Source organism: Bradyrhizobium sp. UFLA05-109 (assembly GCF_054185165.1).
The window spans coordinates 1-55,408 of sequence record NZ_JBBIAR010000048.1 but is presented as its reverse complement, the minus strand read 5'-3'; the positions used below and the strand labels follow the sequence as shown (position 1 = coordinate 55,408).

Annotated in this window: 61 protein-coding genes (1 of these 61 cut by a window edge); 47 read left to right on the top strand and 14 right to left on the bottom strand. The window is 63.6% G+C overall.

The genetic code is table 11. From position 1 onward, the window contains the following. The 8 genes from Q3C01_RS30080 to Q3C01_RS30045 all read right to left on the bottom strand — a co-directional run. Positions 1–771, bottom strand: partial view of an ABC transporter permease gene (locus Q3C01_RS30080; protein ID WP_458148912.1) — the 5' portion only. It extends 60 nt beyond the left edge of the window; the window shows 771 of its 831 coding nt (coding positions 1–771); its start codon is at positions 769–771; the stop codon falls past the left edge of the window. Then, entirely contained in the window at positions 768–2,030 is a 1,263-nt protein-coding gene (locus Q3C01_RS30075; protein WP_458148911.1) for an ABC transporter permease, read from the bottom strand. Before Q3C01_RS30075 ends, Q3C01_RS30080 begins: the two co-directional genes overlap by 4 nt. Before the next feature lie 22 nt (positions 2,031–2,052). Further along, the gene (locus Q3C01_RS30070) at positions 2,053–3,102 is read right to left on the bottom strand and encodes an ABC transporter substrate-binding protein (protein WP_458148910.1); all 1,050 of its coding nucleotides are present in this window, start codon (positions 3,100–3,102) and stop codon (positions 2,053–2,055) included. A gap of 72 nt (positions 3,103–3,174) precedes the next feature. After that, a complete protein-coding gene (locus Q3C01_RS30065; RefSeq protein WP_458148909.1) occupies positions 3,175–4,269 on the bottom strand; it encodes an ABC transporter ATP-binding protein in 1,095 nt (364 codons plus the stop codon). Positions 4,270–4,720: 451 nt separating this feature from the next. Beyond that, positions 4,721–5,347 carry a MarR family winged helix-turn-helix transcriptional regulator gene (locus tag Q3C01_RS30060; protein WP_458148908.1) on the bottom strand — a complete coding sequence of 209 codons (627 nt, stop codon included), beginning with the start codon at positions 5,345–5,347 and terminating at the stop codon, positions 4,721–4,723. Positions 5,348–6,059: 712 nt separating this feature from the next. Then, positions 6,060–7,385, bottom strand: a complete 1,326-nt coding sequence (fliI, locus tag Q3C01_RS30055) for a flagellar protein export ATPase FliI (RefSeq protein ID WP_458148907.1) — start codon at positions 7,383–7,385, stop codon at positions 6,060–6,062. A gap of 21 nt (positions 7,386–7,406) precedes the next feature. Next, a complete protein-coding gene (gene flgF, locus Q3C01_RS30050) occupies positions 7,407–8,135 on the bottom strand; it encodes a flagellar basal-body rod protein FlgF (RefSeq protein WP_458148906.1) in 729 nt (242 codons plus the stop codon). Positions 8,136–8,138: 3 nt separating this feature from the next. Further along, on the bottom strand, positions 8,139–8,930 hold the full coding sequence (locus Q3C01_RS30045; RefSeq protein WP_458148905.1) for a DUF1217 domain-containing protein: 792 nt from the start codon (positions 8,928–8,930) through the stop codon (positions 8,139–8,141). Between the two features lie 142 nt (positions 8,931–9,072). On the opposite strand from Q3C01_RS30045, the gene motA reads away from it, so the two are divergent. From motA to Q3C01_RS29860, 37 genes are all read left to right on the top strand, one after another. Beyond that, positions 9,073–9,969 (top strand): flagellar motor stator protein MotA, encoded by an 897-nt coding sequence (gene motA, locus Q3C01_RS30040; protein WP_458148904.1) that lies wholly within the window; start codon positions 9,073–9,075, stop codon positions 9,967–9,969. After that, the gene (locus tag Q3C01_RS30035; RefSeq protein ID WP_458148903.1) at positions 9,966–10,907 is read left to right on the top strand and encodes a flagellar motor switch protein FliM; all 942 of its coding nucleotides are present in this window, start codon (positions 9,966–9,968) and stop codon (positions 10,905–10,907) included. The genes motA and Q3C01_RS30035 overlap by 4 nt, the downstream gene beginning before the upstream one ends. Then, entirely contained in the window at positions 10,888–11,199 is a 312-nt protein-coding gene (locus Q3C01_RS30030; RefSeq protein WP_458148902.1) for a hypothetical protein, read from the top strand. The genes Q3C01_RS30035 and Q3C01_RS30030 overlap by 20 nt, the downstream gene beginning before the upstream one ends. Before the next feature lie 107 nt (positions 11,200–11,306). After that, on the top strand, positions 11,307–11,702 hold the full coding sequence (fliN, locus tag Q3C01_RS30025) for a flagellar motor switch protein FliN (protein WP_458148901.1): 396 nt from the start codon (positions 11,307–11,309) through the stop codon (positions 11,700–11,702). Between the two features lie 2 nt (positions 11,703–11,704). Beyond that, the gene (locus Q3C01_RS30020) at positions 11,705–12,748 is read left to right on the top strand and encodes a flagellar motor switch protein FliG (RefSeq protein WP_458148900.1); all 1,044 of its coding nucleotides are present in this window, start codon (positions 11,705–11,707) and stop codon (positions 12,746–12,748) included. Between the two features lie 12 nt (positions 12,749–12,760). Further along, positions 12,761–13,846, top strand: coding sequence for a flagellar biosynthesis protein FlhB (gene flhB, locus Q3C01_RS30015; protein ID WP_458148899.1), 1,086 nt, complete (start codon positions 12,761–12,763; stop codon positions 13,844–13,846). 74 nt (positions 13,847–13,920) lie between these two features. Next, positions 13,921–14,301, top strand: coding sequence for a flagellar basal body rod protein FlgB (gene flgB / locus Q3C01_RS30010; RefSeq protein ID WP_458148898.1), 381 nt, complete (start codon positions 13,921–13,923; stop codon positions 14,299–14,301). Positions 14,302–14,312: 11 nt separating this feature from the next. Next, positions 14,313–14,729, top strand: a complete 417-nt coding sequence (gene flgC, locus Q3C01_RS30005) for a flagellar basal body rod protein FlgC (protein WP_458148897.1) — start codon at positions 14,313–14,315, stop codon at positions 14,727–14,729. 2 nt (positions 14,730–14,731) lie between these two features. Then, complete coding sequence (gene fliE / locus Q3C01_RS30000) at positions 14,732–15,058, top strand: flagellar hook-basal body complex protein FliE (protein WP_458148896.1); 327 nt, start codon at positions 14,732–14,734, stop codon at positions 15,056–15,058. A gap of 17 nt (positions 15,059–15,075) precedes the next feature. Next, positions 15,076–15,867: a flagellar basal-body rod protein FlgG gene (gene flgG / locus Q3C01_RS29995; protein ID WP_254098068.1), complete on the top strand. Its 792-nt coding sequence runs from the start codon at positions 15,076–15,078 to the stop codon at positions 15,865–15,867. 13 nt (positions 15,868–15,880) lie between these two features. Further along, positions 15,881–16,357, top strand: coding sequence for a flagellar basal body P-ring formation chaperone FlgA (flgA, locus tag Q3C01_RS29990; protein ID WP_458148895.1), 477 nt, complete (start codon positions 15,881–15,883; stop codon positions 16,355–16,357). Next, a complete protein-coding gene (gene flgI / locus Q3C01_RS29985) occupies positions 16,354–17,484 on the top strand; it encodes a flagellar basal body P-ring protein FlgI (protein ID WP_458148894.1) in 1,131 nt (376 codons plus the stop codon). Before flgA ends, flgI begins: the two co-directional genes overlap by 4 nt. 67 nt (positions 17,485–17,551) lie before the next feature. Further along, positions 17,552–18,295 (top strand): MotE family protein, encoded by a 744-nt coding sequence (locus Q3C01_RS29980; protein WP_458148893.1) that lies wholly within the window; start codon positions 17,552–17,554, stop codon positions 18,293–18,295. Beyond that, the gene (gene flgH, locus Q3C01_RS29975) at positions 18,296–19,003 is read left to right on the top strand and encodes a flagellar basal body L-ring protein FlgH (RefSeq protein WP_458148892.1); all 708 of its coding nucleotides are present in this window, start codon (positions 18,296–18,298) and stop codon (positions 19,001–19,003) included. 42 nt (positions 19,004–19,045) lie between these two features. Continuing rightward, a complete protein-coding gene (locus Q3C01_RS29970) occupies positions 19,046–19,489 on the top strand; it encodes a flagellar basal body-associated FliL family protein (RefSeq protein ID WP_458148891.1) in 444 nt (147 codons plus the stop codon). Beyond that, the gene (gene fliP, locus Q3C01_RS29965) at positions 19,486–20,226 is read left to right on the top strand and encodes a flagellar type III secretion system pore protein FliP (protein WP_458148890.1); all 741 of its coding nucleotides are present in this window, start codon (positions 19,486–19,488) and stop codon (positions 20,224–20,226) included. Before Q3C01_RS29970 ends, fliP begins: the two co-directional genes overlap by 4 nt. 241 nt (positions 20,227–20,467) lie before the next feature. After that, complete coding sequence (locus Q3C01_RS29960; protein WP_458148889.1) at positions 20,468–21,373, top strand: flagellin N-terminal helical domain-containing protein; 906 nt, start codon at positions 20,468–20,470, stop codon at positions 21,371–21,373. A gap of 275 nt (positions 21,374–21,648) precedes the next feature. After that, on the top strand, positions 21,649–22,563 hold the full coding sequence (locus Q3C01_RS29955) for a flagellin N-terminal helical domain-containing protein (RefSeq protein WP_458148888.1): 915 nt from the start codon (positions 21,649–21,651) through the stop codon (positions 22,561–22,563). A 306-nt stretch (positions 22,564–22,869) separates the two neighbouring features. Further along, the gene (gene fliF, locus Q3C01_RS29950; protein WP_458148887.1) at positions 22,870–24,495 is read left to right on the top strand and encodes a flagellar basal-body MS-ring/collar protein FliF; all 1,626 of its coding nucleotides are present in this window, start codon (positions 22,870–22,872) and stop codon (positions 24,493–24,495) included. After that, entirely contained in the window at positions 24,492–25,160 is a 669-nt protein-coding gene (locus Q3C01_RS29945) for a hypothetical protein (RefSeq protein ID WP_458148886.1), read from the top strand. Before fliF ends, Q3C01_RS29945 begins: the two co-directional genes overlap by 4 nt. Positions 25,161–25,166: 6 nt before the next feature. Further along, entirely contained in the window at positions 25,167–26,492 is a 1,326-nt protein-coding gene (locus Q3C01_RS29940; protein ID WP_458148885.1) for a MotB family protein, read from the top strand. Then, entirely contained in the window at positions 26,489–27,667 is a 1,179-nt protein-coding gene (locus Q3C01_RS29935; protein WP_458148884.1) for a chemotaxis protein, read from the top strand. The genes Q3C01_RS29940 and Q3C01_RS29935 overlap by 4 nt, the downstream gene beginning before the upstream one ends. After that, on the top strand, positions 27,664–29,007 hold the full coding sequence (gene fliK / locus Q3C01_RS29930) for a flagellar hook-length control protein FliK (protein ID WP_458148883.1): 1,344 nt from the start codon (positions 27,664–27,666) through the stop codon (positions 29,005–29,007). The genes Q3C01_RS29935 and fliK overlap by 4 nt, the downstream gene beginning before the upstream one ends. Continuing rightward, complete coding sequence (locus Q3C01_RS29925) at positions 28,958–29,539, top strand: lytic transglycosylase domain-containing protein (RefSeq protein ID WP_458148882.1); 582 nt, start codon at positions 28,958–28,960, stop codon at positions 29,537–29,539. The genes fliK and Q3C01_RS29925 overlap by 50 nt, the downstream gene beginning before the upstream one ends. 104 nt (positions 29,540–29,643) lie before the next feature. After that, entirely contained in the window at positions 29,644–30,876 is a 1,233-nt protein-coding gene (locus tag Q3C01_RS29920) for a flagellar hook protein FlgE (protein ID WP_458148881.1), read from the top strand. A gap of 34 nt (positions 30,877–30,910) precedes the next feature. Next, complete coding sequence (gene flgK / locus Q3C01_RS29915) at positions 30,911–32,386, top strand: flagellar hook-associated protein FlgK (protein ID WP_458148880.1); 1,476 nt, start codon at positions 30,911–30,913, stop codon at positions 32,384–32,386. Between the two features lie 2 nt (positions 32,387–32,388). Next, on the top strand, positions 32,389–33,435 hold the full coding sequence (locus Q3C01_RS29910) for a flagellar hook-associated family protein (RefSeq protein WP_458148879.1): 1,047 nt from the start codon (positions 32,389–32,391) through the stop codon (positions 33,433–33,435). Positions 33,436–33,490: 55 nt separating this feature from the next. Next, a complete protein-coding gene (gene flaF, locus Q3C01_RS29905; protein WP_458148878.1) occupies positions 33,491–33,835 on the top strand; it encodes a flagellar biosynthesis regulator FlaF in 345 nt (114 codons plus the stop codon). Then, positions 33,835–34,245, top strand: coding sequence for a flagellar biosynthesis repressor FlbT (flbT, locus tag Q3C01_RS29900; protein ID WP_458148877.1), 411 nt, complete (start codon positions 33,835–33,837; stop codon positions 34,243–34,245). The genes flaF and flbT overlap by 1 nt, the downstream gene beginning before the upstream one ends. Before the next feature lie 14 nt (positions 34,246–34,259). Further along, on the top strand, positions 34,260–34,676 hold the full coding sequence (flgD, locus tag Q3C01_RS29895) for a flagellar hook assembly protein FlgD (RefSeq protein WP_458148876.1): 417 nt from the start codon (positions 34,260–34,262) through the stop codon (positions 34,674–34,676). A gap of 3 nt (positions 34,677–34,679) precedes the next feature. Continuing rightward, complete coding sequence (fliQ, locus tag Q3C01_RS29890; protein ID WP_458148875.1) at positions 34,680–34,946, top strand: flagellar biosynthesis protein FliQ; 267 nt, start codon at positions 34,680–34,682, stop codon at positions 34,944–34,946. Between the two features lie 78 nt (positions 34,947–35,024). Next, complete coding sequence (gene flhA, locus Q3C01_RS29885) at positions 35,025–37,106, top strand: flagellar biosynthesis protein FlhA (RefSeq protein ID WP_458148874.1); 2,082 nt, start codon at positions 35,025–35,027, stop codon at positions 37,104–37,106. Then, positions 37,103–37,855 carry a flagellar biosynthesis protein FliR gene (gene fliR / locus Q3C01_RS29880; RefSeq protein WP_458148873.1) on the top strand — a complete coding sequence of 251 codons (753 nt, stop codon included), beginning with the start codon at positions 37,103–37,105 and terminating at the stop codon, positions 37,853–37,855. Before flhA ends, fliR begins: the two co-directional genes overlap by 4 nt. 3 nt (positions 37,856–37,858) lie before the next feature. Next, positions 37,859–38,263: a hypothetical protein gene (locus Q3C01_RS29875; RefSeq protein WP_458148872.1), complete on the top strand. Its 405-nt coding sequence runs from the start codon at positions 37,859–37,861 to the stop codon at positions 38,261–38,263. A 13-nt stretch (positions 38,264–38,276) separates the two neighbouring features. Beyond that, positions 38,277–38,762: a rod-binding protein gene (locus Q3C01_RS29870; protein ID WP_458148871.1), complete on the top strand. Its 486-nt coding sequence runs from the start codon at positions 38,277–38,279 to the stop codon at positions 38,760–38,762. Between the two features lie 38 nt (positions 38,763–38,800). Further along, positions 38,801–39,295 (top strand): flagellar biosynthesis protein FlgN, encoded by a 495-nt coding sequence (locus Q3C01_RS29865; RefSeq protein WP_458148870.1) that lies wholly within the window; start codon positions 38,801–38,803, stop codon positions 39,293–39,295. Further along, positions 39,292–39,747, top strand: coding sequence for a hypothetical protein (locus Q3C01_RS29860; RefSeq protein ID WP_458148869.1), 456 nt, complete (start codon positions 39,292–39,294; stop codon positions 39,745–39,747). Before Q3C01_RS29865 ends, Q3C01_RS29860 begins: the two co-directional genes overlap by 4 nt. 106 nt (positions 39,748–39,853) lie before the next feature. Here Q3C01_RS29860 and Q3C01_RS29855 read toward each other — a convergent pair whose 3' ends face one another. Then, entirely contained in the window at positions 39,854–40,624 is a 771-nt protein-coding gene (locus Q3C01_RS29855; protein WP_458148868.1) for a response regulator transcription factor, read from the bottom strand. 829 nt (positions 40,625–41,453) lie between these two features. Here Q3C01_RS29855 and Q3C01_RS29850 point away from each other — a divergent pair. Next, the gene (locus Q3C01_RS29850) at positions 41,454–42,413 is read left to right on the top strand and encodes a hypothetical protein (protein WP_458148932.1); all 960 of its coding nucleotides are present in this window, start codon (positions 41,454–41,456) and stop codon (positions 42,411–42,413) included. A 6-nt stretch (positions 42,414–42,419) separates the two neighbouring features. Here the strand turns inward: Q3C01_RS29850 and Q3C01_RS29845 are convergent, their stop codons facing one another. The 3 genes from Q3C01_RS29845 to Q3C01_RS29835 form a co-directional block, all read right to left on the bottom strand. Next, positions 42,420–43,004 carry a MarR family winged helix-turn-helix transcriptional regulator gene (locus Q3C01_RS29845; protein WP_458148867.1) on the bottom strand — a complete coding sequence of 195 codons (585 nt, stop codon included), beginning with the start codon at positions 43,002–43,004 and terminating at the stop codon, positions 42,420–42,422. 348 nt (positions 43,005–43,352) lie between these two features. Further along, the gene (arsC, locus tag Q3C01_RS29840; RefSeq protein WP_458148866.1) at positions 43,353–43,754 is read right to left on the bottom strand and encodes an arsenate reductase (glutaredoxin); all 402 of its coding nucleotides are present in this window, start codon (positions 43,752–43,754) and stop codon (positions 43,353–43,355) included. Between the two features lie 207 nt (positions 43,755–43,961). Continuing rightward, complete coding sequence (locus tag Q3C01_RS29835; RefSeq protein ID WP_458148865.1) at positions 43,962–45,077, bottom strand: DUF2336 domain-containing protein; 1,116 nt, start codon at positions 45,075–45,077, stop codon at positions 43,962–43,964. A gap of 525 nt (positions 45,078–45,602) precedes the next feature. Here Q3C01_RS29835 and Q3C01_RS29830 point away from each other — a divergent pair. Next, positions 45,603–46,667: a ketopantoate reductase family protein gene (locus tag Q3C01_RS29830; RefSeq protein WP_458148864.1), complete on the top strand. Its 1,065-nt coding sequence runs from the start codon at positions 45,603–45,605 to the stop codon at positions 46,665–46,667. A 275-nt stretch (positions 46,668–46,942) separates the two neighbouring features. After that, entirely contained in the window at positions 46,943–47,725 is a 783-nt protein-coding gene (locus Q3C01_RS29825) for a MetQ/NlpA family ABC transporter substrate-binding protein (protein WP_458148863.1), read from the top strand. A gap of 1 nt (position 47,726) precedes the next feature. Here the strand turns inward: Q3C01_RS29825 and Q3C01_RS29820 are convergent, their stop codons facing one another. Then, positions 47,727–48,137, bottom strand: coding sequence for a nuclear transport factor 2 family protein (locus Q3C01_RS29820; RefSeq protein WP_458148862.1), 411 nt, complete (start codon positions 48,135–48,137; stop codon positions 47,727–47,729). A 139-nt stretch (positions 48,138–48,276) separates the two neighbouring features. Between Q3C01_RS29820 and Q3C01_RS29815 the strand changes: the two genes are divergently transcribed. Continuing rightward, positions 48,277–48,480, top strand: a complete 204-nt coding sequence (locus Q3C01_RS29815; protein ID WP_458148861.1) for a hypothetical protein — start codon at positions 48,277–48,279, stop codon at positions 48,478–48,480. Positions 48,481–48,497: 17 nt separating this feature from the next. Here Q3C01_RS29815 and Q3C01_RS29810 read toward each other — a convergent pair whose 3' ends face one another. Beyond that, the gene (locus Q3C01_RS29810) at positions 48,498–49,964 is read right to left on the bottom strand and encodes a mannitol dehydrogenase family protein (protein WP_458148860.1); all 1,467 of its coding nucleotides are present in this window, start codon (positions 49,962–49,964) and stop codon (positions 48,498–48,500) included. A gap of 144 nt (positions 49,965–50,108) precedes the next feature. On the opposite strand from Q3C01_RS29810, the gene Q3C01_RS29805 reads away from it, so the two are divergent. From Q3C01_RS29805 to Q3C01_RS29780, 6 genes are all read left to right on the top strand, one after another. Then, a complete protein-coding gene (locus Q3C01_RS29805) occupies positions 50,109–50,921 on the top strand; it encodes a FadR/GntR family transcriptional regulator (RefSeq protein WP_458148859.1) in 813 nt (270 codons plus the stop codon). Between the two features lie 85 nt (positions 50,922–51,006). Continuing rightward, positions 51,007–51,966 (top strand): sialic acid TRAP transporter substrate-binding protein SiaP, encoded by a 960-nt coding sequence (locus Q3C01_RS29800; RefSeq protein WP_458148931.1) that lies wholly within the window; start codon positions 51,007–51,009, stop codon positions 51,964–51,966. 117 nt (positions 51,967–52,083) lie between these two features. Continuing rightward, positions 52,084–52,662, top strand: coding sequence for a TRAP transporter small permease (locus Q3C01_RS29795; protein ID WP_458148858.1), 579 nt, complete (start codon positions 52,084–52,086; stop codon positions 52,660–52,662). A gap of 4 nt (positions 52,663–52,666) precedes the next feature. Beyond that, positions 52,667–54,073: a TRAP transporter large permease gene (locus Q3C01_RS29790; RefSeq protein ID WP_458148857.1), complete on the top strand. Its 1,407-nt coding sequence runs from the start codon at positions 52,667–52,669 to the stop codon at positions 54,071–54,073. Further along, positions 54,070–55,119: an L-idonate 5-dehydrogenase gene (locus Q3C01_RS29785; protein WP_458148856.1), complete on the top strand. Its 1,050-nt coding sequence runs from the start codon at positions 54,070–54,072 to the stop codon at positions 55,117–55,119. The genes Q3C01_RS29790 and Q3C01_RS29785 overlap by 4 nt, the downstream gene beginning before the upstream one ends. A gap of 18 nt (positions 55,120–55,137) precedes the next feature. Further along, positions 55,138–55,408: mannonate dehydratase (locus Q3C01_RS29780; RefSeq protein ID WP_458148855.1), on the top strand; the 271-nt coding region annotated here is incomplete at its 3' end.

The window sequence follows — 55,408 nt, the reverse complement described above, 5'->3', positions numbered from 1 at the left end:
CAGGATGACCGAGACGGTGGTCAGGATCACCGCCGCCGCCGTGATGGTCGGGCTGATGTTCTCGCGGATGCCGCTGAACATTTCGCGGGGCAGGGTGCGCTGCTCGGGACCGGCCATGAACAGCACGATCACCACCTCGTCGAAGCTGGTGGCGAAGGCGAACAATGCGCCGGATGCCAGACCCGGCAGGATCAGCGGCAGGATCACGCGGCGGAAGGCGTAGAGCGGCGGGGCGCCGAGGGACGCCGCGGCGCGCGCCAGGTTCATGTCGAAGCTTTGCAGCGTCGCGCCCACCGTGATCACCACGAACGGCGTCGCCAGCGCGGTGTGGGCGAGGATCAGGCCGAGATAGCTGCCGGTCAGCCCGATCGGCGCAAAGAAGAAGTAGAGGCCGACCGCGGTGATGACGCCGGGCACCACGACCGGCGACAGCACGATTGCCAGCACCAGCGGCTTCAACTTGCTCTTCCACTGTGCCAGCCCGAGCGCGGCCAGCGTGCCGAGCACGACCGACAGCGCCGTCGAGGCGACGCCGATGATCATGCTGTTCTTCAGCGACGTCATCCAGCGCGCGGAATGGATGAACTCGTCGTACCAGCGCAGCGAGAAGCCGGGCAGCGGATAGGTGAGATAGGCGCCAGAGCTGAAGGACAGCGGCATGATCGCGAGGATCGGCGCCATCAGGAAGATGAAGACCAGCGTGGCAATGACGATGGTCGCGCCCCACGCGATGCGCTGGCTGGACGTGCGGAGGGAAGCATCGCCGCTCAATTCTTCATTCCTCCCGTGACCTGCTGTCCTTGCACTAGCTTTCCATAGAGGACGCCGAGCAGCAGTGTTGCAGCCAGCAGCAGCGCGCCCAGGGCCGAGGCGAGACCCCAATTGGCGGTTTCGGTCGTGTAGAGGGCGATGAAGTAGCTCATCATCTGGTCGGCGCCGCCGCCGACGAGTGCGGGCGTGATGTAGTAGCCGAGCGCCAGGATGAAGACGAGCAGGCTTCCGGCTGCGATGCCGGGCAGGGTCTGAGGCAGGTAGATCCGCAGGAAGGCGGTGAGCGGCGGCGCGCCGAGCGAGGCGGCGGCCCGCATATAGGCCGGCGAGATCGCCTTCATGCTGCTGTAGAGTGGCAGGATCATGAAAGGCAGCAGCACGTGGGTCATCGCCACATAGACGCCGAAGCGATTGTAGATCAGCCGCATCGGTGCATCGATGATACCGAGAAAGCGCAACGAGTCGTTCACCACGCCATTGCTCTGCAACAGCACGATCCAGGCACAGGTGCGCACCAGGAGCGAGGTCCAGAACGGCAGCAGCACGAAGATCATCAGGAGATTCGAGCGTCCGGCCGGCAGTGTCGCCAAGAGGTAGGCGACCGGGAAGCCCAGGATCAGGCACAGCACCGTGACGCTGAAGCTGATCGTGAAGGTGCGGACGAAGACGTCGCGATAGATGGCCTGGTCGGGCGGGGCGGCGACGATCGCGCCGTCCACGTTTCGCGTCAGGTCGAGCGCCGCCAGCAGGTAGAAGGCGGTCACCGGGCCGCTGGCGCCCCTGATCGCCGCCCAGGTGGCGCGTTCGCGCCAGGCCGGATTGATCTTGCCCAGCGTCTCCTTGGCCGTGCCGGGCTCAGGCGGGGCCTTCAGATTGCGCGCCGTGCTGGTGAGGATGGTGCGGAAGCCGTTGACCGCGTAGTTGAGCCGCTTGGCCGCGATAGCGAGAGTCCCGGCGGTGCGCGCCGCCAGGATGTCGTCGGCCAGCGCTGCATAGGCCTTTTCGTCCGGCAGGTCCTTGCCGTCCCAGTCGGCCAGCGCCGCAACGGTGTGCGGCAGCACCTTGCGTACTTCCCAGTCATCGACGGCATGCCAGAGCATGCCGGCGATCGGCCCCAAGAAGGTGAAGAGCAGGAATGCCAGAAGCGGCAGGACCAGCGCCAATGCCTTGACCTGGCGCGTCCGCTCCGCCCGCTTGAGGCGGCGCTTGAGCGGCACGTCGGTCGGCGCATCGGCGCTGGTCAGGAACGCTTCGGTCATGGCTTCCAGCCTGGCGGGCGCGTTATTTCGCCGCCCACTTGTTGAAGCGCTCGGTCAGGCGGTCGATGTTCTCGAGCCAGAACGCGACGTTGATCTCGACCGCATTCTTCATGTTGTCCGGCGCCGTCGGCAGGTCCTTCAGAACGGCCGGCTGGATCAGCCCGGCGGCGTCCTTGTTCGAGGTGCCGTAGGCGATGTTCTCCGAGAGCTTGGACTGGTTCTCGGCCTTGCCGGCGAAGTCCAGGAACTTGTAGGCGGCGTCCTTGTTCGGGCTGCCCTTCAGGATGACCCAGCTGTCGAGCGTATAGAGCGCACCATCCCACACCATGCCGAAGTTCTTCTTCTCGTTCTTGTTCGCGGTGTCGATGCGGCCGTTATAGACCGACGTCATCGCCACTTCGCCCGAGGCGAGCAATTGCGGCGGCTGGGCGCCAGCCTTCCACCACACGATGTCGCCCTTGATGGTGTCGAGCTTCTTGAAGGCGCGATCGACGCCCTCGTCGGTGGCCAGCACCTTGTAGACGTCCTTTGGCGCGACGCCGTCAGCGATGAGGGCGATCTCCAGCGTGGTCTTCGGACCCTGGCGCAGGCCGCGCTTGCCCGGATATTTCTTGGTGTCGAAGAAGTCCGCCCAGCCCTTCGGCGCGTCCTTCAGCTTGTCCTTGTCGTAGCCGAGAACGAAATCGTACAGGATCGCGCCGACGCCGCACGAATTGACCGACGGCGGCAGATAGGCGGCCTCGCCGCCGATCTTGCTGTAGTCGATCTTCTCGAACAGGCCCTCGTCGCAGCCGACAGCGAGCTCCTCGCTCTCGACCTGGACGACGTCCCAGGTGGCGGCGCCGCCCTGCACCTTGGCCCGCAGCACGCCGATGCCGCCGTCCCAGGACTCATCGTTCATGGGAACGCCGGCCGCCTTCTTAAACGGCTCGAAATAGACCTTCTTCTGGGCGTCCTGATACGCACCGCCCCACGATACGACGGTGAGGTCACGCGCCTGCGCGACTGTTGCCAGAGCAACGCCTGCGGTCAGCGTCGCGGCGAATCCCAGTGCCATCTTGAGCTTCAGCATCGTCTTCGTTCCCTTCTTGTTGTGAGTTGCTTGTTGTGAGTTGCGTTCTCGAAAGTGTGCAGTACCGCTCGATTACACGGGATCAAGGGCCAGGCAGTCTTCGGGGCGGAACGTGATGGACACGCTTTCGCCCTGTCTCAAGCTGTGATGTTCGCCCGGCTGAAGCTTGACCATGAACTCCTCGCCGGCGACCTCGAGCACGGCCAGCGTGTGGTCACCGAGATAGATGGTGCTCTGCACCGTGGCCGGCAGGCGGTTCGGTCCCTCGCTGATCGCCCCGTCCATCACGATGGAGATCCGCTCCGGCCGCACCGACAGCGAGGTGGCGGCGCCGCTGCTCGCCACGTTGACTGCCCGGGCCATGACGGCGCCGCCGGAGGCCAGCGCGACGCGGCAATATCCCTGCTCGATCGTCTCGACGGTGCCGGCCAGCACGTTGTTTTCGCCGACGAAGTGGGCGACGAAGCTGTTCACGGGGTGCTCGTACAGCGCGTCGGGCCTGTCGATTTGCTGCACGATGCCATCGTTGAACACGGCGATACGGTCCGACATGGTGAGCGCCTCGCTCTGGTCGTGCGTGACGTAGACGATGGTGATGCCCATCGTCTCGTGCAGTTGCTTGATCTCCAGCTGCATCTGCTCCCGCAGGCGCTTGTCCAGGGCGCCGAGCGGCTCGTCCATCAGCACGATTTGCGGGTTGAAGACCAGCGCGCGGGCCAGCGCGACGCGCTGCTGCTGGCCGCCGGACAATTGTCCCGGACGCCGCTGCGCCAGGGCTTCCATCTTGATCATGCGCAGCGCCGCGCGCACGCGCTCCTGCGCCTCGGCCTTGTTGACCTTGCGGACGGACAGCGGGAAGGCGACATTCTCCTCGATCGTCAGGTGCGGAAACAGCGCATAGTTCTGGAACACCATTCCGATGTCGCGCTTGTGCGGCGGCATGTTCTTGATCGGCCGATCGGCGAGGTAGATTTCGCCGTGGGTCGGGACCTCGAAGCCCGCCAGCATCATCAGCGTGGTCGTCTTGCCCGAGCCGGACGGACCGAGCAGGGTGATGAACTCGCCCTTCCTGATGTCGAGGTCTAGGTTCTTCACCACGAGGTGCTCGCCGTCGTAGGTCTTCTGGATGCCGGAAAAGCGCACCAAGGCCGGCGCGGCTGCGGTCATGGCGCCTTCCATGCTGTCCTCCCGTCTGCTGATGAGCATTGAGCCGGGACCATTATCAACCGGGATGGCCAGAAGAAGATACGGCGTCAACCTTCCAGGCGTGCTCGGATGCTGCGTCCGGGAGGTCGACCCGCGAAGACAATGGGCAATGGCGAGTATCGCGCGCCGTCATCGAAACTTCATTGCCGCAGGCCATACGCAATACTTTCTCCCCCAGGCGTGGTCGACAGCGCCGCGGACGAAGTGCTGACGCTGCGCGGCGTTGGATCAGGCCCCTGATCCCGCTACCTGCGCGCTTGCGCCGGCGGTCCGGCACAGCCGCCGTCGGCACCTCGTCCGAGGTCGGACGGGAAGCTTAGCATCCTGCGAGGAGAATACCAGCGGCGCAAAGCCGCCCAGGCTGCACCTGCAATGACATCGTCGGTCCGCCCGGCGCAAATACCGCAACGGCTTACACGCTCGCGACGCGTATCCTGTCAGGGGGCTCTTCGGCCCTCAGCCGGTCGTTGGCGCGCTCGAAGCTTGCGCAGAGGAGCTCGATCTCGTCGGGCGAAATGGGAGCTCGATAGAGCCGGCAGGTGTACTCGGGGCCTGCGCGCCCCTTGGGCGCGCTGCGCTCGGCGAGAAACATGCAGTCCCGGCAGATGCTGGCGTTGAGGCGCTGATGTGCCGCGTCGAGATGATTGAGGATCTCCCTCAGGGAATCGCGCAGCCGGATGCGTTCCTCCGAACCGAGCGCGGTCACCGCGTTCAGGACGGGATTGATCGGGTCGTGCTGCGCGAGGCACTTTTCGCCCTGAGCGGTGATGCAGAGCACCACCGAGCGCTTGTCCTCGTGCGAAGGCTTGCGGATGATGTACGACTTGGTCTCGAGCGTCTTCACGATCTGTGAAGCCGTGGCCCTGGTCGCGCCGATGAAGCCCGCCAGTGCAGACGGTGTCCGCGAGAACCTGTTGGCGCGCCCGAGAAAACGCAGCGCCATCCATTCCCGATCGCGCAACCCGTGTCGGTCGCCCTCGAAATACCAAGCTCTCGCCGCCTGGATCAGCAGCTCGACTGCTTCGCGTGCCAGCGGCATGACCTACCCCGACCGTCGCGATGCGGGTCGCCGCGGATCGCGCCGTCGATGGCGTGTCTGATGTGGCAGTGTTGAACGGAAGTCGCTGTTGCCATCAGCGTCGGACGATTGGCCGAATTTGCTCAACCGAAGCCCCTGCATTCCAAACTCAGTCAGCCCACGTTTCTTATCCAGCGCAAAAACGATGACTGACCTTGTCATGAAAAGCAAGTAGAGACGCTCTTGGATATACCTGCGTATAGTCAAGTGAAGCGTCCCTGCGCGAGTTCTCCACAGTGTGCAACTTGACCGCCGCGTGCCTGGGAATTCATGAGCGTGAGTCGTCTCATGCGCCTGACGACGGGCATGATGTGTGCGACAGTTGTGTGAAAAACGAACAATGTTGTTCGTCGGCGAGGCAGCGTGATGAGAGCTTATGCATGAGATGACGACATGCACCCTCGTTTGACTGCTTGTCGCGTCGTTCGCCGGAATTCGAGAGGCGATATGCAACATTCGCGCGCCGGAGTGGTGTGCATGCCGGCCTCACCAAGCGGTGTCCCTGCCTGAGGCGTGGGCGAAGCAGGCGAAGCGGCGCCGATCGTGTGCAACGAGCTATGCCAGCATTGCACGGCGATTCTGGTCGTCGCTGTGTTGGCGCTCCGCTCCAACGATCCCGCGTGGGCATCGAGTCATGCGTTTAACGCGAGGGCCCATTCGCCGCACGACAGCGCTAGCCGGCCTTCAACACGTCTCTCAGCTCGCGAAATGCATCCGCGCTGGACGGGGCCGAAGCATCCTGACGCATCGCGCCATAGATCTTCGGCACCATGTCGAGGGCATGATCGAGCCCCGAATCACGTCCCGATTGATATCCGCCCATCAGGCGAAGGTCGCGCGTGTCTTCATATTTGGCGATCATGGATCGCAGCTTGCTGACGAGCTCGCGCTCCTCGGGATCCCAGACGCAATGCGCAAGGCGCGAGACGGACGCGAGAATGTCCACGGCCGGGTAGCGCGCCTGGTCGGCAATGTGCCGGCTGAGCACGATGTGTCCATCCAGCGTACCGCGAATGGTGTCGGCAACCGGCTCGTTGTGATCATCGCCGTCGACCAGCACGGAAAAGATTCCGGTAATCGTGCCGGTGCCTTCCTCTCCGGGCCCGGCCCGCTCGAGCAGGCGCGGCAGATCGGTGAAGACGCTCGGCGCGTAGCCGCGCGCGACCGCAGGCTCTCCGGCGGCGAGCGCGACTTCACGGCAGGCATGGGCAAACCGGGTGATCGAGTCGACCACCAGCAGGACCGATTCGCCGCGGTCGCGGAAATATTCGGCGATCGCCATCGCGGTTTTCGGCGCCAGCCGTCGCATCATCGGGCTCTCGTCGCCCGTCGACACGATCGTGATGGCGCGGTCGCGGCCGTGGCCGAGCACATCCTCGACGAATTCGCGCACCTCGCGGCCGCGCTCGCCCACCAGGGCCAGGACCACGGTGTCAAAACCGGTGCTGCGCGCCAGCATCGCGAGCAGCGTCGACTTGCCGACACCTGAGCCGGCAAAGATGCCAACCCGCTGGCCGGCGCAGATCGGCGCGAACAGATCGATCACGCGTACGCCGGTGCGCAGCGGCTTTTGGACGCGCGCCCGCTTCATGGCCGAAGACGCTTCCGCCTCGACCGAGACCGCGCGCGATCCTGGAATCAGCGCGCCCATGCCGTCGAGTGGCGCGCCTAGCGCGTTGATGACGCGCCCCTTCCAGCTTGTATCTGGTGCAAGCGACAGCGGAGGCATTCGGAATGCGACCGAGCCGAGCCCGGCTGCGAATTGGCGGTCGAACGGTTTTGCAATGATGCCGTCGCGGTCGATGCGAACCACTTCCCCGATCTGGGGCCGGCCATCCGAGGTCACCCCGATGAGCTCGCCGAGCTTGACGAAGCGGGACAGGCCGGACACGCGAAAATGCGTCGGGGCGATCTCCGAAATCGCGCCGCTGGTGCTTGCAATCGGGGTGCTCTGCTGCAGCTCCTGCAGCGCCCACTCAATTTGCCGGAGAGCGTTCAAGGCAAGTCCTCAGAGGGAAGGCTATTTGGTGGGGTCGCCCAGGGTGCGGATCGCGTTCTCAAGCGAGCTTTCAGTGCCCTCGATGAGCGAATTGGTGCCATCGAAGGCGCGCGATGCCGACATCAACCGCGTCAGCTCGAGCATCGGATTGGCGCCGGATCCCTCGACATAATTCTGACGGAAGCCGTCCTTGGTGAAGTCGGTGATGGCGGCCGCGGGACGATCAGGCACGACGCCCGAGGTGCCGTAGCGATCGAGGTTGGCGTCAGTGGGAATGTTGAACAGGCCGAGTGTGCCGATCTCGTTGCCGTCCTGGGTGATCGCGCCGCCGGGTGCGATGGTGAGCGGTCCGCCGTTCGGGTCGACGGTGATCTGCGCTCCGCCCGAATCAATGACGGGAAAGCCGGTCAGCGTCTGAAGATTGCCATTGGGGGCAATCTGGAGGCGGCCGTCGCGCGTATAGACCGTTCCGTTGGGGCCGGCGAAGGCCAGCCAGCCCTGGCCCACCACCGCGACATCTAGCGGGTTGCCTGTCTCGGAGAGATTGCCCTGTTCGCGCGAGATGATGTTGTCGCCGGGCGAGGAGAATGCCACCGGGTTGGCGCCGGCCTTGGACAGCACCGTCTCGAATTTCACGACGTCGGTGCGAAAGCCAGATGTGTTGACGTTGGCGACGTTGTTGGCGATCGTCTGGAGGCGCTTTTCCAGCGCGACCTGCGCCGATAATCCCACATAGAGAGCCGATTGCATGGCTTACCTATTGAACTTGATATTCTGAAGTGTCGTGAGCATGTCGGTATCCAAGGAGACCGACGATGTCGACGCGCCGGTGATCAGGACCAGCGCGGGGTTGGTCGAGGTGTCGCTCTGGGCCTGGGTCGCATCCCACATCGCCGCGAAGCGCTGCACGAACTTGGTGACCTTGGTCGGGTCCTGGAAATCGGTGAGATTGATCTTGTCCGTGATCATCTTGGCCTGCATGTCGATGTCGGACGAACTGATCATCGACGACCAGCCCTCAGCGGTCTGCACCACCTGGGTCAGAGCCTTGTCGGCGAGGATCTGGTAGGGGCTCGTGATCGAGGAGGCCTTGCGCGTGAAGTAGAGCGCGAGCCGCAGGCCTTCGTTCTGGTCGCCGGCATTCTGCTCCATCGTCTGCGTGGCATACTGGTTGGCTGTGCCGGTCGTGGCCTGGGTGGTCTGGGTCGCCTGACTGCCGAGCGCGGCGAAATTGAAGGCTGCGGCGAATTCCCGGTAGCGGGTGTCGGCGAGCTTGTTGGCGAAGGTAGTCGTAGTCGAGATACCCTCGGTCAGCACCTTCCGCATGAACGCCTTGGCGTAGATCATGTCGTCCAGGCCATAGGCCTTCATCGCGTAGGAGTACAGCTTATAATTACTCAGGAAATCGTCGATGCTCTTCACGTTGCCGATATTGGCAAGGTAGTAGGCGGTATCGCGGCTGACGTCGGGCTGCTGCTCGACCTGAGCCAGCGACTTGCTCATGTCCGTGGTCAGTCTCGTGTAGTCCGCGATCGTGGATAGCATGACACGCGCCCCTTTGGCCGCCATTGCGACATCGTCCCAAGCTGCCGCGAATAGCTTGCGCGGGGCTGACGACGGGGAAGCCAGCTTCGCGCAAGCGTCGCCGCATAGACATGGCCGACGGGATTGGCGATGGAGCGGCGCGTTGGGCAGTTTCGTGGGGATCATCATCACGGTGGCCGCCTTGCTCGGCGGCTTTGCCGCCATGGGCGGGCATCTGGCCGTGCTCATGCAACCGTGGGAATTCGTCATCATCTTCGGTACGGCGGCCGGCACCTTCATCGTCGCCAATCCCTGGAAGGTCGTGGCGGACACCGGGCTCGCGGCGGTTCAGGCGGTCACGGGGGCGGTGCCGGGGGAGCGCTACTATCTCGATCTCCTCGGCGCCCTTCACGCCCTGATGCGCGAATTGCGGGGCAAGGGCCGCAACGAAGTCGAGGCGCATATCGATGATCCCTCGTCCTCTGAGATCTTCAAGGCGTTTCCGAGCGTGCTCGCCGATACCGCGCTCTTGCAGTTCATCTGCGACTACGTGCGCCTGATCATCATGGGCAATGCTCGCACGCACGAGATCGAAGCGCTGATGGACGAGGAGATCCATACCATCGTGAAGAGCAAGCTCACGCCCTACAACGCCCTCGTCGTGGTGTCGGAGGCGTTGCCGGCGCTTGGCATCGTCGCTGCCGTGCTCGGCGTCATCAAGGCCATGGGCGCGCTCGACCAGTCGCCCAAGCTGCTCGGCGGCTTCATCGGTGCGGCGCTGGTCGGCACGTTTGCCGGCATCTTCCTCTCCTATGGCATCATCTCGCCGTTCGCCCTGAAGATAAAGATGACCCGCGAGAAGCGCTGTCGGCCCTACATCATCGTCAAACAGACCCTGCTCGCCTTCATGAACGGCGCGATGCCGCAAATCGCCGTCGAGCACGGCCGCAAGATGATCGCCAGCACCGAGCGTCCGTCGATCGACGTGGTCGAGAACGAGACGATCGCAGGGCCAAAGGCCGTCGCGACCGACGCCGAACCGAAAGCTGCCAGAGCATGATGATGGAAGGGATCGACGTCGAGCAGCAGAAGCGACTGCCGAACTATCTGCTCGACGCGGCGGGCATATCCATCGACCGCATGCCGATGCTCAATGTGATCTTCGATCGCATGGCGGCATCGTGCACGGACAGTCTCCAGTCGATGGCCGGTACACCGTGCTACTTTTCGGTCAACGACATCAGCAACGGCCGTGTCGGCGACATCGTCAAGGATTACGAGGGCAACGCGGTCGCCGCGGTTCTCTATGCCGAGCAGTGGGACACGAGCGTCCTCATCGTGCTCGACCGCGATTTCGTGTTTACGATGGTGGAGGCGCTGTTCGGCTCCGACGGTGCTGAGCCGCCGATCGACGTCGAGCGGTCCTTCTCGAACATCGAGCTCCGCGTGGTGCAGGTGCTGTTCGAGCGCTTCGCCAAGTCGCTGCAGTCGGCCTTCGCTGCGACCTCGGACGTCACCTTCAGGCTCGAGCGGGTCGAGACCGCGATGGCCTCGCTTGCGATCGGACGCAGCGGCAACATGTCGATCTGCGCCAACATCATGCTCCAGGCGCTCTATCGCGGCGGGCAGATGTTCCTGCTCATCCCGCATTCGGCGCTCAATCCGCTCAGGCAGAAGCTCGCTCATGTCGTCGTCTCGGACGGCCGTGCCGCCGATCCGAACTGGCGCGGGCAAATGGAGAGCGAGGTCCAGCGCACCGAGGTTACCTTGAGCGCCGTGCTGGACGAGTGCGTGCTCTCCCTCGGAGAGGTCGCAAAGTTTCAGGTCGGGCAGGTCATCGAGCTCAACGCCACGCCGCGTACGCTTGCCAGGCTCGAGAACAACAACCAGGTGCTGTTCTGGTGTCAGATCGGCCAGCTCGATGGCTATTATGCCATGCAGGTAGCGGATCCCGTCGATCAGAAGCGGGAGTTTGTCGATGATATCCTATCTCGTTGATGCGGTTCTGCTCATTGCGCTCGCCTTCACCAGCATGCGGGTGACCCGGATGCATCGTGAGCTGGCGCGACTGCGCAGCTACCAGGGCGAATTCTCGACGATCGTGCAGGAGACGGCGGGCGCCTTCGATACCGTCATCAAGGCAGCTCACGACTCGACCGCAAATCTCGGTCGGCTGGCCAACGTGCTCAGCAGCAAGATCGATCAGGCTCACGAGGCAATCACGGCGCTGGACGCGCGGCGGTCGCAGGCTGTCCCGGGGAAAGGCGGCAGCGATGTGGGTGAACAGTGAGAATGCGGTTTGCGGACGTCGGGGTCGTCGCCTGATGTCGGCGCGCAGGCAGGGAGATCGTCCCGGAGCAGAACCCCGGGAGGAACGTTTTCAAGAGGCAAGACCAAATGGCGCAAACTTTCGATCATGAGTCATCTGCCAGCCGGGCGGGGTCGTCCGGCGAGGCGCAAATCGACACCTCTCCGCTGGAGCGACTGGCGGAGATCGCGGCGCGGACGGCCGAAGAATCCGGCAAGTTCGCCAATGTCGACGCGATCCTTCGTATCCCCGTCACGGTGCAGGTGGTGTTGGGCGCTGCGACCATGCCGGTCGCGAACCTCATGAAGCTCGGCCGCGGCGCGGTCGTCCCGCTCGATCACAGGGTCGGCGAACCTGTCGACGTCGTGGTCAACGGCCGGATCGTCGCGCGCGGCGAGGTCGTGGTCGTCGAAGAAGACAATTCTCGTTTCGGCGTGTCGCTTACGGAGATCGTCGGGCCGCTGGGCGGTCACGGTGAAGGCTGATCGTGGCTGAACCGAAGGGCATCGCAACCTCCGTCAAGCAGCGCGGCGTTGCCTCGCTGGGAGGAACGCAGAAGGTCGCAGCACTCCTGCTCGCGATGGGCCGTCAGGCGGCCGCCAGCGTCCTGCAGCAGTTCGAGCCGCAGGAGATCCGCGTCGTCACGAAGGCGGCGGCCGAGCTGCGCCCGATCACGGCGCAGGAGCTGGAAGGCATCGTCGAGGAATTCGCCCAGCAATTTTCGATGGGCGCCAATATTCTCGGCACGCTCGGGGGTCTGGAGGCTGTGCTCGGCGACGTTCTGCCGGCCGAGCAGGTCTCCCAGATCATGTCGGACCTGCTCGGCAATTCCTCGGGGTCGGTCTGGGATCGCGTGTCGTCGGTCTCGGAGAACTCGCTCGCGAGCTACCTGTCCAAGGAGCACCCGCAAACCGCGGCGGTGATCCTCTCCAAGGTCAGGCCCGCCTGCGCCGCCAAGGTCATGAGCCAGCTTCCCTCGAGCCTGCGCAACGAGCTGATGCGGCGGGTGCTGAGCCTCAAGCCGATCGTCGACGACGCCATCCGCATCGTCGAGAAGACGCTGCATGAGGACCTGACGCTGAACTTCGCCCGGAACCTCGGCGCCGACACGTATGCGCGGGTTGCCGACATCATCAACAAGATGGAGCGCGGCCACATCGAGGACATGCTGAAGAGCCTGTCAGAGAAGCGTCCGAAGTCGGCGGAGGTGCTGAAGGAGCTGCTGTTCACGTTCGACGACGTGGTCAACCTGACGCCGAAGGCACGGACCATGATCTTCGACCAGGTGCCGACTGACCGCATCGTCGTCGCGCTGAAGGGCACGGACAAGAATTTCCGCGAGTTGATCCTGTCCTCCGTGGCCTCGCGCGTCCGGCGCGTCGTCGAGCACGAGCTGGCGATCGGCGAGCCGTCGAACCAGCGCGACGTGCTGGAGGCGCGGCGTGTCATCACCGACCTCGCACTCGATCTGGCGGAGCGCGGCGAGATCGAGCTCAACCCCGACCAGGAGGATGAGCTGGTCTTTCGCTGACCGCTGACCCGCATGGCAGAGACATCCGATCAGGAGAGCAAAACAGAAGAGCCGACCGAGAAAAAGATCCGCGATGCCCTCGAGCAGGGCAGAATTCCGGTATCTCGGGAGGCTTCCATCTTCGCCTCGATGGCGGCGCTGATGGTGATCCAGGCGTTCCTGATCGGGCAGGGCGTGCAGCAGCTCGTTCCGACCCTGAAAGCTCTGCTCGACGATCCCGACGGCTTTCGCCTGCGCACGGCCGCGGACGCGAAAGACCTCCTGTCGGTCGTCGGGCTGGAGGCGTTGCGCTTCCTGCTGCCGCCGGTTCTCGTTCTCGCGGTGTTCGGGCTGGCGGCGTCGCTGCTCCAGAACGTGCCGCGGCTGGTGTTCGCCCGCATCCAGCCGGATTTTTCCCGGGTATCGCCCGCGCAGGGTTGGAGCCGGATCTTCGGGACGCAAGGGCTCGTGGAATTCGCGAAAGCCGTCTTTAAGCTCGTCTCGGTAGGCCTTGTTGTCGGCTTCGTGCTGCGATCATCCGAGGCGAGGGCGTTCGAGGCGATGTACACCGATCCGGTGGCGTTGCCGGAGATGATCTTGACCATCGCCATGCGCATCGTCTCGGCGATCTGCATCGCGACCATCGTGCTGGTGGCGATCGACCTCGGCTGGGCGCGCTTTCACTGGCGGCGCGAGTTGCGCATGACGAGGCAGGAGCTCAAGGACGAGCACAAGCAGGCCGAAGGCGATCCGCTGATCAAGGCGCGGCTGCGGTCGCTGGCACGCGACCGCTCGCGCCAGCGGATGATTGCGGCTGCATCCCGCGCTTCGCTCGTGATCGCGAATCCGACGCACTTTGCGGTGGCGCTCCGCTATCAGCGCGACGAGAGCCCGGCGCCGATGGTTCTCGCCAAGGGCATGGATGCGATCGCGCTCAAGATCCGCGCGGTGGCCGAAGAGAACAGGATTCCGGTGATCGAGAACAAGGCCCTGGCGCGCGCGCTCTACGAGGCGGTGCAGGTCGACCAGCTGATCCCTCCGGAATTCTTCCGGCCGGTCGCCGAGATCATCTATTTCCTGCAATCGCAGAAGACGCCGCGAAGCGAAAAGGTTCAATGAGGCGTCTTGCGACGAAAGCTTGAGAAAAGCTTAATTTCCTATGTTCGTCTGCATAGACGAGATCGGGAGCTGCCGTGGGACCGCTTTATCTGTTTGAACTTGCTTCCTCGCAGGCCCGGTGGCTGGAGCTGCGCCAGTCGACGATCGCAGCGAACGTAGCCAACGTCAACACGCCCGGTTTCAAGGCGCGTGACGTCGAGCCGTTCAACAAGGTCCTCGATGCCACGCCGGTCAGGCTCGCTACGACATCGCCATCGCACATGCAGTTGAGTGCGGCCGAGACCGATACGCGAACCAACGCCAAGAAAGACAGCTGGGACGTCGTGCACTCCGGCAACTCCGTCAGCCTGGAGCAGGAGATGCTCAAGGGCGGCGAGGTCAACCGCGACTATTCCATGAATGCTGCGATCGTGCGGTCGTTCAACCGGATGCTGCTGTCCGGCGTGAAGGCCTGAGGTGACCTGACATGGTGGATTCCCTGCAGGCTTCGCTCGCGGTCGCGAGCTCCGGACTAGAGGCGCAGTCGACGCGGATGCGCATCGTCTCGGAAAACCTGGCGAACGCGAATTCGACGGGGCGCACCGCCGGTGCCGACCCGTATCAGCGCAAGACCGTGACTTTCGATGCCGAGATGGATCGCGCCGCAGGCGGCCAGCTCGTCAAAGTCAAGGAAGTCGGCGTCGATACCAGCCCATACCGCGTCGAATACGAGCCGGGCCATCCGGCTGCCGACAAGGCCGGCTACGTCAAGCTGCCCAACGTCAACATGATGATCGAGATGGCCGACATGCGCGAGGTCAATCGATCCTATGAGGCCAATCTTCAGGTCGTGAAACAGGTGCGGTCGATGGTCGGCATGACCATCGATCTCCTAAGGAGCTGACGATGTTAGAGGCAATTGCGTCCACCGCGATCTCCGCGGGCCAGACGGTGGCCCGCTCGATTGAAGCACAAGTGACTGCGCCTGCGGCAGGCGCCGTTCAGTCGGGTGGGGAGGTCGGCTTCGACTCCGTGCTCAAGCAGGTCACGACGGATGCGATCGGGACGCTCAAGGCCGGTGAGGCCGCGTCGATCTCAGCGATCCAGGGCAAGGAGTCCACGCGGCGCGTCGTCGAAGCGCTGATGTCGGCGGAGCAGACGCTGCAAACGGCGGTCGCGGTTCGCGACAAGGTCGTGCAGGCCTACCAAGAAGTCGTTCGCATGTCGATCTGATCTGAAGGAATCAAGTTGTGAAATCGCTCGCCATCGCGGCCACCGGAATGAACGCGCAGCAGACCAACATCGAGGTCATCGCGAACAACATCGCCAACATCAACACGACGTCGTTCAAGCGAGCGCGTGCGGAATTCACCGATCTCTTCTACCAGATGGATCGTATGCAGGGCGTTCCGAACGCGACGGGCTCCTCGCCGATCCCCGAGGGCGCCAATCTCGGTCTTGGCGTCAGGTCGGCGGCCATCCGCAAACTGCACATCCAGGGCGCGCTCACGCAGACGGGCAATCCCTACGATTTGGCGATCAACGGCCGCGGCTGGTTTCAGGTGTTGGGCCCGAACAACGAGGTGCAATATACCCGCGCAGGCTCGTTCAACACCAATGCCAACGGCCAGCTCGTCACAATGGACGGCTATTTGCTGGATCCTGCGATCACGGTGCCGCAGGGAACGGTCCAGGTCACGGTCAACCAGACCGGACAGGTGTTTGCCAAGCTGGATACGGAAGTGAATCCGCGCCAGATCGGCCAGCTCAACCTCGCGAACTTCGCCAACGAAGCCGGCCTCGAACCGCTGGGCAGCAATCTCTATCGTGAGACCACGGCTTCCGGAACGCCGGTTGTCGGGCTGCCGGGCGATTCCGGCTACGGCAAGATCAACCAGCAATATCTCGAGGCTTCGAACGTCGATCCCGTCAAGGAAATTACCGAGCTGATCTCGGCGCAGCGCGCCTATGAGATGAATGCCAAGGTCATCACGGCCTCGGATGAGATGGCCCAGACCGTGTCGAAGGGTCTTGGCCGCTAGTGCCGGTGTATCCATGTCGAACAGGCTCGGCCTGATCATGCGCGGGCTGGCCGCCGCGCTGCTGGTGCTCGCTTCTGCATCCCTGGCTGCGGCCGAGGATCGGCGGCTTCCGGTGCCGGCCGTGTCGATCCGCGCGGGCGAACTGATCCGCGAGGACATGATCACGGAGCGTGCCTTCGCGGCCAACCTCCTCGGCGTCGCCATGTTCATCGAAGGACGTCAGGTGCTGGTCGGACGCATGGCGCGGCGGACGCTGCTGCCGGGCCAGCCGATCCCGACCAATGCGGTCGAGGATCCCTGGACCGTCGCGCGCGGGGCCATCGTCAAGGTCGTGGTCGAAGACAGTGGCCTCTCGATCGTCACCTATGGCTCGGCCCTGCAATCGGGTGCGGCCGGCGCGCTCATCCCGGTGCGCAACACCGACACCGGCGTGATCATCAAGGGCATCGTCCAGCCGGACGGCACCGTTAAGGTCATGGATGGATCATGATCAGGCTGCTGCTTGCGTTCATCCTCATCGTCTCCGCGGCAAGCGCGCAGGCTGCCGTCCGTATCAAGGACATCGCTGATATCAAGGGACTGCGCGAAAACCAGATCGTCGGCTATGGCCTCGTCATCGGTCTCAACGGCACCGGCGACACGCTGCGCAACGCGCCGTTCACGGAACAGTCGCTCCAGTCGATGCTCGAGAACATGGGCATCAATCTCAGGAACGACACCACGAGCACGAACAACACGGCACGGCCGACCACGCTGCGCACGCGCAACGTCGCGGCGGTCATGGTGACCGCGGACCTGCCGCCGTCGATCTCGCCAGGCGAGCGCATGGACGTGACGGTGTCCTCGCTCGGAGACGCCACCTCGCTGCTCGGCGGCACGCTCGTGATGACGTCGCTGCGCGCGGCCGATGGCGCCGTCTACGCCGTGGCGCAAGGCGCCGTCACCGTTGCCGGCTATAGCGTCGGAGGTCAGGCGCAGAATGTCAGTCAGGGTACGCCGACCGCCGGTCGCATTCCGAACGGCGCGCTGGTCGAGCGGGAGGTGCAGGGAAGCCTTCACGAGATGGAGTTCCTCGTCCTCGAGCTGAAGAACCCCGATTTCGTCACCGCGACGCGAATCCTCGATGCCATCAACCGTTACGCCGGCGGCCGCTACCGGTCGCAGATTGCCTTCGAGCGCGACTATCGGACCATCGTGCTGTCGAAGCCGAGCTATGCCGGCCCGGTCCGCTTTCTCGCCGAGATCGGTGAGTTGACCGTCGAGCCGGATACGCCCGCACGGGTGGTGATCAACGAGCGCACCGGCACGGTGGTGATTGGGCGCGATGTGCGGATATCGACCGTTGCGGTGACGCACGGCAATCTGACGGTCCGTGTGACGGAGCTTCCCGTGGTGTCGCAGCCCGCGCCGTTCTCGCAAGGCAAGACCGTGGTCGTTCCGCAGACCATGGTCGAGGCCAACGAAGCTGGAGCCCAGGTTGCGATCCTCAGCGGCGTGGATTTGCAGCGCCTGGTGCACGGTCTCAACCAGATCGGCCTCAAGCCATCCGGAATCATCGCGATCCTCCAGGCGATCAAGACGGCCGGCGCGCTTCAGGCGGATGTGATCGTCCAATGACGCGCAAGCGCCAAGCAAGCCTGATCGCGCATGTCTGTCGTCTCGACCGAGATTCGCGCGCGGCCCGATGCTGAAGCTGGATTACAAAACGCATCTCTTCTGCTTGATCGCGGTGTCCGTGCTGGCGAGCGCATCGCCGGCTGCGGCGCTGGACGAGCCGAAGCAGTCAAAGCCGCTGAATCTGCTCTCTTTCGCGCGATCGCGGGCGGCAGGCCCGCAGAAGCCGCGTGCGCCCCTCGCGCCGCTCCCCAGTGACACGAATTCCGTGAGGGCGACGGCCTGGGCTGCGGAGGATGCCGCACCTCTGACTACCGGCGCGGTACCAGCTCCCGAGACGCCGCCCCTCGCGCGGCCGGCCAGGACGGGCAACGCGCCGAAGCCCGCGCCGCCTGTTGCGGCTGCGGCGCCCGAGAACGACGTTGCGCAGTTCTGCAGCAGCGTCGCCGATTCTGCCGTCGACGCCCGGCTGGCTTGGCAGTTGAAGGAGCTGGAGAAGGCGGAGACTCTGCTGCGCGAGCGGATCGCGGAGGTCGAGGCCAAGCGGGTCGAATATGAGAAATGGATGGCGCTTCGCGACGAGTTCCTGAAGAAGGCCGAGGCGAGCGTGGTCGAGATCTACTCGCGCATGAAGCCGGAATCTGCTGCAAACCAGATTGCCAGCATGGCGGACGAGACCGCTGCGGCCGTGCTCGCCAAGCTTAGTCCCAGGAGCTCGAGCGCGATCTTCGATGAGATGGATACGGCACGCGCGGCGCATCTGGCCGATCTCCTCGGCGGAATGCGTCGCGTGGAGGACGGGAAGACCAAGTAAATGAAGAAGCCGATGCTTATCCTGTCGCTGCTGCTGTCGCCCGTGCTTCTGGCCGGATGCTCCCATGACCCCGCCGAGGTCTTGACCGGCCCGCAGGTGTCGCCCATCGGCAGCGGGCTGAGGTCGCAGGCCGATCCAATCCCAGTGACGCCGCGTGTCCGCACGCCCGTGAGCTATCGCTCGACCTGGGACGACGGCACCGATCTCTACCGCGACCCACGCGCGCGGCGCGTCGGTGACGTCGTGACGGTGATCATCTCGATGCAGGACAAAGCGAAGCTCGACAACAAGACCGACCGCTCGCGCGATTCGCAGATCAAGTTCGGCCTCGACTGGTTGATGAATGTCGCAGGATGGAGCGACACCGGTCAGACCAACGCCAATCTCTCAACCAACACCCAGATCAAGGGTAATGGTCAGATCGACCGTGCCGAGGACATCAAGCTTTCGATCGCCGCCATCGTCACCGACGTGTTGCCTAACGGCAATGTGATGATCAGTGGCTCGCAGGAATTCAAGGTCAACACGGAGATGCGCGTGCTCAACGTCGGGGGCATCGTGCGTCCGCGAGACATTTCGCGGGGAAACACCATCTCTTATGAGAAGATCGCCGAGGCACGCGTGTCCTATGGCGGTCGCGGAAATCTGTCTGACGTGCAGCAGCCAGGATGGGGACATCGGATCTATGACACCGTGGCGCCGTTCTGATTTGCAAGGCGAGCGCGCCGGATCGCGGAGCCGCGGGGCGCCATGCGCCTGATCGCGGCCATAGTGATCCTGACGCTGCTCGCGGTCGGCGCCGGCGCTGCCACGGGCTATCACCTGCTGGTGACGGCCGAGCGCGTCGTTGATGCCAGGAAGAACGTCACCCCGCCGCCCGTTGCGTCTACCTATACAGGGACGGCGCGGTTGCGGAAGCTGTCGCCGGTCGTCACCAATCTTGCGGCGCCCGCCAACAATTGGGCCCGCGTCGAAGCCTCCATGGTCACGGACAGCATGAACGACGAGGAGGCGGGCATTCTGGCCGCTCACATCAGCGAGGATATCGTCGCCTATCTCAGGTCAGCCACCGCTGCCCAGTTCGAGGGCGCGCGGGGACTTCAGCATCTGCGGGATGACTTGTCCGAGCGGGCCAATGTCCGCTCCTCGGGCAAGGTCCGCGAATTAATTATCGAGACATTGGTGATCCAGTGAGAACGAAAGTCCTGCTGCTTGCGTTGCTGCTGATCCTCCTGCCCGAGGCGGCGTCTGCCCAGATACCGGACCTCAACTCCCTGCTGCCTCCGGGGAACGGCTCGACCAGCGGCCGCATCATCCAGCTGATGGCGCTGATCACGGTGCTGTCGGTAGCGCCGGGTCTGCTGATCATGGTGACGAGCTTCACGCGATTTGCGGTGGCGCTGTCGTTCCTGCGCTCCGGCCTCGGCCTTCAGACCACGCCGGCCAACCTCGTGCTGATCAGCCTCGCGCTGTTCATGACCTTCTACGTGATGGCGCCGACCTTCGACCGCGCCTGGGAGACCGGCGTCCAGCCGCTGATGAAGAACGAGATCTCGGAGGAGGAGGCCTATCTGAAGATCACCGATCCGTTCCGCGAGTTCATGCTGGCCCATGTCCGGGACAAGGATCTTCAGACCTTCGAGTCGCTCGCGGCGGAAAGCTTTCGCAAGAAGTTCGACGACAAGCGCATCGACCTGCGCGTCATTATTCCGGCTTTCATGATCTCCGAGCTTCGCCGCTCCTTCGAGATCGGATTCCTCATCATGCTGCCGTTCCTCGTCATCGACATGATCGTGGCGACGCTGACGATGTCGATGGGCATGATGATGATGCCGCCCACGGTGATCGCGCTGCCGTTCAAGATGTTGTTTTTCGTGCTGATTGACGGCTGGAACCTGCTCGCCTCGGGCCTGGTGCGGTCGTTCTCGTGAGCGCGATGGTCGGCCAACGGGCTGGTTATGGTTAGCGAAGAGTAATATTAACCATATGATATTGCTGCGAAATTCAAGCTGCTCTTAATCTGGAAGCAAGATTCGGCGTGCTAGCAATGCGTCACGGCGGGTTGGACCCCACCCACATCAGTCCAAAGGCATGATGCCGCCCCTCCGTACCGGTGAAAGCCCGGTATGTCCCCTCGTGAAAATGTAACGCGTACATAAAGGGACATTCGCAATGTCGAGCCTGCTTACGAACTCGTCCGCCATGACCGCGCTCCAGACCCTGCGGTCTGTGAGCTCGCAGCTCTCCACCACGCAGAGCCGGATCTCCACCGGCCAACGCGTGGCCACCGCCTCCGACAACGCCGCCTATTGGTCGATCGCGACCTCGATGCGCGCCGACAACGCCGCGCTCTCCGCCGTCTCCGACTCGCTCGGTCTGTCGGCCGCGACCGTCGACACGCAGTACACCGCTCTGACCTCGGTTATCGGCGACAGCAACTCCGGCCTGACCAAGCTCCAGTCGCTGCTGGTCGAAGCCAAGACCGCCGGTATCGACCGCACCAAGATCCAGTCGGATATCACCCAGATCCAGCAGCAGATGAACTCGACCGCCAATGCGGCGACCTTCAACGGAATCAACTGGCTGAGCACGACTGCGACCACACCGGCGACGTTCAACCTCGTGTCGTCGTACTCGCGTGTCGGCGGCACGCCCACCACCGGTTCCATCGCCGTGACGACCGCCAACTACGCTCTCTATACCAGCACCCAGTCCGGCATCCTGGATACGGTGAGCGGCGGTGCGTCGGTCAACACGATCAGTATCTCCGCGCTGACCGATTCGACGGCTGACCAGACCACGCTCGATGGCTACATCGCGCAGGTCACCGCGGCGATCGGCTCGGTGGCGTCGGCCGCCGCCAATCTCGGTGCCGTCAAGAACCGCATCTCGACCAACACGGACTTCGTGAAGTCGCTGATGGACTCGGTGGATCGTGGTGTCGGTCAGCTCGTCGACGCCGACCTGAACGCGGAATCAACCCGCCTGTCGGCCCTTCAGACCCAGCAGCAGCTCGGCGTTCAGGCGCTCTCGATCGCCAACCAGAACAGCCAGAGCATCCTCTCGCTGTTCCGCTAAGCCTCAAGCCCGTGGAGGGAGGGCCGCGCTTCTCGCGACGCGCGGCCTTTTTCGTTGGCATGACGTCCCGCGCACGCGGTATTTTTGGCTGCCCTGTTGCGGTCGGGGCACACAGCCACAAGCCTCACACAAGCTTCGCCCGCTAGCCTCGTCGTTACGACAGGTTGGGCCTTAACCCGTTTCTCCGCAGCCCAAAGGCATGACGCCGCCCCGTCGTACCGGTGCAAGCCCGGTATGTCCCCAAGCTCAATTCAATCTTCAAAGGGACATCAAAAATGGGTTCTAGTCTCCTCACCAACTCCTCCGCAATGACCGCGCTCCAGACCCTCCGGTCTGTCAGCGCCAGCCTGCAGACGACCGAAAACCGGATCTCGACCGGCCAGCGCGTCTCGACGGCCTCCGACAACTCGGCCTATTGGTCGATTGCGACCTCGATGCGCTCCGACAATGCCGCGCTCTCCGCGGTCTCCGACTCGCTCGGTCTGTCGGCTGCGACCGTCGACACCGAATATACCGCTCTGACCTCGGTTATCGGCGACAGCAACTCCGGCCTGACCAAGCTCCAGTCGCTGCTGGTCGAAGCCAAGACCGCCGGCATCGACCGCACCAAGATCCAGTCGGACATCACCCAGATCCAGCAGGATATGAAGCTCAAGGCCAACTCGGCGACCTTCAACGGAATCAACTGGCTGAGCACGACCGCGACCACACCGACGACCTTCAATCTCGTGTCGTCGTACTCGCGTGTCGGCGGCACGCCCACCATCGGTTCCATCGCCGTGACGACCGCCAACTACGCGCTCTATACCAGCACCCAGACCGGCATCCTGGACACGGTGAGCGGCGGTGCGTCGGTCGACACGATCAACATCTCCGCGCTGACCGATTCGACGGCCGACCAGACCACGCTCGATGGCTACATCGCGCAGGTCACTGGTGCAATCAACTCGGTGAGCTCGGCCGCTGCCAATCTCGGTGCCGTCAAGAATCGCATCTCGACCAACACGGACTTCGTCAAGACCCTGATGGACTCGGTTGACCGTGGTGTCGGCCAGCTCGTCGACGCCGACATGAACGCGGAGTCCACTCGCCTCCAGGCGCTTCAGACCCAGCAGCAGCTCGGCGTTCAGGCGCTCTCGATCGCCAACCAGAACAGCCAGAGCATCCTGTCGCTGTTCCGCGGCGGCTAAGCGGCGCTTTCGAAAACGACCGTGCTCCCTCTGGGAGCACGGTCCACGCCGTGATCAGCGGATGTGGCGGCACGAGACGTGCCCGCAATCGACCTCCTGACACCAGACTTCATCCAGCACGCCGCAGCCGATCGCGCTGCCCTGCGCCCGCGCGCCCGCTTGTTGCGCCTGAACTGATTGCGTCGACCAAGATTCTTGTAAAATTGCAACGCCTCGCCTGCGAACCGACACATTCGTATCCTCGCGCAACCTTCAGACAAGGTTGGCAGCGGAGTGTCCTTTGCGTTCGCATTGGTACGAGGTCATATGCTCAGTCGCGCGCAGGTGCAGCAGCTGCTCAACAATCTGCTGGAGCTTGGCCCGCGGCGCCTGATGGCATTGGGGCTGATCGGCTTTGCCGTTCTCGTCACCGTCGTGGGCGGCGCCTACTATCTGAGCCGGCCCGAATTCGAAACCCTCTACACCGGCCTGACTCGCGAGGATGTGACGCGGATCGGCGCCGCGCTGCGCGAGCAGAACATTGCCTTCGACGTCAATGCGGCGGGTGACGCCATTTCGGTCCGCCCGAGCCAGACCATGCAGGCGCGCATGCTGCTGGCCGAGAAGGGGCTGCCGACCAGCGCCAACTCCGGATACGAGCTGTTCGACAAGATCGGTTCGCTGGGTCTGACCTCCTTCATGCAGGAGGTCACCAAGCTCCGCGCACTCGAAGGCGAAATCGCGCGCACCGTTCAGCTGATGAAAGGTGTGAAGGCAGCGCGGGTTCACATCGTCCTTCCCGTGCGCGGCTCGTTCCGCGCCGCGCAGCAGCCTCCGTCCGCCTCCGTCGTGCTGCGCACCGACGGCGCGATCGAGGCGCGCACTGCACAATCGATTCGCCATCTCGTCGCCGCCGCCATTCCCGGCATGACGCGCGACAAGGTGACGGTGCTGGATGCCGACGGTTCGATGCTGCTCGCCGAGGAGGATGAGGCGAGCGCGGCGCCGACCCGAGCGGCGAGCCTCCAGAAGATGGTCGGCCAGATGGTGCAAGAGAACATCCGGAAGGCGCTGACGCCTTATCTTGGCCTCGACAATTTCGAGGTTAGCGTGGCGCCGCAGCTTTCGACGGACAAGCGGCAGATCAACGAGACCGTCTATGATCCGGAGGCGCGCGCCGAACGCTCGGTGCGGAACGTCCGTGAGAAGGAGACGTCGCAGAACGCGGATCGCTCGACGCCGACCACTGTGCAACAGAACTTGCCGGACCAGCAGGTCAATGCCGGCGGCACCAAGAATTCCAACGAGGAGAAAAATCGCCGCGAGGACGTCACCAATTTCGAGGTGTCGTCCAAGACGACGACGACGGTCAGCGACGGCTATTCCGTGAAAAAGCTCTTCATTGCGGTCTTGATCAACCGCGCGCGGCTGGTCGCCGATCTCGGCGACAAGACCAATCAGGCCATCGTCGACAGCAAGATCGCCGAGATCAGCCAGCTCGCGGCCACCGCCGGTGGACTGGACAAACAGCGCGGCGACCAGATCCAGGTGACGGCCGTCGACTTCGTCGAGGGCTCGCGCGAGCTGGTGCCGGTGCCGCCGATCGGCTTCGTCGAGATGTTGAACCGGCAGATGGGAAGCTTCATCAACGCGGTCACGATCCTGGCCGTCGCCGCGATGCTGGTCTGGTTCGGCCTTCGTCCGGCGGTCAACGGCATCCTCACTCATCGCGCACAGCAGGAGCAGGTCGAGACCGCGGAGGCGGCCGCCCAGTTCGAGGCCGCATCGCTGGCGTTGCCGGAGAACGAGGAGGCTGAGCTCAACCTGGTCGAAGACCTCGAAGGCAAGATGCAGCGCACGCCGCAGAAGCGGCTTGAGCAGATCGTGCGGCTCGATCAGGCGCAGGCGGCTGCGATCCTCAAAGATTGGATGCGTCGGGAGGAAGCGGCATGAACGCGGCAATCGGAAAGCTGCTCACGCAGTTCGACGCCAACGGAAGGGCGAGGCCGGCCGAGAAAGCGAAGCTGCCGGAGCCGGTGGCAAAGCCGAAGGAGGTCAGGCGAGAGCCGCCGCCTCAGCTTCACTCTCAGCCTCAACCGGCCGTGCCGAAGGTTGAGACCCCGCCGGTCAATCTCCTGGACGATGCCTATCGGCGCGGTTACGCCGCGGGCGTCGCGGAAGGCGATGCCAAGCTGGCGGAAGAGCGCGTGCGCGGCGCGATCAGGCTCGGCGAGGAGCGAGCCAAATGGTCTGATCAGCAGGCGGTTGCGATCGTGAACGGCTTCACCGCCGCTTGCCGCGAGATCGAAACCAACGTCGCAAGCTCGGTTGCCCGCATCCTGCAACCCTTCCTCGCCGATGCGGTCCGTGACAAGGCCGTTGCGGCCCTGGTCGAGCAGATATCGGCGTTGACCTGTCAGTCGCCGGTGCCGGTGTTCAATATCACGGGGCCGAGCGATCTGCTCGAGCTGGTCAAGGCGCAGCTCGACACGGCGCGGCGGACCGGCATCGATTATCAGGTTGCCGACAGCTTCGAAATCCGCGTCGTCGCCGACCAGACCGTGATCGAGACGCAGATCTCGCCGTGGATCGAGCGTCTGAAGGACGCGCGACGGTAATCCGCCATGAGCGACGTCCAACCCGAGCTCGTGATCATCCGCCGCCGCAGCGCGTTCGACGATGCGCCGGCGAAAGGTGGTGTCTGGAAGATCGCCTATGCGGACTTCATGACCGCGATGATGGCGTTCTTCCTTGTGATGTGGCTGCTCAACGCGCTCAATCAGGACCAGCGCCAGATCGTGGCGAGCTACTTCAATCCGATCGAGCTCGCAGAGAACGCGCCGGCGCCGAAGGGGCTGAAGGATCCCGCCAAGAAGGACCCGGCGGCGTCCGAGGGGCAGGAGGGCAAGCGCAAGCCGGCGGGCCCGAGCGAGGAGCGTCGCGGCGATTCGCCCACGGCCGAGAAGCCGCCGTTCTACGAGGAGAAGGTGCTGTTTCGCGACCCTTACGCGACGCTCGCGGAGATCGCGGCCGGTTCGAGCCAGACGGCGGGACAGCGGCGCGTCGGGGCGCTCGCCTCCGCGGAGGAAGAGGGCCTGAAGGGCGGCGAGGCCTATCGTGACCCATTCGATCCCGGCTTCTGGAAGTTCGCCCCGCAACCGGCAAAGGACGGGCGAGCGAGCGAGACTGAACCCAGCCCCAGCCCGGCAGCGCGCGCAAGTTCGGCCAGCGCGGATCAAGGCGAGCAGCAACCGACGCGTCGCGGCAAGGCTGATGATGCCGGCGGCAGCGTCGCTGCCGACGCGCAGGCCACGTCCGCAGCCACGTCGCCTCTGTTGCCGCCCAGTCCGGCGTCATCGTCAGCCGCTCTCGACGGCAAGGTTCAATCCACCCCTCAACCGAATTCGCAGGCCAACGCTGCGAGTCAGTCGCGTCCGCTGGAAGCCCAGAAGGGTAATGATCCGCGCGATGCTGCGCAGACACAGCAACCGACCGCCAAGCAGCTGCAAGCCGCGATCACCGACGCGCTCTCGGACATCAAGGCAGGCGCCGGGCCGGTCGCGGAGGTGCGCCAGGTCGAGGAAGGACTGCTCGTCAGCCTCACCGACGATGCGAGTTTTGGCATGTTCGCGGTCGGCTCCGCAGAGCCGCGTCCCGAACTGATCCGCGTCATCGACAAGATCGGACCGCTGCTGACCAAGCGTCCTGGCACGATCATCGTCCGCGGCCACACCGACAGCCGGCCATACCGGTCGGACACCTACGACAATTGGCGGCTTTCGACTGCGCGTGCGCAGATGGCCTATTACATGCTGGTCCGTGCCGGCGTGGACGCGCAGCGGATCGAGCATGTCGAGGGTTACGCGGATCGCCGTCCGAAGTTGTCTAACGATCCGGCCGCGGCGCAAAACCGCCGGATCGAGATTCTGATCCGGGAGAAGCGCCCTTGATCGGTCCGAGAGCTTTCGCGTTGCTTTTGCTGCCGTTCGCTGCGGCGAGGGCGCTCGCCGCAGCGCCGGAGTCGCCGCCCTCGCCGGAAGAACCGTATGCGCTGGTCCGCTCGTTGCAGGCCGTGCAGGACGGCATCGCCAGCGGCGATGCCGCCGCGCAAAGCGGTCATCTCGCGCTGATCCGGCAGGTCGGCGAAAAATTCCTTGCCGCCGATCCAGGCGTGTGGAGCAACCCGCAGAACGGCCAGGCCATAGTGGTCTACATGCTCAGTGGCGGTGCGCCACAGATCGTGCGCAAGCTTCCGCGCGAGCGGATCAATGTCGATGAGCGGCTGTTCAATGGCGCGCTCGCCTATGTCGAGGGCCGCCAGGACGAAGCGCGCGAGCTTTTGAAGGATGTCAAGCCGCGCACGATCCCCTCGAGCATGAGCGGACAGGTCGCACTGGTGCAGGGCGCACTGCTCGCAAGCTCCGATGCGTCGGTCGCGATCGAGCGGCTGGACGATGCGCGGCTGCTTCTGCCGGGCACGCTGGTGGAAGAGGCGGCGCTGCGGCGTGAGATTCCGCTGGTCGGGCAGGCGGAGGATTTCGACAAGTTCGAGTTCCTGACGCAGGCCTATATCCGGCACTATCGCAAGTCCGTCTATGCCGGGGATTTCTGGCAGCGGTTTTCGTCGGCCTTGACGCGTTCGAGCCTCGCGCTCGACGAGCACCGCTTTTCGCGGATCGCGGCACTGCTGGACCAGATCGACCGCGGGAACCGTCTCAAGCTCTATCTCGTGATCGCCAAAAGCGCGCTGGTCCGCGGGCGGCTTGCCGTGGTGCGGCTTACAGGCGAGCAGGCGCTGTCGCTGAGCGCCGATGGGAGCGCGGATCGCGAGCGGGCGCATCTGTTTCGGGGAAGCGCCCGCGTGCTGACCGACGACTATGAAGGCGGCCTCACTGAACTGAAGGCGGTCGACAGGTCGAGGCTGCCGCAGCCCGAGGCGTCTCTTCTCAATGCAAACATCCAGCTCGCGCTCGACCTCCGCAAGCCGATCTCCGGCGCGCCGTCCGCCGACAAGCCGCCGCCCACGCCGGCGCGGCTGGACCTGGCGTCATCGGCCGCGACCCTTGCGCGGGCGCAAAAGCAGCTCGAGGAACTGGAGCTTCTGACCAAGGACCGCCGCCCATGACCAAGCTTAGCGGAACCTCCGGACAGCTCTTCGAAGGTCTCGCCGAAACTCTCGCGCTATCCCGTTCGGCGAAGGGCACGGCAACTACCGGCACGAAAACTGCCGACGGTTCCTCGTTTCACGACCTGCTCCACACCGTCTCGAACATGGCCAAGCGGGCGTTGGATGATCAGAGTACCGATACGACCGCGAAGGCCGCTCCGGTGCGCCCGCGCCTGGCAAAGCTGACCGAGCGCGACACGCCGAAGGATGAGCCGGTGCACGAGCGCACCGAGGAAACCAAGCCGTCGAACAAGCAGGAGCCGCTCGATCAATCCGCGAAGGCGGACGTCGCGAACGGATTGTGCCTGCCGGCGATCGTGGGGCAGGAGCTCTCCGCCGCGCCAGTCGTGACGGTGCAGACGCCGCAGCCGTCGAGCGACAAGAAGGAGGCATCGGTCCGGGACGAGCGGTCTTCCGCAGCGAAGCGTGAGGTTCAGAGCACGGGCGGGGCAAGCGTGGCGACGGCAGATGTCGCTCGCTCCGTCGCCGCGCCATCGATTGTCGCTCGTTCCGCTGCCGATGCATCCGGAGCACGCCCCCAACTGGTTGCGGCCACACAGGCAGCGGCGACCGAGCAGGCGATGCTCCAGGGAAGCGAAGTTCAACCGAAAGCGGTGCCCGCCACACCCGGCTTCGAAGCCGTCGCGGCGAATGTCGAGCGCGCTGCAAAGTCCGCGGGGCGCGACGCCTTGCCGGAAACGACCAAGGTCACGGTTGTTCAGCAGGAAACGCATCTGCCTCCGGTGGCGCAGTTCAGCCCAACCCAGCAGGTCGCAAACGCAGTGGTATCGGAGTTGAAGAGCTCGCCCGCGCCGGCCGCATCCGCCGCGGCCGATCTCGTGGGCGCCCAGAGCAATACGTCGGATCAGCCACTTAAGATTCTGACAATTAATCTCGAGCCGCCGGCGCTCGGCAACGTCACCGTACGCCTTCGTCTCGTCGGCACCGAAGTGTCCGTCCACCTAGCGGCGGAGCGCAAGGATACGAGCCAGATGCTGGACCAGCAGCGCGACTCGATCCGCGATCTCATGCAGTCGGCGGGCTACGTTGCCGAGGTCGCGCCGGTCCAGCACGGCGCGCTCGATGGATTTCAGGCAGGCTCAGGCCAGCCACAGCCCTCGCTCTCCGGCCAGCCACAATCGCAGAACGCGCAAGGAGCGTTCGACGGCTCGAACGCATCGTCCGGCCAGTCCGATGGCGGAGCGAGGCAGGCGAGGGACGAGCAACAGCCCAACCAGGAGACGCGTCATGAGCAGGACGTGGCCCAGCGCACTCGTCGCGGCCCTGTCTATCTTTAGTCCGATCGCCGCAGCAGCGGGCGCGGACAGCACGCGCTCTTGTGAGCGCGAGATGGCACGCGCGGCGCAAGTGCACGGCATTCCGCTCGGTATCCTCTATGCGGTCGGTCTCACCGAAACCGGCCGCCGTGGTGCGCTCTATCCTTACGCGCTCGGCGCCGAAGGCCAGACCGTGTTCGCCAAAGACCTCGAGGATGCGATCGCGAATTTCGAAGCGATGCGCCAGAGGGGCATCAAGCTGATCGATCTCGGCTGCATGCAGATCAACCATTACTATCATGGCGACAAGTTCGCGTCGGTGCGGGCGATGTTCGATCCCGCCAAGAACGTCGACTATGCCGCGCGCTTCTTGAAAGAGCTGAAGCAGCGCGAGGGAAGCTGGACCATGGCGGTTGCGCGCTACAATGCGGGCCCCAACAACCAGCCCGCGCAGAAGCGCTACGTCTGCCACATCGTCGCTCATCTCGTCTCGAGCGGCTTCGGCGCGTGGACCGACAAAGCGCGTTCGTTCTGTCAGCCCAAGACGACGTGAAGCACCAACGCAACGAAAATGAAGTTGTGCACGGTTCCTCATCATCAGCCCCGCGCAAGCAAGAACCCCCATTGTAACCGCAACCTGCCAAAGGAGCCCAATTCATGAGCCTGTATGGTATTATGCGCACCGGTGTTTCCGGGATGTCTGCACAGTCCAACAAGCTGTCGACAGTTTCGGACAACATCGCGAACGTCAACACGACGGGCTACAAGCGGGCTTCGACGGAATTCTCCTCCCTGATCCTGAAGAGCGGCTCGGGCAGTTACGACTCCGGCGCGGTCGAGACCGACGTCCGCTATGCCATCACCGATGCCGGCAATACCCAGTTCACGACCTCGAAGACGGATCTCGCCGTTCAAGGCAACGGCTTTTTCGTGGTGTCGAACGCCAACAACACGCAGCAGTACCTGACGCGAGCCGGATCGTTCGTGCCGGATAGCCAGGGCAATCTGGTCAACGCTGCCGGCTACTATCTGCTCGGCAAGCAAGGCCTCCAGGACACCATCTCGCAAAACACCTTGGCCGGATTGCAGATCGTGAATATCGCCCAGGTATCGCAAGTGCCGGTGGCTTCGACGGCGGGGACGCTGACAACAGGCAATCTGGATCCGAGTGCGACCGTTATTGCCGGTCCTCCCGGTCCGACCTCATATTCATCGAAGAGTTCGATTGTGGCCTACGACAATATCGGCCAGGCCGTTACGGTCGATCTCTATATGTCCCACACCGCGACGGCTACCGGCTCAGACACCTGGCAGATCCAGGCCTATGATTCGACGACGGGTGCCGCGCTCGGCGCCACCGGCACTTATACCTTCGACACGACAACGGCCGGAGCGGGTGCGTTGGCCGCAGCGAGCGCCAAGACCCTTGCGATCCCGGTTACCAACGGCGCGACCGTGACCCTGGACCTGTCGAACATGACGCAGGTCGGCACGGACTTCAGCTTCAAGGCGACAGTCAACGGCAGCGTTCCCTCAAACATCGACACGGTCAATGTCGACACCGCAGGGCACGTGACCGCCACCCTCAAAAATGGGCAGCAGTTGACGCTGTACACGATCGCGCTCGCCGACGTCGCGAGCCCCGACAATCTCACGCCCGAGCCGGGCAATGTCTACTCAACCAACATGGATTCCGGCAACGCGCAGGTCACGAATGCCGGGAGGGCTGGGCTCGGCACCATCCAGTCCGGCGCCCTCGAAGACTCGAACGTCGATCTCGCGAACGAGCTGACCTCGATGATCGAGGCACAGCGCGGGTTCACCGCGAACTCGAAATCGTTCCAGACCGGCGCCGACTTGCTGGACGTCGTCGTCAACCTGAAGCGCTGATTGGCTCAGCGCTCCTCCCCGGCAAGAGCAAATCATGAACCTTACCGCCGCTCTCGAGTCCGCCCGCTCTTCGCTCATGGCGTCGGGCATCCAGTCGTCGGTCATTTCGCGCAACATCGCCGGCGCCAGTTCGACCGGCTATTCGCGCAAGCTCACCGTGCTGGACAACCTTCCCGGAACCGGCGTCTATGTGGCGGCGATCCAGCGCGCCGCCTCCTCGGGCCTGTACAGCAACGTCCTGACCGCTACCTCCGCGGCCGCCAAGCAAAGCGCGATCTATGATGGTCTTCAGAAGATCGCATCTGCCACGGTGGACGATCCGGAGCTCGACCAGTCGCCGACGGCGCAGCTCAATGCGCTGAAGCAGGCGCTTCAGCAATATGCCAACGCTCCGGACAACACCACGCTGGCTCAGGCCGCCGTCACGTCCGCCAAGGACATGGCGACCGCGCTCAATCAGGCAACCCAGACCGTTCAGTCGGTCCGCGAGGGCGCGGATTCTGACATGAATATTTCGGTCCAGAACATCAATCAGTTGCTCTCCCAGTTCCAGACCGTCAATACGGCGATCGTGAAGGGAACGATCGCCGGCGACGATGTGACCGACTATCTCGACCAGCGCGACAGCATCGTCTCGAAGCTATCCCAGGAGGTCGGCGTCACGATGTCGATCCGCACCAACGGCGATGCCGCGCTCTACACCGACAACGGTGGGGTGCTGTTCGACAAGACGGCGCGAACGGTGAGCTTTACCCCGACCGGCGCCTATGCGGCGAGCACCACGGGCAACGCCGTTTACATCGACGGCATCCCGGTGACCGGCACCAATTCGGTGATGCCGCTCAAGTCCGGCAAGCTCGCCGGTCTCGCCCAATTGCGCGACACCGACACGGTCACCTATCAGAGCCAGCTCGACGAGATTGCCCGTGGCCTGATCAATGCTTTCAAGGAAAGCGACCAATCGGGCGCGGCGCTGCCCGACGTTCCCGGTCTCTTCACCTACCCCGGCGCCCCGGCGATGCCGGCGAGCGCCACTGTCTCGGTGGGCCTTGCCGGTACGATCTCGGTTGCGGCATCGGTCGATCCGGCCCAGGGCGGCAACCCAAATCTGCTGCGCGACGGTGCGATCAGCGGCAACGCCGCCTACCAATACAACACTGCCGGCAACGCCGGCTACTCGACCCGGCTTCAGCAGCTCACCGGCAACATGGATGTGTCGCAGCCGTTCGATGCGACCACGCAAGGCAAGCCGAACGGCAGCCTGATCGACTTCGCGTCGTCGTCGACGAGCTGGATCGAAAACCAGCGCAAGACCGCCAACGACAACTCTCAATACCAGAGCACGTTGCTCGACCGCAGTACGTCAGCGTTGTCGAACGTCAACGGCGTCAACATGGACGACGAGATGTCGTTGATGCTCCAGGTCGAGCGCACCTATTCGGCGTCGTCAAAGATCATTTCGACCGTCGACGACATGTTGCAGGCCTTGCTAGCCGCCGTGGGGAATTAGTCATGATGAGCGCAAACTACATTTCCACCCTGATGTTGTCCTCGTCATTGAGGTATTCGATCACGAACAACCAGGCTGCGCTGAGCAAGGCGTCGGAGGAGGCGACCACCGGCCGCTTCGCCGATGTCGGCCTCGAGCTCGGTGCCACGACGGGAAGCGACGTCGGCCTGCGGGCGGACATGAGCTTCGCCGATCAGCTCGTCGATACCAATGGCCTCGTCTCGGGACGCCTGGACGTGACCCAGGACCGCATCACCCAGCTCAGCTCGACCGCAACGGATTTCCTCAAGGACCTGATCGCGGCCCGCAGCACCGACGGCGGCGGGCGGATCGTCCTGCCGCCCGCGGCCTCCAACCTCCAGGATCTGATCGGCGCGCTGAACGTCTCCTATAACGGCTCGTATCTGTTCTCGGGCATCAACACGCAGAACGCGCCGATCACGGCTTACGCCGCCGGCTCGGCCAGCAAGAACCGAGTCGACTCCGATTTCCTTTCGACCTTCGGCTTCTCGCAATCCTCGGCCAGCGTGAGCAGCATCACCCCGGCTCAAATGCAGAGCTTCCTCGACACCACCTTCGATGCCGAGTTCGCGAGTCCGGCCTGGAATACCAACTGGTCATCGGCCACCGACCAGACCATGCAAAGCCGTATCTCCACGACCGAGATCGCCGATACGTCCGTTAGCGCCAACCAGACAGGCTTTCGCAAGCTCGCCGAGGCCTACACCATGATGGCCGATCTCGGGAATGTGAACCTGAACCAAACGACGTTCCAGACCGTCGTGGACAAGGCCATCGGCCTTGTGGGTAGCGCCATCACTGATCTCGCTGCACTCGGCGGCAGCGTCGGCACAGTCCAGCAGCGGATCACCTCCGCAACCGACAAGCTCAAGACGCAGCAGGACATTCTGAACAATCAGATCGTCGGCATGGAGAAGGTCGACCCGACTGAAGCCTCGGTCCGCGTCAACACATTGCAGAACCAGATCGAGACGGCACTCGCGCTCACCTCGCGGATGCAGAAGATCAGCCTCATCAACTATCTCTGAGCCGGAATGTCGGCCTTCTGCCCTGTCGTTCGGCTTTCTGCGCAGAGTGATCCAGATGACTTTTGAAGCTTATGAAACGGTCGTGGAAGACAGCAGCCTGGAGGCGCGGGGCCGCGAGCGAATGGCCTTGACGCTCGGCATCGAGCGGCTCGAGCGGCTCGGCAAGGGCCTGTTCAGCGCCGAGGACCTGGTCGAAACGCTGCTCTATGTCCGCCGCCTGTGGGCGATCTTCATCGAGGATCTCTCGCATCCGGAGAACGGCTTGCCCGAGCAGCTTCGTGCCGACATCATCTCGATCGGCCTGTGGGTCATCAAGGAGTCCGACCGCCTGCGCACGGAGAAATCGAACGACGTGGGGCAGCTCGTCGAGATCAACCGCGTCATCCGAGACGCGCTCTGATGAAGATATCCTTGCGGGCGGGCGAGCGGATCTACGTCAATGGGGCGGTGCTGCGGGTGGACCGTAAGGTCTCGCTCGAGCTCGTCAATGACGTGATGTTCCTTCTGGAAGGCCAGGTCATGCAGGCGGCTGACGCCACGACGGCGCTGCGCCAGCTCTATTTCATCGTCCAGCACATGCTGATGAACCCGACCGACACCGCCGATGCCGCGGCACTCTACGGGCAGCACCACGCCGCCCTGCAAGCGGTCTGCGAGAACCAGCAGATGCTGGAGGGCCTCGCGGCGACCGACGAACTGGTCGGAGCGAGCCGGTACTACGAGGCCTTGAAGCGGATACGGGCGCTATTCCCGGTGGAGCAGGCGATCCTGGCCGGCCCCGCGACGAACGTCCCCTTCGAGGCGGCCTGACAGCGGAGAGATACATGAACGTCACCAGCGCGACCGACACGACCAGCACGCAGTCGACCTCGACCGGATCCACCACGAGCACGGCGACCAATACCGTCGACTACAACACGTTCCTCCAGCTCCTCGTCGCCGAGATGAAGAACCAGGACCCGACCAGTCCGATGGATACCTCGCAATATATGAGCCAGTTCGCGCAGTTCTCGACGGTGGAGCAGGCCGTGCAGACCAATTCGAAGCTCGACTCACTGCTCTCCTCCTCGGCGCTGTCGCAGGCCGACGGGCTGATCGGGCACACGGCGAGCTATACCGACAGCAGTGGAACGACGGTCAGCGGCAAGATCGCCTCGGTCTCCATCAATACCGACGGCGCCGTCGCCACGTTCGAGGACGGCACGCGGATCCCGGTCGGCGCCGGGCTCACCGTCAGCTAGGCCATGAACGAGAGGGACGCCCTCGACATCATCCAGCAGGCGATCTGGACGATCATCGTTGCCTCGGGGCCGGCGGTCGGCGCGGCGATGCTGGTCGGCACGATCATCGCTCTCATCCAGGCCCTGACCCAGATTCAGGAGGTGACGCTTACCTTCGTTCCGAAGATCATCGTCATCCTGCTCGTCGTGGCCGTCTCCGGATCCTTCATCGGGGCGCATCTCTCCACCTTCACCGAGATGGTGTACTCGCGGATCGAGCACGGATTCTGATCCGGCGGCGCGCCGCCGCCATCCTCGCGTAAGCTTTGCGCGGCAGATTGCACGGCAGAATTCTCCTGCCGGTGACCTATGGCCGATACGTTGACTGCGAGCCTGCCGACCCCGCGACGACTTGGCGCGGACGTGTTCTTCGCAGGCGGCATCGTGGTCATGCTCACGATCCTGTTCCTGCCGATCCCGCCGATGCTGATCGATCTCGGCCTTGCGGTCTCGATCGCGCTCTCGGCGCTGATCCTGATGGTTGCGCTATGGATCCAGCGGCCGCTCGACTTCTCGGCCTTCCCGACCGTACTCCTGATCGCGACGATCCTGCGGCTGGCGCTCAACATCGCGACCACCCGCCTGATCCTGTCGCGGGGCGGGGAGGGCGAGCAGGCCGCCGGCTACGTCGTCGCCGGCTTCTCCAAGTTCGTCATGGGCGGCGATTTCGTCATCGGCCTGATCATCTTCGCGATCCTGGTCACGGTGAACTTCGTCGTGATCACCAAGGGCGCGACCCGCATCGCCGAGGTCGGTGCCCGTTTCACCCTGGACGCCATTCCCGGCAAGCAGATGGCGATCGACGCCGATTTGTCTGCGGGCCTGATCGACGACAAGGAAGCGCAGCGCCGGCGCCGCGAGCTCGAGGAGGAGAGCGCATTCTTCGGTGCGATGGACGGTGCCTCGAAATTCGTGCGGGGCGACGCCATCGCGGGCCTGATCATCACTGCGATCAACATCTTCGGCGGAATCGTCATCGGCGTCACCCATCACGGCCTGACGCTCGCGCGCGCCGCCGACGTCTACACCAAGCTGTCCGTCGGCGACGGCCTGGTGTCGCAGATGCCGGCTCTGATCGTCTCGCTGTCGGCGGGCCTCCTGGTCTCCAAGGGCGGCACCAGGGGCTCGGCGGAGCAGGCCGTGCTGCGGCAGCTCGGTGGCTATCCGCGCGCCGTCTCCGCAGCCGCGCTGATGATGTTCGTTCTCGCAGTCATGCCGGGTTTGCCGCTGGCGCCGTTCGTATTGCTTGGCGGGGTTATGGCTTTCGTCGGATATTCTCTGCCCAAGCGCCAGGCGGCCGAGCAGCGCAAGGAGGAGGCGCGCAAGGCCGACGAGCGGGCCCAGGCCGAGGCCAAGGAATCCGTCAAGGAATCACTGAAGACGGCGGAGATCGAACTCTCGCTGGGAAGCCAGCTCTCGGTTCACCTGCTCGGCTCGCGCAGCGAGCTCGCCCATCGCGTCGCCAAGATCCGCAAGAAGTTCGCCAAACAGTACGGCTTCGTGATCCCGGAGATCAAGCTTACCGACAACCTGTCGATCGAGCCCAAGGGCTATCAGATCCGCATCCACGACACGCGGATCGCCCATGGCGAGCTGCGGCTCGGCGAGGTGATGGTGCTGGTGGACAAGGATGGCAAGCCCGACGTGCCCGGAGACGAGGTGATCGAGCCAGCCTTCGGCATGAAGGCGCTGTGGGTGACGGAGGCCTTCACCGAAGAAGTCAAGCGGCAGGGCTGCAAGCCTGTCGACAATTTGTCGGTGCTGCTCACGCATCTGAGCGAGGTCATCAGGGCAAACCTCGCCCAGCTCCTGTCGTACAAGGACATGCGCGGCCTGCTCGACCGGCTCGATCCTGAATACAAGCGCCTGATCGAGGATCTCTGTCCGTCGCAGATCTCCTATTCCGGGCTGCTGGCGATCCTGAAAATCCTCCTGGCCGAGCGCGTCTCGATCAGGAACCTCCATCTCATCCTCGAGGCGATCGCCGAGATCGCGCCGCATGTGCGCCGCTCGGAACAGGTTGCCGAGCATGTGCGGATGCGGCTTGCCCAGCAGATCTGCGGCGATCTCTCCGACAACGGCGTGCTCAACGTGCTGCGTCTCGGCAATCGCTGGGACCTCGCTTTTCACCAGAGCCTGAAGCGCGACGCCAAAGGCGACGTGGTCGAGTTCGATGCGGATCCACGCCTGATCGAGCAATTCGCGAACGAGGCGAGCGCCGCCGTCAGAAAGATCACCGAGAAGGGCACGAGCGTCGTGCTGGCGGTGACCCCGGAAGCCCGCCCCTATGTCCGCATGATTCTGGAGCGGGTGTTTCCGACCCTGCCGATCCTGTCGCATGTCGAGGTGGCGCGCAGTGCCGAGATCAGGGCGCTTGGAGCGGTGTCGTGATCAGCGGCCTTGCGGACAGCGTTCTCGCCACCTTCATCGTGTTCTGTCGCATCGGCGCCTGCCTGATGCTGGTGCCCGGATTTTCCAGCGTCAACATTCCCGTTCAGATCCGCCTGTTCGTCGCGATCGTCACGACCTTTGCGCTGGCGCCGATCCTGGTCGCGACGCTCAAGCCGCTGCTGACCGACGCGCAGCCGCTCGCGCTGGCCTCGCTGATCGGTTCGGAATTGTTCACCGGCAGTATCATCGGCATCGCCGGGCGCGTGTTCTTCCTCGCGCTTCAGACCATGGCGACCGCGATGGCGGGCGCGATCGGGCTCTCCAACATTCCGGGAACGCCGGTCGGCGATACCGATCCGGCGCCGGCGCTGGTCCCGCTGATCATGGCAGCCGTGACCACCCTGTTCTTCATGACCGACCAGCACTGGCAGGTGTTGCGAGGGCTTATGAATTCCTACGACGTCTGGCATCCCGGCGACAGGCTCGGCGGCGATGTTGCGCTTTCGCAGCTCCTCAATCGTATCTCCGAAGCCTTCGTGCTGACGCTACGGATCACCAGCCCGTTCATCGTCTATTCCGTCATCGTCAATCTGGCCGTCGGCCTCGTCAACAAGCTGACGCCGTCCATCCCGGTCTATTTCATCTCGGTGCCGTTCGTCATGCTCGGCGGACTCTTGCTGCTCTATCTGACCAGCGATGAGCTCCTGACGCAGTTCATGATCGGCGTGACGTCGTTTCTGGCGGAATGATCGATGACGTCACGTGCGGAAAGGCTCACGCGCATGGTCTCGCTGATGAAGCTGCAGCTGCGACTCTCCGAGTGGCAGCTCGAGCAGCTCAGACAGCGGGAGCAGCATTTGCAGGACGAGGAGGTCTATCTGGTCGGCACCCTCAACGGCGCGGAGTTGCCGGCCGGCTCGTCGAGCTATTCGATCTCGCGGCGACTTGCGGCAACCAGCGTCGGCGCCCGCGCGGTCCAGGCCGAAGCCGAGAAGCAGCTCGGCCAGGTCCATGCGCAAAGCCGACGCGTGAAACACCTCGAGCAGGTCGCAAGAAACGTGATCGCGGGCAAGCAACGCGAGGCGGAGAAGCGCATCCTCGAGGAGATCGCCGGCGCGCACTCCGGTGTGCGCGACTGGACGTCCATAAACAGCTAGCCGGAGCCGATGCATGATCGTGACACCGACACCCGACGTGGTCTTCGACGTCCTGGAGGCTGCCGACCCGGTAACGCAGCGTGCGGCCGCTGCGAAGCTTGACGCGCTGAAGTCGTCCGATGCCGACTTTGCTGCCACGATGGAAACCGAGGCCACCAGGGCGGCGAGTAGTGCCGGCGATCAGGTGGCGGCAAAGACGCCGGAGGCTTCGCTCGACTCCTCGAATGCGGCAGCACCGGTGCGGGTGATCAAGGCGCCGTCCTCGGGCGATGTCTACCGCAAGTTCGAGGCCTTCGTTCTTCAGGTCTTCGTCGAAACGATGTTGCCGCAGAACGCGCAGGACCTGTTCGGCAAGGGCACTGCTGGCGGCATCTGGCGCTCGATGCTGGCGGAGCAGCTCGGCAACCAGCTCGCGCAAGGCAAAGGGATCGGCATTGCGAGGCAGCTTGCATCGGCGCATCCGGCAGCTGCGGATGGGAAGTCGGGAGAAGCCGGATGATCCGGACGGGTTTGAGACGAGCTGGGAGGTGACTTGAGATGCAGGCGGAAGAAGGCGCAACGAGCATGGCGGCGGAGCAGTGGGACACGGAGACCGGAGGCCCGGGCGCAGCGGCGTTACCCGTGCATGTGCCGGATGTGCGAGCCGAGCCCGCGCCCCTGCCGGCCGATCCCTCCAGGTCCGACGAGGTGCGTGGCCTGCTCGCGGCGATCCGGCGGCTCGAGAGCGTCATCGAGGAGGAAACATTGGCACTCCAGACGGGCAAGAAGATCGACTTCGATGATTTCAGCGCGCGCAAGAGCCGCAGCATGCTCGAATTCGTTCGCCTGATGCGCGCGCAGCTCCACCTCGGCGCTGAGGCTGAGGTGACCGACGAAATCCAGAACCTGCGGCGGAAGCTCGAGAAGAACCGCGCGGTCCTCGAGATGCACTATGACGCGGTGCGCGAGGTGGCCGAGATTATCGTGCGCGCGATCAGGGAGGCCGAGTCGGACGGCACCTATAGCGGCAGGACCTCGCAGGAGGGCAAATGATCAGGTTGATCCTGACTGGACTTTGGGTCTGCATCCTCACCGCGGGCGGAAGCTACGCCGTCGCCTATTGGAAGGAGAACGGCGGCCTGATCCACAAGGACGAATATCTCGACGGCCTCCAGTACCAGAAGACGCGGGCGCTCAGCGTGCCGATGATCGAGAACGGCAGCGTGCAGGGCTACATCGTCGCGCGGTTCGTCTACACGGTCGAGGCGCGGACGATGCATCAGCTCACCGTTCCGCCGGATCCGTTCGTCGTCGATGAAGCCTTCCGCAGGATCTACGCGGACGATCGCCTGGATTTCAGGAAGCTTGCCCGCTACGACCTGTCCATCCTGACGGCCGCCGTCAAGCAGCGCGTCAACGAGCGTATGCAGGCCGACGTCATTCAGGATGTCCTGGTCGAGGATTTCAACTACGTCTCGCGCGAGGAATTCCAGCCCAAGCCGTAGTTGGAAAGAGCGCGTCTCTCCTGCTTGCAATGACGGAGATTGCGGGACAGGCACACGGTGCCTGCGCGACCTGAGCGCAGGGACCGTGCTTGATCTAAGCTCTCAGCTAGCCGCCGGCGGTGTATGCCGCCGGACTGGCATGCGGCCTGTTCAGGAGGATGCCGACGTCCTGCAGTTCCCCGATCGGCTCCTCGATCGCCTCGCTCTCGGGGATGTCGAGCCGGTAGCCGACGTAGCGCCGCGCCACGATGGCGTCGAAGCCGAGGCGATCGCGCAGCTTCTTGCGCAGCTTGCTGACATGGCTCTCGATTACGCTCTCGTCATAGGCCGACTCGAAGATGCCGTAGACCGCATTGAAGATCTGCGTCTTCGTGATCCATTTGCCGTGGTTGCCGACCATGTATTCAAGGATGCGCAGCTCGCGGCGGGGGAGCGTCAGAGCATGGCCGCCGATCTCCGGGTCGCGACCGTTGAAGAAGACCTGGATCCTGGTCTTGCAAGGCCGCGGGCTGTCGCCCATCCGGCGGCGCGCGATCGCCGCAGTCCTGGCGAGGATCTCGCGCAGGTGGATTGGAACGTGCACGACGTCGTCGACACCAGCCTCGAACAGCTGCAACGTATTCTTGAGCATCTTCAGTCCGCTCAAGGCGATGATCGGAGCCGATGATCGCTTGCGCACCGCGCGCGGAAGGCTTTCGCGCGCATCGACATCCCCCAAGAGGAAGGCATCGACGGCTTCGAGATCCGCTTCGCTTGCGGACTGCAGCCAGTCCCAGAATTCACCGGAAGAGAAGCCGATCGACGAAACGCCTTCACGAACGAGCCCTGCAATGTAGCTGTTCGCCACGCTTTCGCGATCATCAACGATTATATACATCAGTCTTTCGCCCCTGTTTCGCACTCGCCGAGATTCTGCCGGGAAGAGTTTGTGATGCCCCGGCCGAACCAACAGCCTTGCTGTTTGACGATATTCCCCCGCGAACGATTGTTGTGGTTCGGTGATTCTATTCGCGGGCAGCCCAACGCATTCAGTGCCTGCGGTTTGCAGGCCTGTTACGCCACTTGATACTGAACGCTTACGAAGTGAAGCTCGGCGAGCGCCTTACGATGGCCTCGCGGATCAGAGCGAGAAACGACCTGGTCCGGCTGCGTCGAGTTACGGATTGTGTCCGAATGCTGCTGAACCGTGTCGTTCTCCTCGCCAACTGGCGAGAATCACTTGAGTAGGACCGTAACGATTGCCGAATTCCGATCAAGCGCGCGGAACAAACCTCTTGGTAAGCGGGCTTGATGCTGTTTGTTTTTTCTGATTGCTTCTTGATATTTCCAGATGCAACAGTTGATTAGGTATCCTCACTAGATTTGCCCCGCGTCTGTTCGATTGGTCGCCGAACCCGTGAAATCACGTGCATTTTTGTGCACTCGCGTAAACCCGCCTTGGCAACGGAGTTTGACTCCTGCATCGACACCTGTGCCTGCGAGGCGGGTGCGCCAATTTGACTCAGGTAGCGCCAGATAAACGCCGCAAACGCAAATCGCGATCGCGCTGTTGCTTTGATGCCGCACTCTCGTGCGTCCGCGCTGGCGCGCTACGCTCGGTTGTGTCGTATCCTGCATGACGAACCGCCATCCGTGCACCGGTTTCGGACAAGCTTGGCGCTCTAGCTTCGCGAATAGTGAGAAGAACTGAGATGGAGCATTTCGAAATGTCGTCCGATGGACAGGCGCGTCCGAATGGACCGGCAGGCACGTCGGGGGCGGCGACGCAGCGCCGTGACGCGCAGGATCCGAAAGGCAGGGGCCCGTCGCCACGCGCTGCCGCGTCTCAAGCTGGCACCAAGGCTGCTTCGGCCGTCTCGGCGGATGAAGCGATTGCAAAGGAAGCGCTTGAAGGGCTCAAGCGTATTCGCGCCAAAGCCCGGCTGGACAAGATGGCGATACCGAAGCCCGCGTCGGTCGCGGTGCGGCCGGCCGTGATCGTCTCCAAGCCGCCGGCGCCGCGTCCCTCATGGGTGGTACCGCTTGCGACGCTGGCGGTCGCGGTTGGTCTGGTGGTCAGCGCTTGCACCGGCATCATCGCCTATCTCACCACGCAGCCCAGTCAGACCAATGCGGCGACCGGCGCCGAGATCAGGAATCTGCGCGAAACGGTTGCGCAGTTGCGCCGTCAGGTCTCCGGTGTCTCGGAGAATCTCGACGGCTTGCGGACCGCCGTCGATCTCTCGAGCAAGACGACGAGTGATCGCTTCGGTCGCTTTGCCGAGAATCTCGACCGCATCGAGCGCGTCAATTCGGCTTCGACCGCGAAGCTCGATAAGCTCGCTCAGGCGCAGGCGCCAGCGCCGGCTCCCGTCGCCTCCCAGACCGCGTCTGCCGCCCAGCCCATGGCGGTCGTGGCGTCGGCAGGCCCTGGCGCCGAAATCACTGGTTCGGTGTCGCCGTCGGAGCACGCGACGCCTCCGAAAAAGGTGGTCAAAGGCTGGTCGGTTCGTCAGGCCTATGAAGGCATCGCGATCCTTCAGGGGCCGAACGGCGTCGTCGAGGCCATTCTCGGGCAACAGGTGCCGGGCCTCGGTCGTATCGAGGAGATCAAGGGCGACAATGGGCGCTTGCTCGTGCTGACCAGCGCCGGCGCGGTTCTGCCGGCGCGCAGAGCTGCGCCCTGATCCGGATCATTGCCTGCGCCGCTCGAAGCTCGTGCACAAGAGTTGGGTCTCGAAGTCTGGAATGATCGCGCGAAACAGGCGGCAAGTAAACTCGGCGGGCGTGCTGCCCTCGGGATTGTCGCGCGTTTCCCTCAGGAACATGCAGCCTCTGCAAATGTCGACGCGGTGCGGCTGCTGGCCGGTATCCGATTGGTCCAGCACGTGACGGAGCGCGTCGCGAAAGCTCGTCTTGCGCCCCTCGTCGAGCAGCGCAATTGCATCCACCAGGGCATTGACGGGGTCGCGCACCAGAAACTTTTTGCCTTGCTGCGTCACGCTCAGCGTCACGGAACGCTTGTCCTTGGCCGATCGCGTCTTCTCCAGATATCCCTTCTGCTCGAGCTCCTGGATGATGTAGGACGCCGTGCCGCGGGTCGTGCCGACGTGGCCCGCCAGCGCCGAAGGCGTCCGCGAAAATCTGTTCGCGCGGGCAAGGAAGCGCAGCGCCATCCATTCCCGATCGCGCAAGCCGTGCTTGACCTCTTCAAAAAGGAAAATCCGCGCGAGCTGCTCCAAGAGTTCGATCGACTCGCGTGCCAAATTCGTTGTCATTCCAAAATCGTCATTCAAACGCCGCCTTGCCCGCCTGGTTTTGCGAAGGGTTCGCCAAGCCGACTCGACAAATCAGGCCCGACGTCATTGGAGCAGCTCGCCGCGTGATCGGCGCGTGGCGAGGCTACTCGTGAAGAGTTCTCCACGTTGCCGCAACGTTGCTTTGCGGAACCAGGTGGAACCCGGTTGGGAACTAGGGCATCAGGACAAAAATTCGAGTAAATTGGTCGACTAAAGTGTTCGGAAAACTTACGACAAATGCGAGGGGCGCGGATCGTTCAGGCGCGTGTCCATGTCGCGACATACTTCCACGTATGAGGCGGCTGCCGTGCGCGATGCGATCGAAGCCTAGCGCGGCTCGACCACCTCGCCGTCCTCCTTCACGAAACGTCCGACAGGATTGTCCAGGAGATCGATCACGGCCTCCGACGGCCGGCACAGTCGCGTGCCCCTCGGCGTCACGACGACCGGACGGTTGATGAGAATGGGATGCACCATCATGAAGTCGAGCAATTCGTCATCGGTCCATTTTGGGTCGTCCAGGCCAAGCTCGCGATAGGGCGTGCCCTTCTCGCGCAGGAGGGCGCGAGGCGGAATTCCCATCTCCGCCACGAGCTCCTTGAGTCGTTGGCGCGTCGGCGGTGTCTTGAGGTATTCGACGACGATAGGCTCGACGCCGCTCTGCCGGATCATCGCAAGCGTATTGCGCGAGGTGCCGCAAGCCGGGTTGTGGTAGATGGTGACGGTCATCGTGATGTCTCCGCGACGGGGCCACGCACGGGCGCGCAGCCGACCAGCCTGTCCACCGGACGCTCCGGCATTCGCTCAGTCCGGCGAGGATGAAATCCGGCAGGTCCGTCGGTCCAATAGCGGAAAACGTGTTCGTCAGCGAGTGCGCGATTGCGATTTCTCGCGCGCGACGCCTGCGTCGACATTGGAAGGCCCGCGCGATGGCCGCTAGATCGCGTTCCGGGGACGCTGGAAGGGACCGCTTCCGGCTTCGTCCTTGCGGGATCGGTACAGGGCGATGATGCCTCGGCAGGCCTTGGCATCGAGCCGATGAAAATCGAGCTTCATCCGTTCGAGCTCGCCGGCCGTGATGCGATAGTTGGGTGCCCCGAGGAACAAAAGTGCCATCGCGGTCGGCCAGCAGAAGTTCAGCGATTTGGCCAAAATCAGTGCAGGCTCGCGATCCCGTTCGATCAACGCGCGTTCGACGATGTCGACGGGTAACGGGCACAGCAAGGACAGCGCGACGGCAGTTTCGTTGAACTTGAGGGAATGAGCGAATTCAAAGACCTTGTCTTCGGTCAGTTCGCCGCGCTCGTGCAGCTTTGCGACCGTTCGCTTGGCGGTGAAATAATCCTTGGATGCGGGGCCGAACCTGGCATGCACCGCGCCAGTGATGTCGACGACGACCCGGTGAATCTGCGGACCGATATCGGGCCGCTCGCGCTCGAGCTTCTCACGCACTTCTGCGGAAGCCTTTGCGATGAGCTGATGGAACAGATGTCGGGGGATGTCCTTTCGCAGCCCGACGGATTCAGCGAGGATCGAATCCCCTTCGGAACGCCGCACCAGATGCAGGAAGCCGGAATTCGAAAAGCTTGCACCATTATTTGCTGCGACCGAGTTGACGACCTCGTTGCCGCCGCGGACCACGAGGACATCAGTCACGGCCTCCGGAACTGACTGTCGCTGGGAGATCGCGAGCAGATGCTGCTGGCTCTTGCTCCTGGCGCACGCGATCAGAGTCTCGGTATCCAGGCGCTGCGATTGCCTGAGGATAGGCCAGGCCACGTCGATGCAGTCGTCGGAGGCAAGCTGGTTCGTCAGCTTGTAGGGCGCATTGTTGCTGGCGGCCAGTTTTCCCGCCAGCCGTGCGCGTGCCGTCGTTTCGATCTCTTGGGCGAGGCGGCCGATGATTTCGCCGAACGTCCAGATCTGATCCTCGGAATAGGTTCCTGCGATCAAGAGATCGGTCGCGTGCCACATCGCCCGCAGACAGCTCGCGGGATTTCCTTTTGCGACAGTCTCTTCCAGATCGAGCAGGAGCGATGTGGTTTCGACCATGGGGGCAACTCGCGGCTTGAAAAGGTTCGAAGCAAAACAACTCGAGGGAAACTGCGCCACTTCGCCATCACATGCTTGAACGAGCGGTAAAGCCCAGGCCCGCGCTTAGGAACTGGCTTAAGGTCGGTGCAACGTAATCGCTCAAATTTGAGCTTGTTGCGGGAGGGGCCGCGAGCGCACGCCGAGGCGAGATATCGATACTTGCAATAATTCGTATTTTCAGAATACGTCGGGTCGTCGCTGTCCAGGGAAAGGACGGTTTCGAGAGTCGTCACGAAGCGCGGGCCAGGTTGCGGTGGACGCAGGCGGCGTCGGCGCGGATGCGCAGTGTGGCAATGGATCGAACCTCCCCGCGAGCGATTGCGACCCCGTCAATTCACGATAGACACCGCGGGGCAATACTGGCATACCAAATACCTGATGAGGCAGGGCGCAAAACCGCAGAGAGCCTAAAGGCTTGGCATCGTCGCGTCGCCAGGAGGTCTGGGATCGCTTGGGCCGGAGATCTTTTGTGAAAGAGAGAGCATGGCGCGCAACATTTTGATTCTTGGGGCCTCCTACGGCTCCTTGCTGGGGACCAAGCTTTTGATGGCGGGTCACAACGTGACCCTGGTGTGCCGGGCAAAGACGGCTGAGTTGATCAATCGCGACGGTACCGAGGTGCGTATCAAGCTGCGCGACGAGGCGGTGCACCGCGCGATCTTCTCGCGCGACCTGCCCGGCAAGCTCGACGCAGTGACGCCCGGCAATGTCGATGTCTCCCGCTATGATCTGGTCGGCCTTGCGATGCAGGAGCCGCAATACACCAATCACACGGTGCGCGTGCTCATGATCAAGATCGCGGAAGCGGGGCTTCCCTGCCTGTCGATCATGAACATGCCGCCCTTGCCCTATCTGAAGCGCATCCCGGCGCTGTCAGGCATGGACCTCGAGGAGGCCTATACCAACGCGCAGGTGTGGGAGCGCTTCAAGCCCGGGCTGGTGACGCTCTGCTCACCGGATCCGCAGGCCTTCCGTCCGCCGGAAGAGGCGGCGAACGTTCTGCATGTCGGCCTGCCCACCAATTTCAAGGCGTCGGTGTTCGAAGACGAGAAGCACAACAAGGTACTGCGCGAGCTCGAGGCTGATATCGATGCGGTCACGCTCGACGGCCACGACGTTCCGGTGAAGCTCAAGGTGTTCGAATCGCTGTTCGTGCCGCTTGCGAAATGGTCGATGCTGCTCACCGGCAACTACCGCTGCATCACGCCGCACGAGCCGCAGTCGATCCGCGATGCCGTGCACACTGATCTGAAGCGCTCGCAATCGATCTACGATCACGTCGATGCGCTCGCGCGGCGTCTCGGCGCCGATCCGAAGGACCAGGTGCCGTTCGAGAAATACGCCAAGGCGGCGGAGAGCCTGCTCAAGCCATCCTCTGCGGCACGTGCGGTCGCCGCCGGCGCGCCCTTCATCGAGCGGGTCGATCTCCTGGTGAAGCTGATCTCGCATCAGCTCGGCGTTCCCAATGCAGAGATCGACCGCACTGTCGAGACCGTCGATCAGAAGCTGAACGAGAAGATCGTGCAGGGCGGTTCCGGCGCGAGCTGACACGCATCGTCGGCAGCGGAGCCGTCGGTGACGGTATCGACGATCACTCGTCCTGAGGAGCGCGCGGCTGCGCGCGTCTCGAAGGGCGAGGCCACCTGCCGGGCCTTCGTCCTTCGAGCCCACGATTGCGGGGCTGCTTCCATTTCCTTTTTGGCCGCGCGCAGAGAAGCGTCGCCCTGTTGCAACGGCAAATTTGAACTTCCATTTCATTGCTTTCGCCGGCCAAGCGGGAGATGACGGGGTCCGTGACCATGAATTCCGTTTGGAGACCAAGAATGTCGTTTCGTTCCGTTCTGATTCTTTCGACCGTGCTAGCCGCCTGGTCGGCGGCAGTTTCGGCGGAGACCATCAAGATTGGCGTGACCCCGGGGCCGCATGCGCAGATCCTCGAGGCGGTGAAGCCGATCGCGGCCAGGAACGGGCTCGATATTCAGCTCGTCGAATTTTCCGACTATGTCGTGCCGAACGCCGCACTCGACGCCGGTGACATCCAGGCCAACTCGTTTCAGAACCAGCCTTATCTGGACAACCAGAAGGCCGATCGCGGTTACAAGATTGAGGCGGTGGGGCTGACCGTCAATTTCCCGATCGGGGTCTATTCGAAGAAGCACAAGAACTGGGCCGATATTCCCGAGGGCGGCAAGGTCTCGATCCCAAACGATCCGACGAACGGCGGGCGCGTTCTGTTGCTGTTGCGCGACAAGGGCGTGATCAAGCTGAAGGACGGTGTCGGCTTCAAGCCGACGGTGCTCGACATCACCGAAAACCCCAGCAAGCTGAAATTCATCGAGGTCGACGCGGCGCAGGCGCCGCGCGCCCTTGACGACGTCGATGCAGCAGCGATCAACACCAACTACGCAACACAGGCCGGGCTTGATCCGGTGAAGGACCCGATCCTGCGCGAGGATCCGAAGGGGCCCTATGTAAACCTCATCGCCGTGCGCGCCGCCGACAAGGACAAGCCGTGGGTCAAGCTCCTCGTCGACAGCTACCACACGCCCGAGGTCAAGGAGTTCGTGCTGACCAAGTTCAAGGGCGCCGTGCTGCCGAGCTGGTGATCTAGTGGAAGCTGCGGCTCGGCCCCGGTGGATCGTCGTGCGTCTGCTCGACGATCTGGGCGATGGGGCTCGACTGGTGATGAACGAGCAGCCACGCATTGCCGATGCGCCGGAAGTGATTGGTAGCGGCAAGCGCGGTGCCGTCGACGATTTCGATACATAGCACCCGTCCGCTGTCGCCCTCGACGATCGCATGCGGCTCCGCGCAAGCGATCTGCGGGCGGCTCGGGTTTTGCAGGATGTCGCGCCAGCTCCCGATCACCGTGGCGCGGCCGATGATGCCGGGCCAGCCGGGATGAACGCAGGAGATGCCGTCCTCGTCCGCCCACAGCCGTTCCATGGCCGCAACGTCGCCGGCCGCGAAGGCGGCGTAAAAGGCGGCGTTGGCGGCGATGATCGCGCTTTTGCTCATGCCTCCCGGGTGGGCCAAGCGCGGGCAAAAATCAAGAGCAATTTCCGCCGATTGGGCGGTGGCGTTCCGCCGGAACAGCGGCTCATGGCCGGCGTTGTATCCGCGAACGCAACAGGATCGAGCCTCGGGAGAGGGACCCATGGGACTTGCTCAATACGCGGTCGTGCCGGTGCGCGACCAATGGGGCGTGCTGCATGACGGCAACATCAATGGCGAGTACGAAACCAAGGAGTCGGCCTTCGAGTCGGCCGCCGCCGCAGCCTCGCTCGCTATCCGTCAGGGGCACGAGGTCCATCTGAGCGTCCCCGGACGTGAGCCGGGCGAAGCCGCGCTCGGCGTCTGACCGTCAGGATTTTGGGATCAGGAGTTAAAGCTCTCCACCGTCCGCTGCGCGCCCTGCGCATAGAGCTTGCCAAGTGCGTCAGTCACGGCCTCGCGCAGGCGCGGCTCAGTGCCGAGCGGGCCAAACACCTTGCCGATACCAAGCAACGCCGGAGCGAGACGCTCGGCAACCGGGCCTTGCTCGCGCGCAACACTTGCGAATTCGCGCGCAAGCGGGTCGCGCACGTCGATCGCGCGGCCCTGCTCATCGCTTCCCGTGACGTAGCGCATCCAGCCTGCAACCGCGAGCGCATGCGTCTCGATCGGAAGGTCCCGGCGCAACCGGTCCTGGATCGTGCCGAGTAGCCGCTGCGGCAGTTTTTGCGAGCCATCCATGGCGATCTGCCAGGTGCGGTGGTGCAGCGCCGGATTGGCAAAGCGCTTCAACAGCGACGCGCGATAGGCGGAAAGATCCGTGCCTGCCGGCATCGTCAGCGTCACCGCAGCATCTTCCATCACGCTCGCGGCCAGCCTCGCGAAGTGCGGGTCAAGCATGGCGTCGGCAATGGTCTCGTAGCTCGCGAGATAGCCGAGATAGGCCAGCGCCGAATGGCTGGCGTTGAGCAATCGCAGCTTCATCAACTCGAACGGCTTGACGTCGGTGACGAGCTCGACGCCAGCAGCGGCAAGATCGGGGCGGCCCGCGGAGAAGCGGTCCTCGACCACCCATTGCGTGAACGGCTCGGTCATCACCGGCCATGCATCCTGCATCCCGAGCGCGGTTGAGACGGCTGCGCGATCGGCATCGGTCGTTTCCGGGACGATGCGATCGACCATGGTGCAGGGAAAGGCGACGTTCTCGCAGATCCACTTTCCGAGATCCTTCGAGCGCAGCGCCGCGAATTGCGTCACGATCCGCTGCACGGTGTGACCGTTGGCGGCGAGGTTGTCACAGCAGAGCACGGTGAAGGGGGCAAGTCCTTGCGTCCTGCGCCGCGCAAGCGCGGCGACGATGAAACCGGGCGCCGAGCGCGGCGCGTCGAAATTGTTGAGATCATGCACGACGTCTGGATGCCGCTCGTCGAGATCACCGGTCTGCGGCGTGTGACAATAGCCCTTCTCGGTGACCGTGAGCGAGACGATGCGGATGGCGGGATCGGCCATTTTCGCAATCAGCCGCGAAGGATCTTCACGCGCGACCTCGCTGCCGACGAGTGCGCCGATCACGCGATAGTCGGTGCCTTCAGCCGAGCGCACGGCGACCGTGTAGAGGTGATCCTGCGGGGAGAGCGCATCGCGCGTGTCGGGGCTGCGCAGGCTCGCGCCGATGATGCCCCAGGCGGGCGCGCCGGCGGCGAGGCAATCGTCGAAGACGACGGCCTGATGGGCGCGGTGAAAGGCCCCTAAGCCCAGATGCACGATGCCGGGCGTAACGAGGGAACGGTCATACGTTGGGCGGCGGATGCCGGACGGCAACCGGTCGAGATTGGCGCGGCCAATGCGCATGGTTGTCTCCCCCTTTGCTTTTCCGCTCCTTGACATGCTGGCCATCGTCGGTCAATGCTCTGGTCAATTGGTAAGACCAATTTTCCAAAATTGGCGGGTCACCGGGTACCGTCACACCGGACAGGCCCTCTCAGGGAGGCCAGCGTGCCGCTGGAAGCTGTGGAGGCGAGACGGCTCTATCGCCAGGTCGCCGATCAATTGCGGGCTCTGATCGACAGCGGCGAGTACGCTGTCGGAAGCCGGCTGCCGACCGAGCGCGAGCTCGCCGAGCAGATCAAGGTCTCGCGGCCGACGGTGCGCGAAGCCCTGATCGCGCTCGAGGTCGAAGGCCGTGTCCGCATCCGTGTCGGTTCCGGCATCTACGTGATCGAGCCTACTAGTCCTGCAGCGTCCGTTTCCGCAACCCTGATCGAAGGCCCGTTCGAGCTGCTGCGTGCCCGCGAATTCCTCGAGGGCGCCATCGCCGAGCAGGCCGCGCGCGTGGCGAAGAAGGATGACATTGCACGCATCGACGCCTCCCTGATCGCGATGGAGAACGTCGAGCATCCCGGTGAAGCCTCGATGGTCCATGATCGCGCCTTCCACGTCGCGATCGCCGGCAGTCTCGGCAATGCCGTTCTGGTGCGCGTGGTCGGCGAGCTCTTCGACCAGCGCCTCAATCCCTACTTCTCGCAACTCGCGCATTACTTCGAAAGCCCGCGCACCTGGCGCGCCGCGCTCGACGAGCACCGCGTCGTGCGCAATGCGATTGCTGCGCGCGATCCCGCGACTGCACGTGACGCGATGCGCGATCATCTGGCGCGCTCGCAGGAGCGCTTTGCACGAAACTTCGGAGCCGAGGCCGGCGCGCCACCGGCGCCTGCCCCCAACCGGGCGGCACGATCGACAGCGACTCCGTCAAAACCAAAACGACCGCCAAAAAAGCGGGCCGCGGGCAGCGGCACGCGGCGGCGATGACGTTGGGCGGCTCGGACCGTCGGACCGGGCAAACAAGAAGCAGACTTAGACAATGGAGGAAAAATCAGTGTTCAAGAAGATGACGATGGTGCTGGCCGCTTCAGTCGCGGCGATGCTGGCTGCCACTGATGCCAGCATGGCGCAGACCAAGCTCAAATGGGCCCATGTCTACGAGACCTCGGAGCCGTTCCATACGGCCTCCGTCTGGGCCGCGCAGGAGATCGGCAAACGCACCAACGGCCGTTACCAGATCGACGTCTATCCGGCCTCCCAGCTCGGCAAGGAGACCGATCTCAACCAGGGCCTCTCGCTCGGCTCGGTCGACATCATCATCTCCGGCTCGAGCTTTGCCGCCAAGAGTTTTCCGCCGATCGGCGTGACCTACTATCCCTACACCTTCCGCGATGCCGATCATCTTCTGGCCTACACCAAGAGCGACATCTTCAAGGAACTCGCCAAGGGCTATGAGGACAAGAGCGGCCATCACATCATCGCGGTGACTTATTACGGCGTGCGCCAGACCTCGTCGAACAAGCCGATCAAGACCTGCGCCGACATGAAGGGCCTCAAGATGCGCGTCCCGGACGTGCCGGCCTATCTCGCTATGCCGCGGGCCTGCGGCGCCAACACCGCGCCGATTGCGTTCGCCGAGGTCTATCTCGCGCTCCAGAACGGCACCGTCGAGGCGCAGGAGAATCCGTTGACCACGATCGAGGCCAAGAAGTTCTACGAGGTGCAGAAGCACATCGTGCTGACCGGCCACATCGTCGACCACCTCAACACGGTGGTGTCGGGCGCGCTCTGGAAGAAACTGAGCGATGAAGACAAGAAGATCTTCACCGATGTCGCCCAGGAAGCTGCCGCGAAGGCGACTGAGGAAATCAAGCAGAACGAGATCAAGCTGATCGCCTTCTTCAAGGACAAGGGCCTCACGTTGACCGAAGTCGACAAGAACGAGTTCCGCGATACCGTGATGAAGAACGTTTCGTTCGAGAGCATGGGCTATCGCAAGGCCGACTGGGAGCGCATCCAGGCGGTGAAGTGACGAGATGTCGTTCCGGGATGGTGCGTTAGCACCAGACCCGGAACCTCGAGATTCCGGGTTCGATGCTCACGCATCGCCCCGGAACGACGTTCAGTTCTCTTGGGGAGGAGTAAACACATGTCGACCGCCGAATTGCACCGGCAGATCACCGCGGACGAGATCGCTCACACATTCGAGGAGGAGGGGACGGCGAAGGTCGATCTGGGCGTCTACGCCTTCGAGGACTGGCTGGCGCTCGGGATCTTCTGGGTGATGGCGCTCTGCGTCTTCCTCCAGTTTTTCACGCGCTACGTGCTCAATGACAGCTACGCCTGGACCGAGGAGATCGCGACCTACTGCCTGATCGGCGTGGTCTTCATCGGCTCGTCGATGTGCGTGCGGCTGTCGCGCCACATCCAGGTCGATCTCGTCTACCGCTATTTGCCGCATATGGCGGCGCGGGCGCTGTCGACCGTGATTGACCTGATCCGCATCGCGTTCTTCGGCTGCGCCATCCGCCTGGTCTGGATCTACATCCAGGTGATCGGCGACGAGCCGATGACCACGATCAATTTTCCCAAGAACTACGTCTACTACGCCGCGCTGCTTGGTTTCGTGCTGATGTTCGGCAGGTCGGTGCAGGTGGCGGTGGAAAACTGGCGGCAGGGCTATTCGATCCTCGAACGTCCCGGCGCCTACGACGGAACGGAAGGGTGATGCCATGCTGCTGTTGCTTGGAGGATTTCTGATCCTGATGCTGCTTGGGCTGCCCGTGGCGCTCGCCATGGCAGTGTCCTCGCTGCTCTATATCCTCGTCAGCGGCGTGACGCCCGACGTCACGCTCGCGCAGCGCATGATTGCGGGTGTCGAGAGTTTTCCGCTGCTCGCCGTGCCCTTCTTCATCCTTGCCGGCAATCTCATGAATATCGCCGGCGTGACGGGGCGCATCTACAAATTCGCGGTGGCGCTGGTCGGCTGGATGCGCGGCGGCCTTGGCCACGTCAACATCATCGGCTCGGTGATCTTTTCCGGCATGTCCGGCACCGCGATCGCGGACGCCGCTGGCCTCGGCACCATCGAAATCAAGGCGATGAAGGACCACGGCTATACCACCGAATTCTCCGTCGGTGTCACGGCCGCGTCTGCCACCCTCGGTCCGATCATCCCACCGTCGCTGCCGTTCGTGATCTACGGCATGATGGCCAACGTCTCGATCGGCGCGCTATTTCTGGGCGGTGTCATCCCGGGCGCGGTGATGACGCTGTTCATGATGGCGACGGTTGCTTATTTCGCCCATCGGAATCGCTGGGGCAGCGACACGCCGTTCTCATGGCCGCAGCTCGGCTCGGCTGGACTCGAAGTCATCATCGTCTTCAGCTTTCCGCTCGCGATCTGGCTGATGACGCTCGCCGGCGTCTCGACCAACATGGCGGTCGTCGTTGGTCTCGGCGCACTGCTTGCGATCGACTGGTATTTCGACTTCTCCGCCGTGATGGCGCTGATGGCGCCGGTGATCCTCATCGGCGGCATGACGCTCGGCTGGTTCACGCCCACGGAAGCGGCCGTCGCAGCGGTGATCTGGTCGCTGTTCCTTGGCATGGTGCGCTATCGCACCATGACGTTCAAGACGGTGGCGAAGGCGACCTTCGACACCATCGAGACCACAGCGTCGGTGCTGTTCATCGTCACTGCGGCGTCGATCTTCGCCTGGCTGTTGACCGTGTCGCAGGCGGCACAGACGCTCTCCGACTGGATGCTCAGCGTTACCCACAACAAATGGGTGTTTCTGCTGCTGGCCAACATCCTGATCCTGTTCGTCGGCTGCTTCATCGATACCATCGCGGCGATCACGATTCTGGTGCCGATCCTGCTGCCGATCGTGCTCAAGCTCGGCATCGATCCGATCCACTTCGGCCTGATCATGACGCTGAATTTGATGATCGGTCTCCTGCATCCGCCGCTCGGCATGGTACTGTTCGTGCTGGCCCGCGTGGCAAAACTCTCCGTGGAACGCACCACCATGGCGATCCTGCCCTGGCTGGTGCCGCTGATCCTGGCGCTCATCGCCATCACCTACATTCCCGAGCTGACGCTCTGGCTGCCTAAGTATATGGGACTCTCCAAATGACCTCACTCGCTCTCGCTGCAACCCTGTTCGGTCCCGAAGACCTGCGCATGATCGAGCATCCGCTCGAGAAGCTTGGCGAAGGCATGGTGCGCATCCGCTTCGGCGCCGGCGGCATCTGCGGTTCGGACATGCACTACTTCCGCCACGCCCGTACCGGCGATTTCGTCGTGAAGTCCCCGCTGGTGCTGGGACATGAGATCTCCGGCGAGGTCGTGGAGATCGCCGGAACCGCGCCAAACCTGAAGGTCGGCGATCGCGTGGCCGTCAATCCGTCGCGCTGGTGCGGCCATTGCGTTGCTTGCCGAGAGGGCCGGCCGAACCTCTGCGAAAACATCTTCTTCATGGGCTCGGCCTCGAAGACTCCGCACATGCAGGGCGGCTTTGCCAATTACTTCGATGCGATCCCGGCACAGTGCGTGAAGATCCCGGATCACGTCTCATATCAGGCCGCGGCGCTCGCCGAGCCGCTCGCGGTCTGCCTCCACGCCGTCGCGCGCGCCGGTGACGTCAAGGGCAAACGCGGCATCATCTTCGGTGCCGGCCCGATCGGGCTCCTCACCATGCTCGCCGCGCGCCGCGCCGGCATGGCCGACATCACGGTCGCCGACATTGCGCCCGCGCCGCTTGCCTTCGCGACCCGGCTCGGTGCCTCTCACGTCGAGAACGTCTCGGCCGGCGAAGAGGGCCTGAAGGCACAGGCGGCGGCGCGTCCCTATGACGTCGCCTTCGAGGTCTCCGGCACGGCCGCGGGCCTTGCCAGCGCGATCGGTATTGTGCGCCGTGGCGGCACGGTGGTGCAAATCGGTAACCTGCCAGGCGGCCAGATTCCGACGCCGGCAAATGCCGTGATGGCGAAGGAGATCGACCTGCGCGGCTCGTTCCGCTTCGGATTTGAATTCGCAACTGCAGTGGAACTGATTTCCAATGGCAGCGTCGATGTGCTGTCGCTGGTCACGGCCGAGCGACCGCTGTCGACCGCGCCGGATGCCTTGCGGCTCGCGCTCGACCGCTCGCAGAGCGTCAAGGTCGTGCTGACCGCGAACTAAGCCGGGAGAAATGTCATGATGTTGCAGGGATGGCGCTGGTACGGGCCCGATGATCCCGTGTCGCTCGATGATGTCAGGCAGGCCGGCGCGACGGACATCGTCTCGGCGCTGCATCAGGTGCCGATCGGCGAGGCCTGGACGCGCAAGGGCGTCGAGGAGCGAAAGAATTTCATCGAGAAGGGCCAGCCTGGCCGCTCGCAACTGACCTGGTCGGTGGTGGAGTCGATCCCGATCCCCGATGACGTGAAGCGGCTCGGGGCTAAGGCAACACGCTCGATCGAGGCGTGGA

What these genes read in the sequence shown, in the direction of transcription:
- Q3C01_RS30075 (WP_458148911.1), bottom strand. Translation starts at nt 2,030, where the DNA reads ATGACCGAAGCGTTCCTGACCAGCGCCGATGCGCCGACCGACGTGCCG.
- Q3C01_RS30070 (WP_458148910.1), bottom strand. Translation starts at nt 3,102, where the DNA reads ATGCTGAAGCTCAAGATGGCACTGGGATTCGCCGCGACGCTGACCGCA.
- Q3C01_RS30065 (WP_458148909.1), bottom strand. Translation starts at nt 4,269, where the DNA reads ATGACCGCAGCCGCGCCGGCCTTGGTGCGCTTTTCCGGCATCCAGAAG.
- Q3C01_RS30060 (WP_458148908.1), bottom strand. Translation starts at nt 5,347, where the DNA reads ATGCCGCTGGCACGCGAAGCAGTCGAGCTGCTGATCCAGGCGGCGAGA.
- flgF (WP_458148906.1), bottom strand. Translation starts at nt 8,135, where the DNA reads ATGCAATCGGCTCTCTATGTGGGATTATCGGCGCAGGTCGCGCTGGAA.
- Q3C01_RS30045 (WP_458148905.1), bottom strand. Translation starts at nt 8,930, where the DNA reads ATGCTATCCACGATCGCGGACTACACGAGACTGACCACGGACATGAGC.
- Q3C01_RS30035 (WP_458148903.1), top strand. Translation starts at nt 9,966, where the DNA reads ATGATGATGGAAGGGATCGACGTCGAGCAGCAGAAGCGACTGCCGAAC.
- Q3C01_RS30030 (WP_458148902.1), top strand. Translation starts at nt 10,888, where the DNA reads ATGATATCCTATCTCGTTGATGCGGTTCTGCTCATTGCGCTCGCCTTC.
- fliN (WP_458148901.1), top strand. Translation starts at nt 11,307, where the DNA reads ATGGCGCAAACTTTCGATCATGAGTCATCTGCCAGCCGGGCGGGGTCG.
- flhB (WP_458148899.1), top strand. Translation starts at nt 12,761, where the DNA reads ATGGCAGAGACATCCGATCAGGAGAGCAAAACAGAAGAGCCGACCGAG.
- flgC (WP_458148897.1), top strand. Translation starts at nt 14,313, where the DNA reads ATGGTGGATTCCCTGCAGGCTTCGCTCGCGGTCGCGAGCTCCGGACTA.
- fliE (WP_458148896.1), top strand. Translation starts at nt 14,732, where the DNA reads ATGTTAGAGGCAATTGCGTCCACCGCGATCTCCGCGGGCCAGACGGTG.
- flgA (WP_458148895.1), top strand. Translation starts at nt 15,881, where the DNA reads ATGTCGAACAGGCTCGGCCTGATCATGCGCGGGCTGGCCGCCGCGCTG.
- flgI (WP_458148894.1), top strand. Translation starts at nt 16,354, where the DNA reads ATGATCAGGCTGCTGCTTGCGTTCATCCTCATCGTCTCCGCGGCAAGC.
- Q3C01_RS29980 (WP_458148893.1), top strand. Translation starts at nt 17,552, where the DNA reads ATGCTGAAGCTGGATTACAAAACGCATCTCTTCTGCTTGATCGCGGTG.
- flgH (WP_458148892.1), top strand. Translation starts at nt 18,296, where the DNA reads ATGAAGAAGCCGATGCTTATCCTGTCGCTGCTGCTGTCGCCCGTGCTT.
- Q3C01_RS29970 (WP_458148891.1), top strand. Translation starts at nt 19,046, where the DNA reads ATGCGCCTGATCGCGGCCATAGTGATCCTGACGCTGCTCGCGGTCGGC.
- Q3C01_RS29960 (WP_458148889.1), top strand. Translation starts at nt 20,468, where the DNA reads ATGTCGAGCCTGCTTACGAACTCGTCCGCCATGACCGCGCTCCAGACC.
- Q3C01_RS29955 (WP_458148888.1), top strand. Translation starts at nt 21,649, where the DNA reads ATGGGTTCTAGTCTCCTCACCAACTCCTCCGCAATGACCGCGCTCCAG.
- fliF (WP_458148887.1), top strand. Translation starts at nt 22,870, where the DNA reads ATGCTCAGTCGCGCGCAGGTGCAGCAGCTGCTCAACAATCTGCTGGAG.
- Q3C01_RS29945 (WP_458148886.1), top strand. Translation starts at nt 24,492, where the DNA reads ATGAACGCGGCAATCGGAAAGCTGCTCACGCAGTTCGACGCCAACGGA.
- Q3C01_RS29940 (WP_458148885.1), top strand. Translation starts at nt 25,167, where the DNA reads ATGAGCGACGTCCAACCCGAGCTCGTGATCATCCGCCGCCGCAGCGCG.
- fliK (WP_458148883.1), top strand. Translation starts at nt 27,664, where the DNA reads ATGACCAAGCTTAGCGGAACCTCCGGACAGCTCTTCGAAGGTCTCGCC.
- Q3C01_RS29925 (WP_458148882.1), top strand. Translation starts at nt 28,958, where the DNA reads ATGAGCAGGACGTGGCCCAGCGCACTCGTCGCGGCCCTGTCTATCTTT.
- Q3C01_RS29920 (WP_458148881.1), top strand. Translation starts at nt 29,644, where the DNA reads ATGAGCCTGTATGGTATTATGCGCACCGGTGTTTCCGGGATGTCTGCA.
- flgK (WP_458148880.1), top strand. Translation starts at nt 30,911, where the DNA reads ATGAACCTTACCGCCGCTCTCGAGTCCGCCCGCTCTTCGCTCATGGCG.
- Q3C01_RS29910 (WP_458148879.1), top strand. Translation starts at nt 32,389, where the DNA reads ATGATGAGCGCAAACTACATTTCCACCCTGATGTTGTCCTCGTCATTG.
- flaF (WP_458148878.1), top strand. Translation starts at nt 33,491, where the DNA reads ATGACTTTTGAAGCTTATGAAACGGTCGTGGAAGACAGCAGCCTGGAG.
- flbT (WP_458148877.1), top strand. Translation starts at nt 33,835, where the DNA reads ATGAAGATATCCTTGCGGGCGGGCGAGCGGATCTACGTCAATGGGGCG.
- flgD (WP_458148876.1), top strand. Translation starts at nt 34,260, where the DNA reads ATGAACGTCACCAGCGCGACCGACACGACCAGCACGCAGTCGACCTCG.
- fliQ (WP_458148875.1), top strand. Translation starts at nt 34,680, where the DNA reads ATGAACGAGAGGGACGCCCTCGACATCATCCAGCAGGCGATCTGGACG.
- flhA (WP_458148874.1), top strand. Translation starts at nt 35,025, where the DNA reads ATGGCCGATACGTTGACTGCGAGCCTGCCGACCCCGCGACGACTTGGC.
- Q3C01_RS29875 (WP_458148872.1), top strand. Translation starts at nt 37,859, where the DNA reads ATGACGTCACGTGCGGAAAGGCTCACGCGCATGGTCTCGCTGATGAAG.
- Q3C01_RS29870 (WP_458148871.1), top strand. Translation starts at nt 38,277, where the DNA reads ATGATCGTGACACCGACACCCGACGTGGTCTTCGACGTCCTGGAGGCT.
- Q3C01_RS29865 (WP_458148870.1), top strand. Translation starts at nt 38,801, where the DNA reads ATGCAGGCGGAAGAAGGCGCAACGAGCATGGCGGCGGAGCAGTGGGAC.
- Q3C01_RS29860 (WP_458148869.1), top strand. Translation starts at nt 39,292, where the DNA reads ATGATCAGGTTGATCCTGACTGGACTTTGGGTCTGCATCCTCACCGCG.
- Q3C01_RS29855 (WP_458148868.1), bottom strand. Translation starts at nt 40,624, where the DNA reads ATGTATATAATCGTTGATGATCGCGAAAGCGTGGCGAACAGCTACATT.
- Q3C01_RS29850 (WP_458148932.1), top strand. Translation starts at nt 41,454, where the DNA reads ATGTCGTCCGATGGACAGGCGCGTCCGAATGGACCGGCAGGCACGTCG.
- Q3C01_RS29845 (WP_458148867.1), bottom strand. Translation starts at nt 43,004, where the DNA reads ATGACAACGAATTTGGCACGCGAGTCGATCGAACTCTTGGAGCAGCTC.
- arsC (WP_458148866.1), bottom strand. Translation starts at nt 43,754, where the DNA reads ATGACCGTCACCATCTACCACAACCCGGCTTGCGGCACCTCGCGCAAT.
- Q3C01_RS29835 (WP_458148865.1), bottom strand. Translation starts at nt 45,077, where the DNA reads ATGGTCGAAACCACATCGCTCCTGCTCGATCTGGAAGAGACTGTCGCA.
- Q3C01_RS29830 (WP_458148864.1), top strand. Translation starts at nt 45,603, where the DNA reads ATGGCGCGCAACATTTTGATTCTTGGGGCCTCCTACGGCTCCTTGCTG.
- Q3C01_RS29825 (WP_458148863.1), top strand. Translation starts at nt 46,943, where the DNA reads ATGTCGTTTCGTTCCGTTCTGATTCTTTCGACCGTGCTAGCCGCCTGG.
- Q3C01_RS29820 (WP_458148862.1), bottom strand. Translation starts at nt 48,137, where the DNA reads ATGAGCAAAAGCGCGATCATCGCCGCCAACGCCGCCTTTTACGCCGCC.
- Q3C01_RS29815 (WP_458148861.1), top strand. Translation starts at nt 48,277, where the DNA reads ATGGGACTTGCTCAATACGCGGTCGTGCCGGTGCGCGACCAATGGGGC.
- Q3C01_RS29810 (WP_458148860.1), bottom strand. Translation starts at nt 49,964, where the DNA reads ATGCGCATTGGCCGCGCCAATCTCGACCGGTTGCCGTCCGGCATCCGC.
- Q3C01_RS29800 (WP_458148931.1), top strand. Translation starts at nt 51,007, where the DNA reads ATGGTGCTGGCCGCTTCAGTCGCGGCGATGCTGGCTGCCACTGATGCC.
- Q3C01_RS29795 (WP_458148858.1), top strand. Translation starts at nt 52,084, where the DNA reads ATGTCGACCGCCGAATTGCACCGGCAGATCACCGCGGACGAGATCGCT.
- Q3C01_RS29790 (WP_458148857.1), top strand. Translation starts at nt 52,667, where the DNA reads ATGCTGCTGTTGCTTGGAGGATTTCTGATCCTGATGCTGCTTGGGCTG.
- Q3C01_RS29785 (WP_458148856.1), top strand. Translation starts at nt 54,070, where the DNA reads ATGACCTCACTCGCTCTCGCTGCAACCCTGTTCGGTCCCGAAGACCTG.